This is a genomic window from Tardiphaga sp. P4_G1, from assembly GCF_056401215.1.
The window spans coordinates 627,076-682,403 of sequence record NZ_JBFUJU010000002.1 but is presented as its reverse complement, the minus strand read 5'-3'; the positions used below and the strand labels follow the sequence as shown (position 1 = coordinate 682,403).

The following is a 55,328-nucleotide window of genomic DNA, read 5'->3' as shown; positions in this document are numbered from 1 at the left end:
ATGCCGGTCAGTCGCGCGCCGAACCGCCCGAGTGGCTCTGCAGCCAACCCCGTTCCGCAGCCGAGATCCAGAATGGTCGCAAGTGTCGGTCGGCAGGACGCAATCATATCGGCGAGTTGCTGCGGCACCTTGTAGCCAAGAATGTCCACAAGCTTGCTGTCGAAGCCCTCGGCGAATTCGTTGAAATGCGCCTCCACATAGGCTGCCGGTGCGCGATCATGTGTCTGTCCACCGACGGCATCCAGCAAGTAGCGCTGCACGGGATCGTCCGGCTGGCCTTCCAGTCGCAGATGTCCGACCGTGGCAGCGGCTTCATGCATGCCATAGGCGCTGAACAGCGCGAATGCGGTGCGCAAGACCTCATCCAATGGCTCGGTCTCTTGTCCGGCAAGTGCCGGGTAGCGGGTGATTGCGCCCTGAATGTCGCCGTCCAGCATCGAAGCAAAGGTACGCGCGCGGGCGTAGAGACGCAGCGTCACGCCTTCCAGCGGCACAAATCCGTTTGCGATCGTCAAGGCATCGGCGCTCTCGCCAAACCGGCCGGCCATGTAGAAGGCCTGTCCGAGGCAAAGATGCGTGACCGCGTCGATGCCGCCCCAGGATAGTGCACGTTGCAGATGCACGATCGCCTGCTCGGGACGGTGGGAGCCGAGATACAGCACGCCCAGGCCGAGATGAGCGTCGCCAAGCGAGGCATCGCCGGACAGAGCGCGCAGATAGGCCGCTTCAGCATCATCGATACGCTGCAGCCGGTAGGCGAGGCTCGCATATTGCAGCCATGTCGTCGCGTGGTCCGGATCGATGGCGAGCGCGCGCAACGCACTTGCTTCCGCCAGTTCGTCGCGACCGCTCAATTGATAGTCCGTCGCGAGCTCACGCCAGGCGGTGACGTCCGTCGGCATCAGTGCAAGTGCAGCAAAAAGCGCGTCGATAGCGACGTCATGCTGGCCATGGTTGCGGTTGATCGTTGCAAACTGCCGCAGCACAGAACATGCGTTGTCGGATTGCTCCATCAGCAGCGCGAAGACGGCGTGCTCCTTCATCCAGCGATCGATCTGATCGGCGGCGTGCTGGGCGTCCGGAAGTGCGAGCGTAGTGGAATCCATCGAGTCAGTCAGGAAAGTCGAATCCGAAGTTGTGCACTATGCTGCTTCTGCTCAATGCGCGCCGCGAAAACAAGGTAGCGATTGTGCCGCAGAGGTTGTGTTTCTGATATCAGGTTGCGCGATGCGTAGTCGTCTAAGGTCGCATCATCTGATCTGTTGCCGCGGGTTCCAATCCGTATAAGCTGTCCTGAAAGAAAAACGACCACTGGGCGGAAATGAAATGGAGGAGGCGCGGTGAAATCACCCGTCGTAAAGCGATCAATCGTTGTCGCCGGACACAAGACAAGCGTCAGCCTCGAAGAGGCGTTCTGGACGGCGCTGAAGGAGATCGCCGGCATGCGCCGGATCACGATGTCGCAGCTCGTCGGCGAGATCGACAAGAACCGACAGCAGAACAACCTGTCCTCGGCGATCAGGCTTTACGCGCTGGCCCATTACCAGGCCCTCGTCCCGCAGTCCGGGCTGTCGTAGGCGTCCGGTAAGCCCTGCGGCGGACCGGCTGGCGGCAAGGCGCATCTGCGCCTACATTCGGTCCAGCCACTTCCACATCAGTCAGGGCCTCTGCATGACCGTTCACCAGCGCAATTTGTCCACCCCCATCGATCCCGTGAAGCTCGACCGTCTGGCCGAAGTCGCCGTGAAAGTTGGGCTGCAACTTGCGCCGGGGCAGGATCTGCTGCTGACCGGCCCCGCCGCGGCGCTGCCGCTGGTGCGCAAAATCGCTGAACATGCCTACAAGGCCGGCGCAGGCCTGGTGACGCCGTTTTTCTCCGATGAAGAGATGACGTTGGCGCGCTATCGCTACGGTCACGATGTGTCGTTCGATCGCGCCGCCGGCTGGCTCTATGAGGGAATGGCAAAAGCGCTCGGCAACAACACGGCGCGCCTCGCCATCGTCGGCGACAATCCGATGCTGCTGTCCAACGAAGACCCCGCCAAGGTGTCGCGCGCCAGCAAGGCGAATTCCATCGCCTATCAGCCGGCGCTGCAGAAGATCGCCGGCTTCGACATCAACTGGAATATCATCGCTTATCCCACGCTGTCCTGGGCCAAGCAGGTGTTTCCCGGCGATGAGGACGACGTTGCCGTACAGAAGCTTGCGGATGCGATCTTCGCGGCGTCGCGCGTCGACAATGCCGATCCCATTGCCGCCTGGGCCAAGCACAATGCTGCGTTGCGCAGCCGCACCGAATGGCTGAACGCGCAGCGCTTCCGCGCGCTGCATTTCACCGGGCCGGGCACCGATCTCGTGGTGGGTCTTGCCGACGGCCATGAATGGGAAGGCGGCGCGTCGACCGCCAAGAACGGCATCATCTGCAACGCCAATATCCCGACCGAGGAAGTCTTCACGACGCCGCATGCCGCGCGTGTCAACGGCCATGTCCGATCAACCAAGCCGCTATCCTATCAGGGCACACTGATCGACAACATCGCGGTGCGCTTCGAGGACGGCAAGATCGTCGAGGCGAAGGCCTCACGCGGCGAGGAAGTGCTCAACAAGGTGCTCGACACCGACGAAGGCTCGCGTCGGCTCGGCGAAGTGGCGCTGGTGCCGCATTCGTCGCCGATCTCGGCGAGTGGCCTCTTGTTCTACAACACGCTGTTCGACGAGAATGCCGCCTGCCACATTGCGCTCGGCCAGTGCTATTCGAAGTGCTTCGTCAATGGCGGCGATCTCACGCCCGAGCAGATCGCGGCGCAGGGCGGCAACAAGAGCTTCATCCATATCGACTGGATGATCGGCTCCGGCGAGATTGACATCGACGGCGTCGACACCGACGGCCGTCGCGTGCCGGTGTTCCGCAAGGGCGAGTGGGCGTAACGCTGCAGCTATGATCTGAACGGGCGCGGAAACTGAGTCTTCAAATCTATGGCCCAGCCCCACCGCGTCGGCTTTCTCCTGATCGACGGCTTCGCGCTGATGTCCTTCGCCTCGGCGATCGAACCGCTGCGCGCCGCCAATGTGCTGGCCGGCAAGAAACTGTATCAGTGGCTGCAGATCTCGACCGGCGCCGACGCGATCCTGGCGTCGAACGGATTGTCGGTGGCGTCCGATCACACCATTGCCGACAGCGTGCGTTACGACACGGTGCTGGTTTGTGCCGGCGGCAATCCCGCTGGTTTCGATGATGCCAAGACGCTGGCGTGGCTACGTCGCCTCGCGCGCTCGGGCTGCGCCATCGGCGGCGTCTCCGGTGGGCCGTTCATTCTGGCCAAGGCCGGCATACTCGATGGCGTTCGCTGCACGATCCATTGGGAGCATCTCGATGCATTCATCGAGGCCTTTCCCGAGATCGAGCCGACGCGTACGCTGTTCGAGATCGATAGCAACCGGCTCACCTGCGCCGGTGGTGTCGCCGCGCTCGACATGATGCATGCCATCATCCGCCGCGATCACGGCCAGGCACTGGCAGCGAAAGTCAGTGACTGGTTTCTGCAAACCGCCGTGCGTCTCGGCGACGACAGCCAGCGCATTTCATTGCGCGAGCGCCTCGGCACCAGCAATCGCGCCGTGCTCTCGGCGATCACCGTGATGGAACGGCGTCTGGCCAGCCCTGCGCCGCGCGACGAGCTGGCGAAGGCGGCCGGTGTGTCCGTGCGCCAGCTCGAGCGGCTGTTCACCGCGCATCTCGGCGTAACCATCGAGCAGCATTACCTGACCCTGCGTCTCGCCAAGGCCCGCGCGCTGTTGCAGCAGACCAGCATGCCGGTGGTCGAGGTCTCGGCCGAATGCGGCTTCGCCAGCGCCAGCCATTTCGCACGGATGTATCGGCGGGCCTTCGACGTGCCACCGTCGCAGGACCGGATGCCGGGGAAGAGCAAAGCGAAGTGAGGCCTAGCTCCGCCGCGGATAAATAATCACAGACAGATACGTCATCGGTGCTTTCACGAGTTCCTCAGGCCCGTGCCGCGCGGCGGCGTCGAAGAACAGCGTGTCGCCGGGCTCCATCAGATAGGTCTGGTCGGCATGGCGATAGCGCACCTTGCCTGTCAGCATGTAGATCATCTCGACACCGGCGTGACGGAAGTTACTATAGGCCTCGGCATCCTCGTTCAGCGTGATCAGATAGGGCTCGACGCCGAGCTCGCCGTGGATCGACTGGCCGAGCAGTTGATAGTGATGACCGGACTTGGTGCCGCGGCGTTCGATCTTGACGCCTGTGCCGGCCTTCACGAAAGAGCAATCGCGCTCTTCCTCGGTCTCGCGAAAGAATCTGGAGATCGGCACGTTGAGCGCTTTCGAGAGTGCATTCAACGTCCCCAGCGATGCGGAGATGCTGCCGGTCTCGATCTTCGACAACATGCCGGTCGAGATGCCCGCCGATGTGCTGAGCTCGGCCACTGTCAGCTCCAGCTCCTTGCGGAGCTGCCGCACTTCATTGCCGATCTTGGATTCCAGGGAGCCACCGACTTCCAGCGGCGCGTTCGAACCGGTGCGCAGCTCCTCCAGCTTTGAGCGGGCGGGCGATGATTTCGTTTTCTTCGGTTTCACTTTCACGATGGCGTTTCCTGCAGCGTTGATTTCCCGACAATAGCAATATTTCTTGTCAGGAAAACTATTTTCTCTGTGGTTGACATGGCGGTTTTGTTTCGGGCAAGGTCCACGCGCATTCAACGAGCGAGACGCGAGCCATGTGCGGCATTGCCGGTCTGTTTCTGAAAGATCAAAAGCTGGCCCCCGAATTAGGCGGGTTGCTCTCCGGCATGCTGGAAGCGCTGAGCGATCGCGGCCCTGACTCTGCAGGCTTTGCTGTTTATGGCGACGGCGATGCCGGACAGATCAAGCTGACGCTGCGCGCTGCGCCGTCGTTCGATTTTGCTGAACTGATGGCATCGCTTGGTAAAATCGCCGGCGCACCGATTTCGTATCAGGTGCACGATACCCACGCCGTCATCAGCGTTCCCACCGATCGCGAGGCTGCTGTCGCATCTGTGCTCCTCGGCATGAAAGACGTCGACATGGTTGCGCGCGGCAAGCGCATGGCTGTGTTCAAGGAAGTCGGTCTGCCCGCTGACGTGGCCAAGCGCTTCGGTCTGAACGCGATGGCCGGCACCCATGCCGTCGGCCACACCCGCATGGCGACTGAGTCCGCAGTGACCACCAATGGCGCGCACCCCTTCACCACGGGCACGGACCAGTGCCTCGTGCATAACGGTTCGTTGTCGAACCACAATGACGTTCGCCGCGAGTTGATCCGCCAGGGCATGACGTTCCGCACCGAAAACGATTCCGAAGTGGCCGCCGGCTATATCAGCTCGCAGATGGCGGCAGGCGCATCGCTGCAGGATGCAATGACCTCGTCACTCTCCGCGCTGGATGGTTTCTACACATTCGTGATCGGCACCGAGTCCGGATTCGGTGTGCTGCGCGATCCCATTGCCTGCAAGCCAGCCGTGATGGCCGAGACCGATCGCTGGGTCGCCTTCGGCACCGAATATCGTGCGCTGGTCGATCTGCCGGGAATCGACGTCGCCAAGGTCTGGGAGCCCGAACCCGCCAAAGTTTATTTGTGGGAGCGGCACTGATGCCTTCGGTTGATCTTGCGTCCTCGCCGCTGCGCGAACTCAACAGCGCGCTGCATGCGCTGACTGATAACACCAACGCGACGCACTGGACCGTCAGCAATCCGCGCGGCCAGCACAATATCGCGGTCGGTCTCGATTTTCCGGTCGAGATCGAGATCGACGGACACGTCGGCTATTACTGCGCCGGTATGAACAAGCAGGCGCGCGTCACCGTGCGCGGCAATGCCGGGCAGGGTGTCGCCGAAAACATGATGTCGGGCCGCGTCCATGTCACGGGCGATGCCTCGCAGGCTGCTGGCGCCAGCGGCAATGGTGGCCTGCTGGTGATCGACGGCAATGCGTCCGCGCGTTGCGGCATCTCCATGAAGGGCATCGATATCGTCGTGAAGGGCTCGGTCGGCCATCTCTCCGCCTTCATGGCGCAGGCCGGCAAGCTCGTGGTGCTCGGCGATGCCGGCGAGGCACTCGGCGATTCCATCTATGAGGCGCAGCTCTTCGTGCGCGGCTCCGTCGCCAGCCTTGGTGCGGATTGCATCGAGAAGCCGCTCAAGGACGAACACAAGACCGAGTTGAGGCGGCTGCTCGATGAAGCCGGCGTCGAAGGCGTCAGCCCCGACGAGTTCAAGCGCTACGGCTCGGCGCGTAAGCTCTATCACTTCCACATCGATAACGTCGGATCATACTGATGAGCGCGCAAGACCGCTGGATCCATACGCCGCCGCGCAAGTCCGCGACCTTCGATGATGCAGCCATTGCGGAAATTCGCCGTGCGGCCGCGACCGGCATCTATGACATCCGCGGCGCCGGCGCCAAGCGCAAGCTGCCGCATTTCGACGATCTGCTGTTTCTTGGCGCCTCGATCAGCCGCTATCCCCTCGAAGGTTACCGGGAGAAATGCGCCACCGATGTCGTCATCGGCGCGCGTTTCGCCAAGAAGCCGATTCATCTGAAGATTCCAATCACCATCGCTGGCATGAGCTTCGGTGCGCTGTCCGGTCCCGCCAAGGAAGCGCTCGGTCGCGGCGCATCGGCGGTCGGCACATCCACCACCACAGGCGACGGCGGCATGACGCCGGAAGAGCGTGGTCATTCCGATCTGCTCGTCTATCAGGTGCTGCCGTCGCGTTACGGCATGAATCCGGACGACCTGCGTAAGGCCGATGCAATTGAAGTCGTGGTCGGGCAGGGCGCCAAGCCCGGTGGCGGCGGCATGTTGCTCGGCCAGAAGATTACCGAGCGCGTCGCCGGCATGCGCCGTCTGCCCGTCGGCATCGACCAGCGCTCGGCGTGCCGGCATCCGGACTGGACCGGGCCCGACGATCTCGAAATCAAGATCCAGGAACTGCGCGAGATCACCGACTGGAATATCCCCATTTACGTGAAGGTCGGTGCCTCACGCCCGTATTACGATATCGCGCTCGCGGTGAAATCCGGCGCCGATGCCATCGTGCTCGACGGCATGCAGGGCGGGACGGCTGCGACGCAGGATGTGTTCATCGAGAATGTCGGCCTGCCGACGATGTGCGCGATCCCGCCTGCGGTGAAGGCGCTGCAGGATCTCGGCATGCATCGCAAGGTGCAGCTCATCGTCTCCGGCGGCATCCGTAATGGCGCTGATGTGGCCAAGTGTCTTGCGCTTGGCGCGGATGCGGTGGCGATCGGCACGGCCGCGCTGATCGCGCTCGGCGATAATGATCCGGCGCTGGAAGCCGAGTACCAGAAGCTCGGCACCACCGCCGGCGCCTATGATGACTGGCATGAAGGCCGCGATCCCGCTGGCATCACCACGCAGGATCCTTTGCTGGCCGCGCGGCTCGATCCCGTGATCGCCGGCCGCAAGCTCGCAAACTATCTCTCTGTGATGACGCTGGAAGCGCAGACCATCGCACGCGCTTGCGGCAAGAGCCACGTCCACAATCTCGAACCGGAAGATCTGGTGGCGCTGACAATGGAGTCGGCGGCCATGGCGAGGGTCCCTCTCGCGGGAACGAACTGGATTCCCGGCAGCAATATCTAACGAGCCATTATGGCTGGATGATCTTCGGAGCGCGTGTCAATGACGACCTGGACCGAACTAGCCAAGCAACACGATCTCAAATATTTCCTCATCGCCTTCGTCGATCTGTTCGGCGGCATGCGCGCCAAGCTGGTGCCGGCGACCGCGATGGACGGCGTCGCCAAGTCCGGAGCGGGCTTTGCCGGTTTCGCGGCATGGTTCGACATGACTCCAGCCGACCCCGATGTCCTCGTGATGCCGGACATGGATACGCTGACGCTGCTGCCATGGAAGCCCGGCGTCGCCTGGGTCACCGGGGATCTTTATATGGGCGGCAAGCCCGTGGCGCAGAATCCGCGTCAGGTGCTGAAAGGCCTCATTGCTAAGGCGGCGGGGCAAGGCGTCGAACTCAAGACCGGCGTCGAATGCGAGTATTTTCTGATCTCACCAGATGGCACCGCGATTTCCGATCCGGCAGATCAGCAGAGCAAACCATGCTACGACCAGCAGGCGCTGATGCGGCGCTACGAGATCGTCGCCGAAATCTGTGATGCGATGATTGCGCTCGGCTGGAAGCCCTATCAGAACGATCATGAAGACGCCAACGGCCAGTTCGAGATGAACTGGGAGTTCGACACCGCGCTGAAGACCGCCGATCGCCACGCGTTCTTTAAGTTTATGGTCAAGTCGATTGCCGAAAAGCACGGCTACAAGGCGACCTTCATGCCGAAGCCGTTTGCCAATCTCACTGGCAACGGCTGCCACGTCCATGCGTCACTATGGTCGACCAAGGACGGCTCGAACGTGTTCGAGGACGAGAGCGGCGAGTTGGGTCTCTCGAAGACGGCCTATCACTTCATCGGCGGCCTCGTTCATTCGGCCGAAGCGGTTTGCGCTATCACCAATCCCACGGTGAATTCCTACAAGCGCATCAATGCGCCGCGCACGCTCTCCGGCGCGACGTGGTCGCCGAATACGGTGACCTACGGCGGCAACAACCGGACGCATATGATCCGCATTCCCGATGCTGGTCGTTTTGAATTCCGTCTGCCCGACGGCGCGGTCAATCCGTATCTGCTGCCTGCGGCGCTGTTGGCCGCCGGCCTCGACGGCATGGCCAACAGCCGCGATCCCGGCCCGCGCCTCGACATCAATATGTATACGGAAGGCGCGAAGGCGCCGAAGGCAAAGCAGCTGCCGCTGAACCTGCTCGATGCATTGCGCGCGCTCGAAGCGTCCGCGGTGTTGAAGGATCAACTCGGCGAGGTCGTGGTCGGATCGTATCTCAAGCTCAAACACAGCGACTGGAATGAGCACTGCCGTCAGCTCACCGAATGGGAGCGGCAGACGACTTTGGATTGCTGATACCGCACGTTCGTCGAAATTGCGTGCTATGAGTTCTGCCTCAGGAGCGTCATTGGGTTGACGCAACGTTGTCGCAGGATCATTTCGCACCATGACGACCGGCGTCAGCGCGTTTTACGACGGCATTTCAATATTTTACGGTTTCGACCGGGTGATGGACCCGGCTTTGTACATGCCGCTGCCGGATGACTGGATCATCGGCGTCGCCGATATCGTGGAATCCACCAAGGCCATCGCCGAACAGCGCTACAAGGCCGTCAACATGGCCGGCGCTGCCGTCATCGCGGCCGTGACCAATGCGCTGGACGGCCGCGAATTCCCGTTCGTGTTCGGCGGCGATGGCGCGAGCTTCGCAGTCTCACCGGACGATCTCGATCGCGCCCGCGGGGCTTTGGCGGCGACGGCGACCTGGGTGAAGCACGATCTCGATCTCGTGATGCGGGTGGCCCTGGTCCCGATCAAGGACATCCGTGCGCAGGGGCCGGACGTGCGCGTGGCGCGCTTCGGTCCATCGAAGAATGTGTCCTATGCGATGTTTTCCGGTGGCGGATTGGGCTGGGCAGAGGCCGCGATGAAGCGCGGCGAATTCGCGGTGACGCCGGCACCTGTCGGGACCTATCCCGATCTCTCCGGGCTCTCATGTCGTTTCGAGGAAATTCCATCGGCGCACGGTTTGATCCTGTCGGTGCTGGTGACGGCCGCAGCGGGCGCCGAGCCATCCGCATTTCGCCGCGTCATCGAAGACATTATCGCGCTGGTCGAACGCAGTCCAAATGCGGGCCGTCCCGTACCCGCAGGCGGTCCCGCGATGACGTGGCCGCCCGCGGGTCTCGGCTACGAAATCCGAGCTGGCCGCGGCGCGAAATCGCTTTCGCGCTTTCGTATCTGGGTGACGACGCGAACGCTGTTCGTTTTTGTGTTGATGCGTTTTGGCATTAGCGTCGGCGGCTTCGTGCCGAAGACCTATGTGCAGCAGTTGGTCGAGAACTCGGATTTCCGCAAATATGATGACAGCCTGCGCATGATTCTGGATTGCACGCCGGATCTCGAACGCGCGCTGGAGCAGCGTCTTGTTGCGGCGGGCTCGGAAGGAACGGTGCGCTATGGCCTGCATCGGCAGGATGCGGCGATGATGACGTGTTTCACGCCGTCAGCCATCCGCAGCGATCACGTTCATTTCATCGACGGCGCGCGCGGCGGTTATGCCTCGGCGGCCACCGCGTTGAAGGCCATGTCAGTCTGAGAGAAGCGAACTGAGTTACCGGCCGACGCGGGTCCAGTTCTCGCCACCGCAGAATGCGCCGACACAGCCTTCGACCTTCAGCGTGTTAGGGCCGACCAGCGCCACGTTGCTGGTATAGATCTTCCCGTCATCGGCATTATAGATCCGGCCCGACCACGTGTTCGCTCCGGTAGGGCGCATATCGTAGAACAGGTGAACACCGATCATCGAACGTTTAGCCAGCGCGGGATCGGGATTCTTGTCGTCGATCGGCGGCTTGCCGGTCTGCGGATCGATCTTGTCACGCAGCGAGACGATGGTGCCGCACAGGATGGTGCCGCATTTGCTGACCCGCACTTGCGCATCGCCGGCCTGGGTCTGCCAGACGCCCGTCGCTTCGCCGCCCGATTGGGCTTGGGCAGCAGAACCTGCAACCACTGCACCCAGCAATGCGATCATAACGATGAATCTGGCGGCCATACGCGTCTCCTCGGATCAGGCGGTCTGCATAACAAGAAATGGGATTTGTGCAATGCCGCGGCGATGCGTTTGAGACTACTCAGCGACTCAAATGATCATGATCGATTCAATTTGACGCAGTTCACTCAAGCCGATCGGCACAGGTCACCATGGCAATCCGCAGAGGTCCATTTCGCCTTCATGGGGCGCACGTTTCAGGTAGGAGACTAGTGGCGTCATGATATCGAAACGCACGCGTTCGTCGTGCTGTTCGGCATAAACCTCGCCGATGAACGGCTTCCAGTTGCGGCGCGTGTAAAAATCCACATTGTGCGGTTCGCAGAACAGCAGCGCAAAATCGGTGGCGCGTTCGTCTTTTAGCGTATGCAATGCTGCGGTCAGGGCCACGCTGGCCAGACCACGCCGGCGATAGTCCGGGTGTGTCACCATGCCGCCGATGCCGCCAATCCGCGTCTTGCGATCCTTCCATATGCCTTCGCGCCGATACAGGCCGACATGGCAGACCGGCTGTCCGTCGTCCTCCACGATGACCCGCAATTCGGGATAGGCGAAGACCACGTGTCCCCAGGGCAGTTTCTCGACCGCCTCGCGCGGCCAAACCAGGTCGAACAGCGGTTTGACGCTCGGCCATGAGGCATCGCCGGTCACAATCTCGATTTCGATGCTCATTTCGGTCGCCACCTCTGCGCTTTGTGCAGCCCTTATAGGTCGGTCCGAGGGTAGTAAACCTGTCGAATCCAGTGCTTATCTGAGAATAATATTCTAGGGGTCAAGGAAACGTTGGAATGACTGAGGCGGAGCTCTCCAAATACCAGCGCTGGGCGATTTTGGCCGGCGCGGCGACGCTGCTCAGCCTGGCCATGGGCATGCGCCAGAGCTTCGGCTTGTTTCAACCCTCGATTCTGCGCGACACCGCCATCACCACGGCCGATTTCTCGCTGGCCACGGCTTTGCAGAATGTGATCTGGGGCATCTCGCAGCCATTCATCGGCGCCATCGCCGATCGTTTTGGCACCCGTCACGTGATGATCACCGGCGTTTTGATTTATGCGGCCGGCCTTGTCTTTATGATGGTCGCGACCACGCCGCTGGTTTTCACCCTGGGCGCCGGCCTGTGTGTCGGCCTCGCGCTGTCCTGCACGGCATCGAGCATGACCATGACGGTGGCCTCGCGCTCGGTGTCCGCTGCCAAGCGCAGCGTCACCATGGGTGCTGTGTCGGCCGCCGGTTCGCTCGGTCTCGTCATCGCGTCGCCGCTGGCGCAGACGCTGATCTCGACGGCGGGCTGGCAAGTGGCGCTGATCGGCTTTCTCGGCCTCGCAGCGGTGATGCTCCCCGCTGCGCTGTTTGCCGGTCAGTCCGACAAGATCGAACGCGCACCGGCGGATGAGCTGCAGCAATCTTTGGGAGAAGTGGTGCAGTCCGCACTCGGTCATTCCGGTTATATCGTGCTGGCGTTGTCGTTCTTTGTCTGCGGCCTGCAGCTCGTATTCATCACCACGCATCTGCCGAATTATCTGGCGATCTGCGGCCTCGACGCGTCGCTTGGCGCCACCGCGCTAGCAATAGTCGGTCTGTTCAATGTGTTTGGCTCCTATGCCTTTGGCTGGCTTGGCGGCCGTTATCCGAAGCAGATTTTGCTCGGCGGAATTTACATCGTTCGCTCGTTGGCGCTCGCCACTTATTTCTATTTTCCGGCGACGCCGACCACGACCATGGTCTTCGCAGCCGTGCTGGGATCGCTGTGGCTCGGCGTGGTCCCGCTGGTGAACGGCCTCGTCGCGCAGCTGTTCGGGTTGCGCTTCATGGCGACACTCACCGGCATCGCCTTCCTCAGCCATCAGGCAGGATCTTTCCTCGGCGCCTGGGGCGGTGGCATGATCTTCTCGCATCTCGGCAATTATGATCGCGCCTGGCAATTCGCCGTCGTGATCGGGATGATCGCCGGATGCTTCCAGATGCTGATGAATGTGAAGCCGCCAGTGCGGCGCGATGCCGTCTCCGCCGCAATGCCGAGCGCGGCCTGATCGCGAAGCGATCGGGGATCGCAAAGATGGGAGTGTCGGAGCCGGGCGGAACCTTCTATAAGGGTTCCCGTTAAGCCAACTCTCCCATTATTGCGGATCTTGACCCATGACCTTCACGCTTCCCAATCTGCCTTACGCCTATGACGCGCTCGCGCCGCATATGTCGAAGGAAACGCTGGAATTCCATCACGATAAGCACCATCAGGCTTACGTGACCAACGGCAATAACCTGCTGAAGGGCACCGAATTCGAAGGCAAATCGCTTGAAGAAATCGTGAAGGGCTCGTTCGGCAAGAATGCCGCGCTCTTCAACAATGCCGGCCAGCACTACAACCATCTCCACTTCTGGAACTGGATGAAGCCGAACGGCGGTGGCGACAAGCTGCCCGGCCGTCTGGAGAAGAAGATCACCGAGGATCTCGGCGGTCTCGAGAAGTTCAAGACCGACTTCGCCGCTGCAGGCGTCGGCCAGTTCGGCTCCGGCTGGGCCTGGCTCTCGGTCAAGAACGGCAAGCTGGAAATCTCCAAGACCGCGAACGGCGAAAGCCCGTTGGTCCATGGCGCGACCCCGATCCTCGGCGTCGACGTCTGGGAGCACTCCTACTACATCGACTACCGCAACCGTCGTCCCGACTATCTCAAGGCGTTCGTCGATCACCTTGTGAACTGGGAATATGTCGACGAGCAGTTCGGCAAGGCGGTCTGATCGCTTTTGATTTGCGTTTAATGACGCGCGGGAAGGGCGGTGGCGCAAGCTGCCGCCTTTTTTCGTTGTCGTGACGTTTTCGTGTCTTGCTCGGCCTGCTGCGACTTGCCGCCGCAGACACGCTGCGGCAGAACGGAATGACGTGAGCCACCAAGCGCAGCGGGTATTCGATGAATTATGTTTTGGTTTTTGTCGGCGGCGGCCTTGGCGCCACCTTGCGCCATGTCATCAACATGACCTGCGCTCGCTGCATGGGGACGGCATTCCCGTGGGGTACCTTCATCATCAACATCACCGGTTCCGCGGTGATGGGCCTGATCGCCGGCTATCTCGCTTACAAGGGTGAGGCCTCGCAGCCATGGCGGTTGTTCCTGATGACCGGCATTCTCGGCGGCTACACGACGTTTTCGGCCTTTTCACTGGATACGGCAGTGCTCTATGAGCGCGGCGAATTGGGCCTCGCCCTGGCCTATGTGCTGGGGTCGGTGGTGCTGTCGATTGCTGGGCTTTTTGCCGGCCTGGCGCTGGTCCGCCACTTCGCCTGAACCCTCCCAGACTTGCGGTATGTTATAATATAACATAAATGACAGTCAGGCGCCTTGGCGCCGGATATTCATTGGCCAGGCCCGATTTCATGGCGCATTCCCATTCCCACGGTTTTGACCATTCCGATGGTCACGCTCACGGCCACGGTCATACCCACAGCCATGGCCCGGCAAGCCCGCATCCAGCCCAGCCTGCGCCCTGGTCGATCCTGCGCATGACGTTGCCCGCACGGCTGGGGGCTGCGCTGGCGGTCTCCGCAGCGCTCTGGGCGGTGGTTCTGCTGGCGATGAGGCCGTCATGACAGCGCAGCTCGCTTTCCAGAACGTCACACTGGGCTATGACCGGCATCCGGCGGTGCATCACCTCAATGGCGAGATCGCCGCTGGCAGTTTGCTCGCGGTGGTCGGGCCGAACGGCGCCGGCAAATCCACGCTGTTTCGCGGCATCGTCGGCATCCTGAAGCCGCTGACGGGCGCGATCACACTTGGCGGCCTGAAGGCGCGCGACATCGCTTACCTGCCGCAGAGCGTCGATATCGACCGCACATTCCCTATTTCGGTGTTCGACTTCGTCGGCACAGGGCTTTGGCGCACGACCGGGATATTCGGCGGCCTTGGCAAGACCGCGCGTGCGCAAATAGGACAGGCGCTCGCCTCTGTCGGCCTCAATGGTTTCGAGAACCGCAATATCGGCACGCTGTCGGGCGGCCAGATGCAGCGGATGCTGTTTGCGCGGGTGTTGTTGCAAGACGCACGCGTTATCGTGCTCGACGAGCCGTTCAATGCGATCGACGCCAAGACGTCGGCTGATCTGATTGCGCTGGTGCGTCACTGGCACGCAGAAAAGCGCACGGTGCTGGCGGCGCTGCACGATATGGAGATGGTGCGCTCGCATTTCCCGGAGACGTTGCTGCTTGCCCGCGGCTCCGTGGCCTGGGGTGCAACGCAGCAGGTGCTAACCACAGATAACTTGCTTGAAGCACGGCGCATGTGTGAGGCCTTCGACGATGGCGCGGGCACCTGCGTCGTCGATGCCGCGCATTCTCGGGCGGCCTGATCGCCATGTTTTACGATGCGCTGATCGCGCCTTTCCTCGACTTCGAATTCATGCGGCGTGCTTTGGCCGGCGTGGTGGCGCTCGCACTCGGAGGCGCGCCAATCGGCGTGTTCCTGATGCTGCGGCGGATGAGTCTCGTCGGCGATGCGATGGCGCATGCGATTCTGCCGGGGGCGGCAATCGGCTTCCTGTTCTCGGGGCTAAATCTGTTCGCGATGACGTTTGGTGGCTTGATTGCAGGCTTTTCCGTTGCGCTGCTCGCTGGTCTCGTGTCGCGCGTCACCGTCATCAAGGAGGATGCGTCGCTCGCGGCGTTCTATCTCGTATCGCTGGCAGTCGGCGTCACCATCGTTTCGATGCGCGGCACTAATATCGATCTGCTGCATGTGCTGTTTGGCAATATTCTCGCACTCGACGATCAGACGCTGCTGGTGATCGCGTTCAACGCGACGATCACGCTGGTGGTGATGGCGGTGATCTATCGTCCACTGGTGATCGAATGCGTCGATCCGGTGTTTCTGCGCACAGTCTCGCGCGCCGGTGCACCCGCGCATCTGGCGTTCCTCGCGCTGGTCGTCGTCAATCTCGTCAACGGCTTTCACGCGCTCGGTACGCTGCTCGCGGTGGGGCTGATGATCCTGCCGGCGGGCATCGCGCGGTTCTGGTCGCGTGATATCACGGGGATGATGATGATCTCCGTCGCGAGCGCGATGGTCTCCGGCTATTTCGGTCTGGTGCTGTCGTTCCAGACCAAGGTGCCGTCCGGTCCCGCGATCATCCTGGTCGCCGCGGTACTCTACGTATTTTCGGTTTTGTTCGGCAATGTCAGTGGCTTGGTAAGGCAATTGTTCCCCGGCCGGCATCTTGAGGCGTAGGTGTGTCAGTCATGCGGAAATCCAGCATATTCGTCCTTTCTGCTGTCCTGTCGCTTGTCACGGCGATCGTCCCGGCGCGTGCGCAGGACAAGATCGATGTCGTCGCGAGTTTCTCCATCCTGGGTGACCTCGTGCGCAATGTCGGCGGCGAGCGGATAGCTGTCACGACCCTGGTCGGCCCGAATGGCGATGCGCATGTCTACACACCGACGCCGCGTGACGCGAAAAAGATCGTCGACGCGAAGCTCGTTGTCGTCAACGGCCTCGGCTTCGAAGGCTGGTTGCCGCGGCTGGTCAAATCATCCGGCGGCAAGGCTGTCATCGTCACCGCGACACAGGGCATCGCACCGCGCAAGCTCGACTCGCACGAGGATCCGCACGCCTGGCAATCGGTGGCCAATGCCAGGATCTACGTCGCAAACATTCGCGATGCGCTGGCCAAGGCCGATCCTGCCGGTGCCGACACCTATAAGGCGAACGCCGAGGGCTATCTCGCGAAGCTGACCGCCCTCGACAGCGATGTGAAGGCGGCCATCGCCACCATTCCCGAAGCACACCGCAAGGTGATCTCGACTCACGATGCCTTCGGCTATTTCGCGGCGGCCTATGGCATCGAATTTATTGCGCCGCAGGGCGTTTCGACGGATTCGGAGCCCAGCGCGAAGGATATCGCGGTCATCATCACCCAGCTCAAGATCTCGAAAATTCCGGCGGTTTTTCTGGAAAACATCGCCGATCCCCGGCTGATGCGCCGGATCGCCGCCGAGACCGGGGCAAAAATCGGCGGAACGCTGTATTCCGACAGCCTGACGCCCGAAAACGGCGATGCACCCACTTACATTGATATGGTCAGGCACAATATAAAGGCGCTGACGAGCGCGCTGACCAGTTAGCGCAGGGGCACCCCTGCTGCCGGCGCTGCCCCTGAAAAGACCCCGCCGGAGTGATCATGTCTGAAGCGACTGCCAACAAAATTCCCGTGACCGTGCTGACCGGCTATCTCGGCGCCGGCAAGACCACGCTGCTGAACCGCATCCTGTCGGAAAATCACGGCAAGAAATACGCTGTGATCGTCAACGAATTCGGCGAGATCGGCATCGACAACGATCTCATCATCGGCGCCGATGAAGAAGTGTTCGAGATGAACAACGGCTGCGTCTGCTGCACCGTGCGCGGCGACCTCGTGCGTATTCTCGACGGCCTGATGAAGCGCAAGGGCAAATTCGACGCGATCATCGTCGAGACCACGGGTCTCGCCGATCCCGCGCCGGTCGCGCAGACCTTCTTCGTCGACGAGGACGTGCAGGCCCATGCGCGGCTCGATGCCGTCGTGACCGTGGCCGATGCCAAATGGCTGAGCGACCGCCTCAAGGATGCGCCGGAAGCCAAGAACCAGATCGCCTTTGCCGACGTCATCGTGCTGAACAAGATCGATCTCGTGTCGAAGGCCGAGCTCGCCGAAGTCGAGGCACGCATCCGCGCCATCAACCCCTACGCCAAGCTGCACAAGACCGAACGCGCGCAGGTGAAGCTGTCCGACGTGCTGGAGCGCGGCGCCTTCGATCTCGATCGTATTCTGGAGATCGAACCGGAGTTCCTCAGCGCGGACGACGGTCACGATCATCATGACCACGATCACGGCCATCATCACCATGATCATGGCCACGGTGGTTTGAAGCACTATCACGACGAGGACATGCACTCGATGTCGCTGCGCACCGACAAGGCGCTCGATGCGTCGACCTTCATGCCCTGGCTGCAGGATCTGATGGCCAAGGAGGGCGGCAAGATTTTGCGCTCCAAGGGTATCCTGTCGTTCTCCGGCGACGACGACCGCTACGTGTTTCAGGGCGTGCACATGATGCTCGAAGGCGATCATCAGCGGCCGTGGAAGGACGGCGAGAAGCGCGAAAGCCGTCTTGTCTTTATCGGTCGCGATCTGCCCGAGCAGCTGATCCGCGACGGCTTCGAACGCTGCATCCCCGCCTGATGATGTCCGATTTCAATCCGCTGCAGGAGCAGGAATCCATCGTATCGGTCACCGACCGCGTGTTGCCGGTGGCCATCGGTGCGTCGGTCACATCAGTGCATTTTCTCGGCGACAAGGCAGCCTTTGTCGGCGCCGAAGAGAAAGTCACGCTGGTCGATCCGGCAGGCGCGATGTCGCCGGTCGAGGTCGCGTTCGGTGGCATCCTGTGCTCGACCTCCGACGGCAAGCGCATCGTGATGGGCTGCGACGACGGCAAGGTCGTCGTGCTCGACCGCGACGGCACGGTCTCGACCTTCGCGACCGATACCAAGCGGCGCTGGATCGACAGCGTCGCGCTGCACCCCGATGGCGCCGTGGCGTGGTCGGCGGGCAAGACGGCCTTCGTGCAGGCGCCGAAGGGCGAGGTGAAATTCTTCGAGGTGCCATCGACCGTTGGCGGCCTTGCATTCGCGCCCAAAGGGCTGCGGCTCGCGATAGCCCACTACAACGGCGTGACGCTGTGGTTTCCCAACATGGCCGGCAATGCCGAAGTGCTGGAATGGGCCGGTTCGCATCTCGGCGTGACTTTCAGCCCGGACAACAAGTTTCTGGTCACCGCGATGCATGAGCCGGCGCTGCATGGCTGGCGTCTCGTGGACGGCAAGCACATGCGCATGACCGGCTATCCGGCACGCGTGCGCTCGATTTCCTGGAGCGCCGGCGGCAAGGGTCTCGCGACCTCGGGCGCGGATACGGTCATCATCTGGCCGTTTGCCAGCAAGGACGGCCCGATGGGCAAGGAGCCGGCGATGCTGGCGCCGCTCAAGGCCAAGGTCACCGTGGTGGCCTGTCATCCCAAGCAGGACATCTTGGCCGCCGGTTACAGTGACGGCACTATCCTGATGGTTCGCATGACCGATGGCGCGGAAATTCTGGTGCGGGCCAACAAAGGGCAGCCCGTCAGCGCGCTGGCCTGGAATGCCAAGGGTACGCTGCTGGCCTTCGCCGATCAGGACGGCGACGCGGGATTGCTGGAGCTGTAGTTCTTTCACCTCCCCTGTGGGGAGAGGGAGTTCACGACGGTCGGTGCGAGGCGGCATTGTCATCCGCCCGTCACTTCCTGTACGCATGCAGACATCATGCGATTTTTGGCAACATTCCAGACCTACGACTTCCTCGACACGCTGCTCAGCCTGGCCACGGCCTTTGTGCTGGGCACGCTGATCGGTGCTGAGCGACAATATCGCCAGCGCACCGCGGGCCTGCGCACCAATGTGCTGGTGGCGCTCGGGGCGGCCGCTTTCGTCGATCTGGCAATGCAGCTGCACGGTGCCGATGGCGCGGTGCGCGTGATCGCCTATGTCGTCTCCGGCATCGGCTTTCTCGGTGCGGGCGTCATCATGAAGGAAGGCACCAATGTGCGCGGCCTCAATACGGCGGCGACGCTATGGAGTTCGGCCGCGGTGGGCTCCTGCGCCGGCGCGGACATGATCGCACAGGCTATCGCGCTTACGTTTTTCGTGCTGGCCGGCAATACGTTGCTGCGGCCGCTGGTCAATGCGATCAACCGGGCGCCGCTGGACGCGAAGTCGTCGGAAGTGACCTATTACGTGCGGCTCACGGTCTCGCCCGAGGTGGTACCCGAGATGCGCGAGCGCCTGCAGGAGGCGCTGGAAGCCGCAAAATATCCGGTCGGCGATGTCGATGTGATCGAGCAGAGCGACACCCAGCAGGAGATCGTGGCCACGCTGGTCTCGACGGCCGTCGATCCCAAGGAGCTGGATGCCGTGGCCGCCCGGCTCGAGGCGTATGCCGGCGTGCGCAACGCCACATGGGACGTCAGCACCAAGGACTAGTCGTCCAGAAGAAGTCCAGGGCGCCATGGGCGATCTGCGACTTTCCGGCTCGGGAACTTTGGCGGCCGGCTCCCGTTGTCACCGCACATTAACTGCGGTGGATGCCATGATCCCGACGACCCAGACGCGCGTGTTCCGGACGTATTTCACGATCGCGATCTTGGCGACCGCTGCAGGATTGGGCGCATCGACGTCGGCAATGGCACGGCTCACGCTAACGCCACCATCCGCGCGATTTGCCCAGGCAACGCCGCCACTGCAGTCGACGCCTGGTGCCGAAAACAAGCCATCGGCCCCCGCAGAACCGGCGACTACTGGCCAGCGCCCGCAGGAAACGCCGCCGCAGCCGGCCCGTCCGGATGCAGAAGCACGCGATGCCGGCGCCAAGCCGGCGCTGCCACCAGCGCCGGCGGAGAAAACGGCGCCGCCGATCACGGCGAAGTAGTCATACGCTGAGCTAGCGATCATTCAGACGGTGTTGGGATCCAGCAGCGCCAGCGTGATCCAGTGCGCTTCTAAAGCCGGTTTGGTCACGCCTTCCACTTCGATAACCGCATCCCAGGCCGATTGCAGCGAAACCACGCGTTCGGTCAGCTTGACCAGGCGAAACTTGCCGCGCACCCGCGTGCCGGATTTGACCGGACTGTTGAACCGCACGCGCTCGAAGCCATGGTTGACGCCCATCCGCGTTCGCTCGACGCCCGGCATCGCATCGAAAGCCAGCGTCGACAGCAATGACAGCGTTAGAAATCCATGGGCGATCGTACCGCCAAACGGCGTCTCAGCCTTGGCGCGCTCGGGATCGGTGTGGATGAATTGATGATCGCGGGTGGCGTCTGCAAACGTATGGATCATCGTCTGATCGACCATCAGCCATTCCGACACGAGTTCGGGTCCGTTGAGCAGCTTGCGATATTGTTCCAGCGGAATCAGCTTGGCGCGGATCGCTTCCATTTCGGCTGCACGTCTCTCGTCTGACACTCCGGCTTCCCAATATTTGCGCCCGTCATGGACGGCGTTTCAAACGGCCCTTTTTAAGCTCATATGTCATCGTGGTCTCGTGTTTTCACGTGTCCACGGCGGCTGGCTGGGCAGGTGCCTGCAATCTTGTCTCGCCAGCTTCACCAGTCGCCTCCATACTCCCTGCGCACGAGATCACAGGGGTGCTTCATGAAAATCGACGACGTTCGCAACAACGCCTATTCGATGCCGCTGACCAATCCGTCATTCCCGCGCGGGCCCTACAAATTCTACGACCGCGAATATTTCATCATCAGCTATCGCACCGATATGGACGCGCTGCAGGCCGTGGTGCCGGAGCCCTTGGAAATCATCGATAATATCGTGAAATATGAATTTATCCGCATGCCGGATTCCACCGGCTTCGGCGACTATACCGAGACCGGGCAGGCAATCCCTGTACGTCTCAACGGCGTCGAGGGCGTCTATATCCATTCGATGTATCTCGACGACGATGCGCCGATTGCCGGCGGTCGCGAATTGTGGGGCTTTCCGAAGAAGCGCGCGACGCCGAAGATCGCCGTGGAGAGCGACGTGCTGGTGGGCACGCTGCATTACGGCTCGGTGCTCTGCGCGTCAGGCACCATGGGCTACAAGCACCGGCCGGTGGATCATGACACGGTGATGCATGCGCTGACGGTGCCGAACTTTATTCTGAAGATCATCCCGCATGTCGATGGCACGCCGCGCATCTGCGAGCTGGTGCGCTATCACCTGGAAGAGATCAATCTCAAGGAAGCCTGGACCGGGCCTGCCGCGCTTGGCCTGTTTCCACATGCGCTGGCGGATGTGGCGCGGTTGCCGGTGAAAGAGGTCGTGTCGGCGTTGCACTTCAAGTGCGACCTGACGCTGGGATTGGGCGAAGTGGCGTTTGATTATCTGGCGAAGTGAGCTGTCCAGGGCCTCCTCACACGCCGACGTCATACGCGGGCTTGACCCGCGTATCCACCTTTCTGCACCGTCCAACGAAGATGGATGGCCGGGTCAGGCCCGGCCATGACGTGGGGAGAAGGCAGAGCCTCACCATAAAATGCGAAGGTACAAAAAAGGCGGCAGTGTCCGACACTGCCGCCTTCGTCGTTACTCATTCAGGCTGAGCACTCAGTTCAACGCACCAGCACGTTCTTGAACTGCCACGGGTCGCTCGTGTCGATATCTTCCGGGAACAGGCCCGGACGGCCTTCGAGCGGCGTCCAGTCGGTGTAGTAGCCCTTCACCGGGCCGAGATAGGGTGTCTGGATCTCCAGCAGACGCTCGAAGTCGATCTCGTCGGCCTCGACGATGCCTTCGGTCGGGTGCTCCAGTGCCCAGACCATGCCGCCGAGCACGGCCGAGGTCACCTGCAGGCCGGTGGCGTTCTGATAGGGCGCGAGTTCACGCGTCTCCTCGATGGAGAGCTGTGAGCCGAACCAGTAGGCATTGTTGTCGTGGCCGTAGAGCAGCACACCGAGTTCGTCGATACCGTCGACGATTTCGTTTTCGTCGAGGATGTGGTGCTTCGTCTGCATCTTGCCGGAGCCGAACATCTCGTGCAGCGACAGCACGGCATCGTCTGCCGGGTGATAGGCATAGTGGCAGGTCGGCCGGAACACCGCGGTGCCCGAAGCGTCGCGCACCGTGAAATAATCGGAGATCGAGATCGACTCGTTGTGGGTGACGAGGAAGCCATATTGTGCGCCGCGGGTCGGGCACCAGGTGCGCACGCGCGTATTGGCGCCGGGCTGCATCAGGTAGATCGCAGCGCCGCAGCCGGCCTCATGGGTGTGTGCATTCTCCGGCATCCACTTTTCATGGGTGCCCCAGCCGAGTTCGGACGGCTGCACGCCTTCCGAGAGGAAGCCTTCGACCGACCAGGTGTTGACGAAGACCTCCGGCGGCTTCGGCGACTTGGAGCGTTGCGTGTCGCGCTCAGCGATGTGGACGCCCTTGATGCCGGCCTGCCGCATCAGGTCCGCCCATTCGGCCTTGGTCTTCGGCTGCGGGGCATTGAGCTTCAGGTCGGAGGCGACGTTCAGCAGCGCCTGCTTGACGAAGAAGGAGACCATGCCGGGATTGGCGCCGCAGCAGGAGACCGCCGTGGTCGAGCCGGGCTTACGTGCCTTCTTGGCGGCCAGCGTCGTTTCGCGCAAAGCGTAGTTGGAGCGTGCTTCGGCGCCCTTCGAGGCGTCGAAATAGAAGCCGAGCCAAGGCTCGTTGACCGTGTCGATGTAGAGCGCGCCGAGCTCGTTGCAGAGCTCCATGATATCGACCGAGCCGGTATCGACCGACAGGTTGACGCAAAAACCCTGGCCGCCGCCCTCAGTGAGGAGCGGCGTCAGCAGGTCGCGATAATTCTCCCTGGTCAGCCCCTGCTGGATGAAGCGCAGGCCATGCTTGTCGCACAGCGCCTTGCGGCCCTCATCCTTGGGATCGAGCACGGTGATGCGCGACTTGTCGTAGTCGAGATGCCGCTCAATCATCGGCACCATGCCTTTGCCGATCGAGCCGAAGCCGACGATCACGATGGGGCCAGTGATCTTCGCGTAGATCGGCGAGGCGGGGGATGAGGACATCAGCTTCTAACTCCAGACAGGGATCGAGATGAACGCGCTGCGTCGTGCGCGGTTGGGAAAGGACAGTGACGATGTGACATCAGAATGAAATTTCGGGAATGAAATCTCGATGCCGGTATTAAATGCAGCTCAGCGCCGTATGCCGACCGAGAGAACGGTCAGCGAACGTGGTTCCCCCGAGGGCGTCTCGAATGTAATGGACTGCCCCGCAGAAAGGCCGATAAGCGCGGCTCCGATCGGGGTCAATACCGAAATTCGCCCGGCGTCCACGTCGGCGGAGGTCGGATAGACCAGTGTGACGTGCTTTTCCTGCCCGCTGATATCGTCGCGGAACGTCACATCGGACTCCATGCCGACGATTCCGGGCAATGGATGAGTATCGGGCACGATCGTCGCGCGCTCAACTTCGCCGGCCAGAAAGTCGGCGGTCACGGGGGACTTCTCTGCAGCGGCCTCGGCCAGTACGCCGAGACGCTCACCGTCGCTGCGGCGGAGTGTGATGGGCGGCAGCTCAGTGCGAAGGGAATGGATCATGGGTTTCACAGCCAAATGACGCCCGGCGCGCAAAGCGCCCGAGCATGCCAAGAATGATGAGGATGTTGAAATCGAACAAGCCCGGACGGCACGCGCGCGTGCGCCCGGGTCACATTCCTGCTTGAAGGTGACCGGCGCGGAGCAGTAAGCGGTTGCGGGGCAGGTTCGTCATGATGGCCGAAACCTATGTATCCTGCAGTGAAAGTCAACCGGCGATGGCGCCGTTGCTAGCAGCGACGTCAAACGGGTGTGTCTGACGCGCGGTTGACGATCAGCTGCGCCGCTTGGCGGTGACTTCGATTTCGACTTTCATCTCGGGCTTGTAGAGCCCGGAGACCACGAGGAGCGTGGCGGCGGGCCTGATCTCGCCGAGATGGGCACCGGTCACCGCGAACACCTTGTCGGCGTCGCTGGCGTCGGTGATGTAGTAGATCGCACGCACGATATCGGCCATGGCAAAGCCGGCCTCCCTCAGCGCGGCTTCAATGGTCTTGAAGCAGTTCTGTGTCTGTGCCGTGATATCTGCCGGCAAGATCATGGTGGTGTAATCGTAGCCGGTAGTTCCGGACACGAAGCAGAAATCGCCATCGACCACGGCGCGGCTGTAGCCAGCGGTCTTTTCGAATGGCGATCCGGTGGAAATCAGTTTGCGCGTCATTACCGGGCTCTCCTGCGGAGGTGAGCTCCGCAATGCCGTGTCTTGGTGGTCAAATCAAGCCGCGTGGGCCAGATCGGCAGGCTCAGCAGCCTTGCGGACCCATTTACCGCTTCCGAAGATGATGCCGCGGGCGCCATCCAGCGCTCCGGGCTTCAGCTCGAGGCCGAGCAGGCGATCACGCTCGAACGGCCCGGGCAGCGCCAGCGCGGTCAACCTGTCCGGCGAGAATCCGAAACGCGCGTAATAGGGGGCGTCGCCGAGCAGCACGATGGCGCCATGGCCGCGCGCCGAGGCCTCGGCGATCGCGTGATTCATCAACGCGGCGCCAAGGCCAAGGTCGCGGGCACCCGGATCGACCGCCAGGGGGCCGAGCATCAGTGCAGCTCGGCCCCCGGCGTCGACATGCCAAAGCCTGATCGTGCCGACCAGCCTGCCTTGCACCACCGCCGAGAAGGCCAGGCCTTCGGCGGGCAGTCGTCCGTCACGCAGTCGCTGGCAGGTGCGGGCATGGCGCGAAGCGCCGAAGCTCACATCCAGCAGAGATTCACGGGCGGCGACGTCGGAGCCACGTTCCGCACGGATCTCGTACGAAGGGGCTGCGATGGGCAGGGCAACAGTGTTGTTGGTGGCGGTCTCGTGCAGATCGGTCATGGCATGTCGGTCCCCACTCCGTTTTTCACACGGAGTGTTGTCATCCAGAATTGGAAGGTGACGGGATGAGAGCCGGCGGGCCGGCTCTCCGATTAGTCATATCCGGGGTGGATGCCGGATATAGTGAGCGAAGTCAGATTTGCAACGCTCAGATATGGAAGGTGCGCAGCGGCGGGAAGCCGTTAAACGCCACTGCCGAATAAGTCGACGTATAGGCGCCGGTGCCTTCGATCAGCAGCTTGTCGCCGATCTCGAGCGTCACGGGCAGCGGATACGGCAGCTTCTCATACATCACGTCGGCCGAATCGCAGGTCGGGCCGGCGAGCACGCAGGGCGTCATCTCGGCGCCGTCATGCGGCGTCTTGATGGCGTAGCGGATCGACTCGTCCATGGTCTCGGCGAGACCGCCGAACTTGCCAATGTCCAGGTAAACCCAGCGCACGTCGTCCTCGTCGCTCTTCTTCGAGATCAGAACGACTTCGGCTTCGATGATGCCTGCATTGCCGACCATGCCGCGACCCGGCTCGATGATGGTCTCTGGAATCGCGTTGCCGAAGTGCTTGCGCAGCGCACGGAAGATCGAACGGCCGTACTGCACGACCGCCGGGACTTCCTTGAGGTACTTGGTCGGGAAGCCGCCGCCCATATTGACCATGGACAGGTTGATCCCGCGCTCGGCGCAGTCACGGAACACCGACGAGGCCATCGCCAGCGCACGGTCCCATGCCTTCACCTTGCGCTGCTGCGAGCCGACATGGAACGAAATGCCATAGGGCTCCAGGCCAAGACGCTTGGCGAGGTCCAGCACGTCGACAGCCATTTCCGGATCGCAGCCGAACTTGCGCGACAGCGGCCACTCGGCGCCGGCGCAATCGTAGAGGATGCGGCAGAACACGCGGGCGCCGGGAGCAGCGCGCGCGATCTTCTCGACCTCGGCGGCGCAGTCGACCGAGAACAGGCCGATGCCGAGCGCGTGGGCGCGCGCGATATCGCGTTCCTTCTTGATGGTGTTGCCGAAGGAGATGCGGTCCGGCGTGGCGCCAGCGTCGAGCGCCATCTGGATTTCCTGCACCGACGCGCAGTCGAAGCACGATCCCATCGAGGCCAGCAGCGACAGCACTTCCGGCGCCGGATTTGCCTTCACCGCGTAGAACACGCGGCTATCAGGCAAAGCCTTCGCAAAGCTCTGGAAGTTGTCGCGCACGACTTCGAGGTCGACGACGAGGCACGGCTCGACATCGGTGCCCTCGTTGCGGCGGGCGCGGAGGAATTCCTGAATACGTTCGGTCATAGCACTCTCCCAAACGGCCCCGCGAAAGGGTCACGTTCAAAAAATGATGACGGTTCAGCGCTTTCGGACCCAGACACGCGATGGAGGCGTGGCAAAGCCAAAAGTACAGACCGTAAGTGCTGCCGTGGATTGGTTGGGAGTGACCCTACCGCACACCTGGCAATGAAGGACAAGCCTCTTCGGTATTCGCGCTGGCTGTTGGAAAGCCAGCAGAGACCAAAAAAGCCCGCTCCGTCGTTGCTTTAAGTCGCGTCCCCCGTTGAGAACGAGGTGCGCCGGTTCGCCTCCGGCTGCCAGTCACGGTTGCAAAGAACAAAGTCACCTTCAACGGCATCTCTGGAGAGAGATGCTGGCCTTTCGCAAAACTCCGCGAACGACCCTCGGCTTCTTCATCCCTTGGCGGCTGTCCGGCCTCTTGTCCGGATACCTACCGACTGACACACGACCACAGGCACGTGCGAAATTGGGCAAGACCGGAAATAGGTTCTTTGACCCTGCTACGCAACAATTTTTTTGGGCTGCGGGGCATTTTATTCAACGCCATCGCGCGGCGTTGCAAACGAGACGCACTCAGTGCGCCCAACATGAACGGATGTTAAGTTCGGTTAAGGAATTGGCGTAGTCTGGGGCTGGCGTGGAGTGCTGAACTACACCAGCGTCATGGTCCTGTAGTCGTCCTCTCGTGCGGCTGTCATCTCGCTCTCGGTGTCTTCTTCCGCGAGAGGAAGGATCCCGTAAACGCTACAGCTAGCGACGAATCACGAGCGGCCCGGGTGACTGGCGCTCGACTCAAGCACGCAATTGCGCGCCTGGCTGGGCAATGACAGTCGAGTGTGAAGAAGCCGGAGAGTGGAGCTGTGCGGGCACGCAGCGATCAGCCGCGGCGGGTGAATGGCTCGATCCGTGCGGCGGTGCGCAGGAAGGCGACCATGATAGCGACGCCGCAGAGGAACAGGCAAACCTGCAGGATGTGCTCGCCGGTGGTGGAGAGGCCGAACAGGATCGACAGCGCCCAGCCGCCCGCGAAGGCGGCGCCGAACACTTCCGCGCCGATCAGGATCGCCGCCGAGATGACGGTGATGACGCTGGGCCAGTAGATGCGGCGAGGGGCGGTGGAGGTGGTCATATTCTCAAGGTCCTGTTTCGGGCCGCAATCTCTCCGAAAAAGCCTGCTGCGGCAAGCACTAAAGGGCCCAAAAAAGCCCCATCGCGTGGTATAGATCGACGCATTCTATGGGCTTCAAAGCAGGATTTCTTATGTCAGAAACGTCGGTCTCGCCGGTTGCGTCGAAAGGTCTCGAAAATCCGCTTCTGAAAGCCTGGCAGACCCCGTTCGAGACCCCGCCGTTCGACGAGATCAAGCCCGAGCACTTCATGCCGGCCTTCGAACAGGCGTTTTTCGACCATTCGGCCGAGATTGCCGCGATCGTGAACGATCCGGCCGCGCCTGACTTCGCCAATACGATCACGGCGCTGGAGCGCTCCGGCAAGTTGCTCAGCCGTGTGGCATCGGTGTTCTACGATCTGGTGTCGGCGCATTCCAATCCGGCGATCCTGGAGATCGACAAGGACGTGTCGTCGCGGATGGCGCGGCACTGGAATCCGATCATGATGAATGCCGTGTTGTTCGGCCGCATCGTGGCGTTGCACGACAAACGCGCCGAGCTCGGCCTCACCACCGAACAGATGCGTCTCCTGGAGCGGACCTATACCCGCTTCCACCGCTCCGGCGCCGGCCTCGACGAGACCGCCAAGGCGCGAATGGCCGAGATCAACGAGCGTCTCGCGCATCTCGGCACCAGTTTCAGTCATCATCTGCTCGGCGACGAGCAGGAGTGGTTCATGGAGCTCGGCGAAGGCGATCTCGATGGGCTCGCCGAGAGCTTCGTCGCCTCGGCCAGGGCCTCGGCTGACGAGCGCGGCATGACTGGCAAGGCGATCATCACCACGTCGCGGTCCTCGATGGAGCCGTTCCTGAAAAGCGCGGCGCGGCGCGACCTGCGCGAGAGGGCCTACAAGGCCTTCATCCAGCGCGGCAACAATGGCAACGCCAACGACAACAACGAGACGATCGTCGAAATCCTGAAGCTGCGCGAGGAGACCGCGAAGATCCTGGGCTTCCCGACCTTCGCGGCCTATCGCCTGGAAGACTCCATGGCCAAGACGCCGGAGGCCGTGCGCGGTCTGCTGGAGCGGGTCTGGAAGCCGGCGCGTGCCCGCGCGCTGGCCGATCGCGATGCGCTGCAGGAGCTGATCGCGGAGGAGGGCGGCAACTTCAAGCTCGCTGCCTGGGATTGGCGCTATTACGCCGAAAAGCTGCGCCAGCGCCGCGCTAATTTCGATGATGCGGCGATCAAGCCTTATCTGACCCTCGACAACATGATCGCGGCGCAATTCGACACCGCGACGCGTCTGTTCGGTATCACCTTCGCCGAGCGCAAGGACGTGCCGGTCTGGCATCCGGATGTCCGCGTCTGGGAGGTCAAGGACGCCTGCGGCGCGCTCAAGGCCATCTTCTATGGCGACTACTTCGCCCGCCCGTCGAAGCGCTCTGGCGCCTGGATGACCTCGCTGCGCGACCAGCAGAAGCTCGACGGCGACGTCGCGCCGCTGGTGCTGAACATCTGCAACTTCGCCAAGGGCACCGACGGCCAGCCATCGCTGCTGTCGCCGGACGATGCGCGCACGCTGTTCCATGAATTTGGCCATGGCCTGCATGGCATGCTCTCGAACGTCACCTATCCCTCGCTGTCGGGCACCTCGGTGTTCACCGACTTCGTCGAACTGCCGTCGCAGCTCTATGAACACTGGCAGGAGCAGCCGCAGGTGCTGCAGACTTTCGCCAAGCACTACCAGACCGGCGAGCCGCTGCCCGACGATCTGCTGAAGCGGTTCATCGCTGCCCGCAAGTTCAACCAGGGCTTTGCCACGGTGGAGTTCGTTTCGTCGGCGCTGATCGACCTCGAATTCCACACCCAGCCGGCGTCTGCTTCGGCAGATGTCGCGGCCTTCGAGAAGAAGGAACTGGAGAAGATCGGCATGCCCGAGGAAATCGCGCTGCGACACCGGCCGACGCAGTTCGGGCACATCTTCTCCGGCGATCACTATGCGTCTGGCTACTATAGCTACATGTGGTCCGAGGTGATGGATGCGGACGCCTTCGGCGCCTTCGAGGAAGCCGGCAACATCTTCGATCCCGCAGTGGCCAAGCGGCTGCATGACGACATCTATTCGTCGGGCGGTTCGGTCGATCCGGAAGCGGCCTATATCGCGTTCCGCGGTCGCGCGCCCGCGCCGGATGCGCTGCTGCGGCGGCGCGGGTTGTTGGAAGAGCCTGAGGCGGCGTGAGGTGATACTTCTGATGAACCGCTTTTTGGGTCTGATCGCGATCGTTGTTGCGCTGGCTGGCGGCATCACCGCCGCCTCGGCCCACCCGCATGTCTTCGTCACGGCATCCAGCGAACTGATCTACGCGCCGGACGGCACCATCACAGGTGTGCGTCATGCCTGGGTGTTCGACGACATGTTCTCGACCTATGCGCTGCAGGGCATCGAGAGCAAGACCAAGGGCGTCTATACCCGCGAGGAACTGGCGCCGCTGGCACAGACCAATGTGGAGTCGCTGAAGGAATTCGCCTTCTTCACCTTCGCCAAGGTGGAAGGCAAGAAGCAGCGCTTCAACGATCCCGTCGACTATTATCTGGAAAAGCGCGACGCAGCTCTGGTGCTGCACTTCACGCTGCCATTCAAGACGCCGTTCAAGGCCAAGAAGATGGAGCTGGAAATCTTCGATCCGAGCTTCTTCGTCGATTTCGGCCTCGAGAAGAAAGATCCCATCAAGCTAGCCGGCGCACCGGCCGCCTGCACGATGGCGATCCAGCGCCCGTCGGACGGCGCCGCCAAGGCGCAGACCATGAATGAAGACACTTTCATGAATGGCGAGAACAGCAATTACGGCGCCATGTTCGCCAATAAGATCACGGTCGATTGCCCATGAGTGTAACTTCATCGACAGGTCTCCCCCCGCGTCATGCCCGGGCTTGTCCCGGGCATCCACGCCTAGACACCGGCATCCGGAAGACGTGGATGGCCGGGACAAGCCCGGCCATGACGAGCGGATGGAGTGTCGTTCTTGTTTGTGCGGCAGTGCTGGTCGTCGCCACCATGACCGACGCTTCGCTGCATCACGCTCTCGCGCAGAATCCGTTCGGGGCGCCGAAGGGCGTGCCGGATTCACAGGTCGGCGGCATCATCGGCTGGTTGCTCACCAAGCAGTCCGAATTCTACCGGGCGATGTCGGCGACCATCCGTGCCGCGAAGTCCGACGGCAGCGCCGTGTGGACGCTGCTGGCGATTTCCTTTGCTTACGGCATCTTCCACGCCGCCGGACCCGGGCACGGCAAGGCGGTGATCTCGTCTTATCTGGTCGCCAATGAAGAGACCGCCAGACGCGGCATTGCGCTGTCCTTCGTCTCCGCGCTGATGCAGGCACTGGTGGCGGTATTGATCGTCGGCATTGGTGCCTGGCTGCTGAATGTCACGGCCAAGACCATGTGCAGCACCGAGCGCTGGGTGGAAATCGCCAGCTACGGTCTCATCGCGGCCTTCGGCGCGCGGCTGGTCTGGAGCAAGGGGCGCGGTTTTATCCGCGCCTTGCGGCCGTCGCTGCCGGCCGCCGGCCCGCAGCTCGCGATGGCGCATGCCAGTGCGTCCGCGCATGATCATGGCCATGACCACCATCATCACGAGCACGCTCATGGCCACGCGCATGCTCATGCGCACGCCCATACGGCGCATGCCGAGGCGACGGCTTCAGCACATGCGCATCATGAGCACGGTCATCACGATCACGTTCATGACGAGCATTGCGGCCATTCCCATGGCCCGACGCCGGATCAGCTCGCTGGCCCCGGTGGCTGGGCGCGTGGATTATCGGCCGTGTTCACGGTAGGCATCCGGCCGTGTTCCGGCGCGATCCTCGTGCTGGTCTTCGCGCTGGCGCAGGGCATGTTCTGGGCCGGCATCGCGGCCACCTTCGTGATGGGCCTGGGAACCGCGATTACCGTGGCAACCATTGCCGTCATCGCCGTCTCCGCCAAGGGTCTCGCCGGCCGTTTGGCCGGTGGCCGCGATGGCAGTGGCGCGCTGGTGATGCGGGGGATTGAGTTCGGCGCGGCGGCGCTGGTGATGCTGTTCGGCGTTGGCCTGCTGCTGGGCTATGTCGCGGCCGAACGCGTCACCTGTTTCTGATCACCGTCCTGCCCTGATGGACAGTCCATCGTCTTGACAAGGTCCAGCCAAAGCGCGAAGCCACCGGCATCATGACAAATGTCGTTTCCCTCGAGCAGCCACCGGCCTCCACCCTGGAGATACCGGAACGCGTCGGCGTCTTGCTGGTCAATCTCGGAACTCCCGACACCGCGGATACCCGCGGCGTGCGCGTCTATCTCAGAGAGTTCCTGTCCGATCCGCGCGTGATCGAGAACCAGGGCCTGCTGTGGAAGCTGATCCTCAATGGCATCATCCTGACCACACGGCCGCGCCGTAAGGCCAAGGACTATCTGAAGATCTGGAACACGGAGAAAAACGAATCTCCGTTGAAGACGATCACCCGTGCGCAGTCCGACAAGCTCGCGGCGTCACTCGATAGCCATACCCATCTCGTGGTGGATTGGGCGATGCGCTACGGCAATCCGTCGATCCGTTCCCGCATCGCTGACCTGACTGCAAAGGGCTGCGACCGCATTCTGGTGGTGCCGCTCTATCCGCAATATTCGGCGGCGACGTCTGCGACGGTCTGCGACGAAGTGTTCCGCGTACTCGGCACCATGCGTGCGCAGCCGACGCTGCGGGTCACGCCGCCCTATTATGACGAGCCGGATTATATCGGCGCGCTGGCGACCTCGATCGAGAAGCATCTGGCGACGCTGTCATTCGTGCCGGAAATGATCGTGGCGTCGTTCCACGGCATGCCGCAGAAATACATCGACAAGGGCGATCCCTATCAGGCGCAATGCGTGGCCACGACCGAAGCGCTGCGCAAGCGGCTCGGGCCGGACGCGCCGAAGCTGCTGCTGACCTTCCAGTCGCGTTTTGGTTTCGATGCCTGGCTGCAGCCCTATACTGACAAGACCATCGAGCAGCTCGCCAAGGACGGCGTGCGTCGCATTGCTGTCGTAATGCCGGGCTTCTCGGCGGACTGTCTGGAGACGCTGGAAGAAATTGCGCAGGAGAATTGCGAGATATTCCTGCACAACGGCGGCGAGCAGTTCTCTGCGATCCCCTGTCTCAACGATAGCGACGAGGGCATGGACACGATCCGCCAGCTTGTGCTGCGTGAGCTGCAGGGCTGGATCTAAGGGCGCTCCAACCCATTCACGTCATTGCGAGCGCAGCGAAGCAATCCAGAAGCCACAGGCGAAGACTGGATTGCTTCGTCGCAAGGGCTCCTCGCAATGACGGCTGAGAGGTCCGTGGCTCGCGATCACGTCGGCGCTCTCGCTTTTCCCGATTTCGAACCTTAAAATCCTCCACGCCGACAAAACAACGAGGCGCCATATGTCGCGCGTCCATTTTGCCGCAGGGAGACTTTAATGTCCGGTTACGACATTTTCGCCATCGCCGTTGTGCTGCTGATCATCTTCACGCTGTTCGCCGGCGTGAAGACCGTGCCGCAGGGCTATGACTGGACCATCGAGCGCTTCGGCAAATTCACCCGTACGCTGTCGCCAGGCCTCAACCTCATCATCCCGTATTTCGACCGCGTCGGTCGCAAGATGAACATGATGGAGCAGGTGATCAGCATCCCCGAGCAGGAAGTGATCACCAAGGACAACGCCACCGTCACCGTGGACGGGGTCGCGTTCTTCCAAGTGTTCGACGCGGCCAAGGCAAGCTACGAAGTGTCCGACCTCAATCAGGCGATCATCGTGCTGACCATGACCAACATCCGTTCGGTAATGGGCTCGATGGATCTCGATCAGGTGCTGTCGCATCGTGACGAGATCAATGAGCGGCTGCTGCGCGTCGTCGATGCCGCGGTGTCGCCATGGGGCCTCAAGGTCAACCGTATCGAGATCAAGGACATCGTGCCGCCGGCCGATCTGGTCGAGGCTATGGGCCGGCAGATGAAGGCCGAGCGTGTCAAGCGCGCCGACATTCTGCAGGCTGAGGGTCAGCGCCAGTCGGAAATTCTCCGTGCCGAGGGTGCCAAGCAGGGCCAGATCCTGCAGGCCGAAGGTCGCCGCGAGGCTGCGTTCCGTGACGCCGAGGCACGCGAGCGTTCCGCAGAGGCCGAAGCCAACGCAACGCGGGTGGTGTCGGAGGCGATTTCGAAGGGTGACGTTGCGGCGCTGAATTACTTCATCGCCGACAAATACATCAAGGCGTTCGGCCAGCTTGCGGAATCGCCGAACCAGAAGGTCATCATGCTGCCGGTGGAAGCCATGAGCATGCTGGGCTCGCTGGCCGGTATCGGCGAGATCGCCAAGGCGACCTTCGGCGAGAACTCGACCTCGGCCCAGGCTGCCGCGCGCCGCAGCGGATCGGTGCCGCCGGCGGGTACAACGCCGCCGCGCAGCTAGGGATTTCGCAATGGCCGAAATGTTCGTCACTTTGGGGAGCTGGAACTGGCTGATCTTCGGCGTGCTGCTGATGGCGCTGGAGCTGCTGGCGCCCGGCGTCTTCATGTTCTGGCTCGGGCTGTCCGCATTCCTGGTCGGCGTGCTGTCCTTCATCGTCACGCCGTCCTGGCAAGTGCAGATCCTGCTGTTCGGATTGTTCGCCGTTGCCGCCGTTCCGCTGTGGCGGCGTATTGCGCGTCAGAAGCCCGGCGCCAATCCGAACCCGTTCCTCAACAAGCGCAGCGACGCGCTGGTCGGCCGTATCTGCACGCTGGATCGGCCGATCATCGACGGCGAGGGCATCGTGCGCATCGACGACACGGTCTGGCGCGTCAGTGGCCCGGATACGCCGGCCGGGACGCGGGTAAAGATCGTGAAGGCGGATGGGGCCAGTCTGACGGTGGACGTGGCCTGATCAGTCAGCCGCCAGCGATTTGCTCCACCGCTCCGCAAAGTGATGCAGTGGCAGGAAGGTGTCCTGCAACTCCCGGCCTGTATCCGTCAGCCCATAGCCGTCGGGCCGCAGCGCGATCAGACCCGCGTCTCTGAGATCGCTCAGGCGTGCCTGCAGAACGGTAGGGGACGCGTCGTCGCAAGCCTCGCGCAGCGCTCGTGAGGTCAGGGAGTGCTCACGCAACTCCCAAAGAATGCGCAGCGTCCAGCGCCGGCCTAGCAGGTCGAGCAGCGCCATGATCGGTCGGCCGGTCGTCGAGCCGCGCACACCGCGTCTGGGCTGCTTGGAAACGGACTTTGCCATCACATTACTCTCTTGCAGGGCGCTACAAAATATGTAGCATGTCGCTACGATTATTGTAGCGCAGGAGTTGGGCATGTCACGCATCGCGCCGCTGCAGCCGCCTTATGCTTCCGACATTCAGACGCAATTCGATGCGATCATGCGCGGGGCGCCGCCGCTGATGCTGTTTCGCGTGATCGCCGGTCATCCGAGGGCATGGAGCAAATTTCGCGCAGCTGGCCTGCTTGATCGCGGACCGCTGTCGCTGCGGGAGCGCGAGATTGTCATAGATCGCACCTGCGCACTGACCGGATGCGAATATGAATGGGGCGTCCATGTCGCGACCTTTGCAGACGCGGCGAAGCTGACGGAAGCGGAGGTGAGGGCGACCGTTGACGGTGACTCACAGGCGACATGCTGGTCGTCAGCGGAACAAGCTCTGATCGCGGCAGTCGATGCGCTGCATCACCGCGCCACGCTCAGCGATGAGGAGTTCAAGACGCTGGCCGCTCACTACGATGACGCGAAAATCTTCGAGATCATCCTGCTGTGTGGATTCTATCGTACAGTGTCGTACATCGCGAACGGCTTGGCATTGCCACTCGAAGCGAATGCGGCAAGGTTCCTGCGAACTGCAAGCTAACGTGGCTTACGCCACGCCCGCCCGTAGCAGATCGTGCAGATGCACGATGCCGACGGGCTTTCTGGCGTCCGTCACCAGCAGCGCGGTGATCTTCGACGAGTTGAGGATTTCCAGCGCTTCGCCGGCGAGCAGGTCACGGCTGATGGTCTTGGGATTCTTGGTCATGACTTCATCGACCGAGACCGTCATCAGGTCGGCGCGCATGTGACGGCGGAGATCGCCGTCGGTGACGATGCCGACCACATGGCCGTTGCCATCGGTGATGCCGACGCAGCCAAAGCCCTTCGAGGACATTTCCACCAGCGCATCGGACATCTTGGTGCCGAGCGGCTTGAGCGGCACGGCGTCGCCCGAATGCATGAGGTCGCGGGTGTATTTCAGCATCGCGCCCAGCTTGCCGCCGGGGTGCAGCACGCTGAAATCCACCGACGTAAAGCCACGGCCTTCCAGCAGCGCGATCGCCAGCGCATCGCCCATCGCCAGCAGCATCAGCGACGACGTCGTGGGCGCGAGATTATGCGGGCAGGCCTCGCGCGCCTTCGGCAGCGTCAGCGCGACATCGGCGGCCTCGGCCAGCGTCGAGGTGGCTTCGGAGGTGATCGCGACCACGCCGATCCTAAAACGCTTGGCATAGGTGATGAGGTTCTTCATCTCCGGCTGCTCGCCGGACCAGGACAGCGCCATGATGACGTCGTCGGGCGTGATCATGCCGAGATCGCCATGGCTGGCTTCGGCGGCGTGCACGAAAAAGGCGGGTGTACCGGTCGATGCGAAGGTCGCGGCGATCTTGCGGCCAATATGACCGGACTTGCCGAGGCCCGTGATGATCAGGCGGCCTTTGGCCTTGAGGATCAGGTCGGCGGCCGCGACGAAGGCCGGGCCGAGGTCGGATTGCAGCGCGGTTGCCAGCGCAGTGACGCCGCTGGCTTCGGCCTCCAGCGTACGCAGCGCCGAGGCAATCGCTTCAATGGCCTGATCGCTCATCGCTGCCGTCGTTTTCGTCGGAAGGCCGGGTGTCTTGGAGAGGGGCATCAATCGCATCCTGGGGCCGTAAATTGTCCGGCTGTGTCGCCGTCCTCTTAGCACGGCTGGGCCTGCCTGGCGAAACCCCGCCGATGCGATCTCAACGGGCCATTAACCATAAGCGTTTTAACTCCCTTAACCATGAGTTGTCGTGCGCGCCTCCGGCGACGCTCTTGGTGGATTTTGTAAGCTTTTGATGGTGTTGGAGTTTTTCTGATCGTGAGGATGGGTCGAGTACGCGACCGCCGCAACTGCGCCTGGGCCAACGGCGCGGTTTCGGCATGTCTGTGCCTGAGCCTCCTCATGCCATCTCCGGCATTCTCGCAAGCATTGACGTCAGACCTGCTGGCGCCGGTCCCGGGCGGCTTCGTGTCGCCGCAGAACCTGCCGACGCGCCGGACGACGGATGCGCCGCTCCAGCCAAATGGAACGCTGCAGACCAGCCAGCTATCGCCGGATCGCATCCCACAGTCGATCATCACACCACCCATACCCGCCGCATCGGGCGCCGCCGGCACCGGATTCGATGCGCTCAACCGCAAGCGCAAGCAGATCAAATATTATCCGGGCGCGAAGAAGCCGAAGCCGCCAGTGGGGCCTGGCAGCCCGCCGCCGCCGCTGGTGCCCGAAACGCGGCCGTCACCGCCATCGGCCAAGGCCGCCAAGCCTCCCGTCGCCCCATCGGTTGCCGGCACGGTGGTAGGTCAGCCGCCGCGCCGGCGATTGCCGATTGATCCCGATCCTTATGCCCCGACCGGCGTGCGCGTCGGCAGCTTCCTCGTGAAGTCGGCAGTGGAAATCTATGGCGGCTACGACAATAACCCGGCGCGCTTCGTGCAGCCGAAGGGGTCGTCGTTCTACAAGGTTGCGCCAGAGCTGCTGGCCGCAACCGACTGGACGCGGCACTCGATCATCGTGGATCTGCGCGGATCCTTCACCGGCTATGAGAAGCAGTTTCCCGCAGCGCCATTCCAGACTTCGCCGGCACCCGAAAATGTCGATCGCGCCGAATTCAACGGCAAGATCGCCGGTCGTCTCGATGTCGCCCGCGACCTGCGCGTTAACAGCGAAATGCGTATGCGGGTCGGCGCGGATAATCCGGGCAGCCCGAACATTCAGGCCGGCTTGAAGGAGTTCCCGCTGTTCACGACGACTGGTGGGTCGCTCGGGGTCGAGAAGGACTTCAACCGCCTTCAGATCAAGGTCGATGGTCTCGTCGATCGCACTGTCTATCAGGATTCGAAACTGACCGACGGCACCCAGACCAACAACAATGACCGTAATTTCAATCAGTATGGCGGCGTCGGCCGCGCCACCTATGAAGTGCTGCCGGGTCTGAAGCCATTCGCCGAAGTCCAGGGCGATGTCCGTGTGCACGACGATCGGGCGGATCGCTTCGGCTATCTCAGGGATTCCAGCGGCGGCTATATCAAGGCCGGCACGACGTTTGAATTCACGCGTCTGCTGACGGGCGAAGCCTCAATCGGTTATGCAGCGCGCAGCTATACGGATACGCGGCTGGAGGTTCTCAAGGGCCTGCTGACGTCAGCCTCGCTGATCTGGACGGCCACACCGCTGACGACTGCAAAATTCGTTTCGACCACGTCGATCGACGAGACCACCGTGCCCGGCGTTCCCGGCATTCTCACGCGCACCTATACGGTTGAGGTCAATCACGACTTCCGGCGCTGGCTGACGGCCACGGGCAAGTTCACTTACGTGACGCAGGACTATCAGGAAAACTTCCGCTTCGATAAGATCTACTCGCTGCAGGGTGATCTCGTTTACAAGCTGAACCGTGAAATCCAGCTCAAGGCGCAGGTGCGCCGCGATATCCTGGATTCAAACATCCTTGGCGCGAGCACGGCCTCGACGGTGGTGATGCTGGGTGTGAGACTGCAGCGATAGCGGTCAAAAATCGCTGGGCGCCACGTCGCTCGTCCTAATTCCACTTCCGCATGAACTTGGCCGTCTTCCGGCGAAATTTCACACCGGAGCCATCGGGCAATCGGATGGCGATGAAGCCGGCTGCGATACAGGCCTCGCGCTGCGGCATGTGCTCATCGGGCGCGCGCTCGGTCTCCCACCACGAGGCCCGGTGCGACGCGCGCGGCAGCGCGTCGTCGATGATCTCCTCGATCGCATCCATGCTCAGCACGAATTCGTCCTTGGTCTGGCTGGCCAGGTAGGCGCGGAGCAGGTCGTAGTCAGGCACGGAATTGTCCTCGGTATAATCTCGCAAACGTCATACGCGCCCGCGCGATCAGGCGCTACAGCGCGATTTCGGTAAATCGACATCGGAAGTGCGTCATCCGAGCATTTTCCGCAACCGTTCGTTAACGCCGTGTGGAACCCAAAGCCGGTACTTAAGCGCTCGGCAAGCATTCGCGTGCGATCCGTGGGGTACGGAGCACATGATGAAGTCGGGGAATGCAAGCACGGGAATTCGACGCTGGCCGTTATCGGCCAAGCTGTTGATTCTGTCGTCGCTGGTCACGATCATTGGCTTTTCGGCCGTTTGCGGCACTGTGATGCTCGATATGCGCCGCGGCGAGGAAGCGCTCGCGCGACAGACTGCCGAGAACCTCGCCACCTCCATCGATTCTGATATAGGTCGAACCGTTGAACAATACGATCTGTCGTTGCGCGCTGTCATTTCCGGCATCAATACGCCCGAGATCGACAAGCTCAGCAAGGAAATGCGCCAGCTGATCCTGTTCGACAATGCGGCATCAGCGCGCCAGTTTGCATCCATTCAGGTGTTCGATGCGCTTGGCGATCTTATCATCGATGCGGCATCGCTCGATCCTGCCAAGCAGAGCAGTGCCGACGAAGAGTTCTTCAAGGTACACAAGTTCGACGGCGAGCGCGGGCTCTATGTCAGCAAACCGATGCTGCACCGGGGCGCGTATTCCGTCGTGCTGAGCCGCCGCATCACCGACGTCGATGGCAATTTTGCCGGCGTCGTCGCGGGTGCCATCCGGTTCGCCTACTTTCATGATCTGTTCGGCCGCTTGCGGCTGAACAAGGACGACAACATCACAGTGATCCGCCGCGACGGCGTCGTCATCATGCGTACGCCGTTCGATCTCGACGTGGTCGGCAGGGATCTGAGCAAGACCCCCGGCGTGATGCGGGCGCTGAGCCGGTCCAACGGATCGTATTCGGGCGTCGGTGTCGTTGACCAGATCGAGCGCCTCTATGTGTGGCGCGACAGCGGTCGGCCGTTGCTCGTGATCGTCGGCCGGCCGTGGGCCGGCATCTACAGTCTGTGGTATCAGCAGGCGATCAAGATCGGCGGCATCATGCTGGCGCTGATTATCTTCATCACCGCGGTGACACTGTTCCTGGCGCGCGAAATAGGCCGCCGCGCACACGCAGAGCACAAGCTCGAAGAACTGGCCACGACCGATGGTCTCACTGGACTGCGCAATCGCCGCAAATTCGATGCGGCGATGGAGCTGGAATGGCGTCGCGCCATCAGGCATTCACGGCCGATGGCACTGCTGTTGATCGACGCCGACCATTTCAAGGTTTTCAACGACAGCTTCGGTCATCAATCCGGAGACACTGCCCTGATCGCGATCGCGAATTGCATCGCAGGAGCGGCGAAGCGGGCCGGCGACTGTGCCGCGCGCTATGGCGGGGAAGAGTTCGCCGTGCTGCTGCCCGGTGCGACCGTGCAGGATGCCTATGAGGTTGCCGAAACCATTCGACGTCGCGTCGAGCAGGTGCCGGCCGATCCTGCGATGCTCACGGTCAGCATCGGCGTCGCCAGCGTGAAGCCGCTGGTGACGATGGAGTGGACGGGACTGGTCGAAGCTGCCGACAAGGCGCTCTATGCGGCGAAGGCCGCAGGCCGCAACCGGTGTGTCATCGCAGGCGATGCGCACCAGGCGATTGCAGCCTAGCGCTTACTCTCCGAGGTAACGTAGCATTTCGGCGCGCAGACCTTCGCGCAGATCAGGGCGTTGCAGGCCGAACGCGATATTGGCGCGCAGGAAGCCCGACTTCGAACCGCAATCGTGCCGCTCGCCTTCGAATTCCACGCCGTAGAACGACTGGCTCTTGGCGAGGCCGATCATCGCATCGGTGAGCTGGATTTCGCCACCCGCGCCGCGCTCCTGGGTCTCCAAAATCTTGAATATCTCCGGCTGCAGGATGTAGCGGCCGGTAATCGAAAGGTTGGACGGCGCGGTGCCCTTCGGGGGTTTCTCGACCATGCCGTCGATGGTGAAAGCGGCTTCGTGAGTTGGGTGGCGCTCGCCGACACCGCAGATGCCGTATTGATGCGTCATGTCCATCGGGACTTCCTCGACGGCAACGAGGTTGGACTTTTCGCCAAGCGCTCCCGCGATATCGACCATCTGCTTCAGGCAGCCCGGGGAATTCAGCACCAGCTCATCCGGCAGCACCACGGCGAAGGGCTCATTGCCGACGATATCGCGGGCACACCAAACGGCATGGCCAAGCCCGAGCGGGGCCTGCTGGCGTGTGAAGCTCATGGCGCCGGCGGCAGGCTGGGACAGCGCCAGCTGTTCGATCTCGGCAGACTTGTTGCGGCTCTTGAGTGTCTCGTCGAGCTCGAACATGCGGTCGAAGTGATCTTCGATGATGCCCTTGTTGCGGCCAGTAACGAAGATGAAATGTTCGATGCCGGCCTCGCGGGCTTCGTCGACCACATATTGGATCAACGGTCGATCGACGATAGTCAGCATTTCCTTCGGCATCGCCTTGGTGGCGGGAAGGACGCGGGTGCCGAGGCCGGCGACCGGAAAAACGGCTTTGCGAATTTTCATCAGGGGACTTTGCAATGACCTTGGAGGGGAACGACGCAGGCAGGCCAACGAAGATTGCGCCTGCTGGTTCCGTTTGCAACCGGGAACAAAGGCGGATGTGTGGTGCCGGGCTACATGTCTGCAATTATCCTTTCTGCCGCGCGGCACGTCCGCCCAGCCAGGCAAAACTGGAATAGTGTTAAGCTGATGGAAACCCTCACCGGGCCTCCTGTCATGCCACAGTCATGACCAAATTCCGGTCAGATTCCCGAGATGGATAGTGATGAAATCTGCGACGAAGATGGCGCGTAGCCTGACATGCGGTGTAGCTGCGCTCGGCGCAGTTTTGCTTACGGCAGCCCTGCCCGTGGCGGCGCAGGCGCAGAGCAAGAGCGGCCCTTTCAGCCTGTTCGACAATATCTTTAGCGGATCGTCGCAGACCCAGGACCCGCCGCCACAGGCGGCACTACCCGGCGCGCCCGGAGCGCAGCCCTGGAGCGGCGAGGACGGCGCATCCGGCCATCCGCTGATGACTGCACAGGCAATCCGCGAGGCCGCTGGTAATTTCGACAACTGCATTGCCGGACTGTGGCCTGATGCCGCACGCCGCGGCATCTCGCAGGACAGCTATCAGCGTTTCACCGCCGGGCTGACGCCGGATCTGCGAATTATGGACCTGATGGATTCGCAGCCGGAATTCACCAAGGCGATCTGGGACTATCTCGATATCCTGGTGAACGACAACCGCATGGCCAAGGGCCGCGAGGTGCTGGCGCAGTACAAGACGATCTTCGATGCGGCCGAGAAGGCCTATGGTGTCGATCGCTACATCATCGCGTCGATCTGGGGCATCGAGTCGAACTACTCGACGATGATCGGCGATCGCAGCGTTCTGCGCTCGACGGCGACGCTGGCCTGCGTCGGCCGCCGCCAGGCCTATTTCAAGGATGAGTTTCTGGTCGCTCTGGAAATCCTGCATCGCGGCGATCTGAGGCCTGAACAGATGCGCGGCTCTTGGGCCGGAGCATTCGGGCCGACCCAGTTCATGCCGACCGCGTTCAAGCGCTTCGCGGTGGACGGTGACGGCGATGGCCGCCGCGACGTGGTGGACAATCCGACCGATCTGATCTTCTCGACCGCCAACAACCTGAAAAAGGATGGCTGGCAGAGTGGCCAGACCTGGGGCTACGAGGTCGTCGTGCCACAAGGCTTCAACTACATGCTGGCCGACAAGGCCAAGGCGATGACACTGCCGCAATGGGAGCAGCTTGGCCTTAAGCGGGCTAACAACCAGCCGTTCCCGCGCATGATAGAAAAGGCCTATCTGCTCGCGCCCGCCGGTTCGCAGGGGCCGGGCTTCCTGATGCTGACGAATTTCCGCGTCATCATGAAATACAATCCGGCCGAGGCCTATGCGATGGCCATCGGCCATTTCGCCGACCGGTTGCGCGGCGGTCCGCCTTTCGTGCAGCCATGGCCGCGTCAGGAGCGCGTGCTATCCCGCGCAGAACGGCTTGAGCTGCAGCAGCTGCTGGCGCAGCGCGGCTTCTACAAAGGTACGCCGGACGGCCAGTTCGGCGGCCAGACCCGCGAAGCCTTGCGCAACTTCCAGGCCTCCGTCGGCGCGCCCGCTGACGGGTTCGCATCGTCGGAGATGCTGGATCGGCTCCGGGTGAGATAGGCGTCCTGCGCAGAGGCCCACAGCGCATAACATTATACCGCAGTGCAGCATGCATGCTACGCTGGTCCCCTTGGATGCATTCTTTGGGGACTATCGATGTTGAACAGGCGCACGCTGCTGGCCGGATTGTCGGCAAGCCTTCTTCCATTTGAGGCCAAAGCGGCGTGGCCGGAACGGTCCATCACCCTGCTGCACGGTTTCGCGCCGGGCGGAGGCACCGACGCAACCTCGCGTGTGCTCGCCGAAGGTCTGTCGAAAATTCTCGGCCAGACCGTGGTGGTCGAAACCAAGCCCGGCGCCGGCACGACGCTCGCCGGGGCGCAGCTCGCCCGCTCGGCGCCTGACGGCTACACGATCTCGCTGATCACCGCGACCTATGGCGCGTCGTCGGCCTTCTACAAGAGCCTGCCTTACAAGCCGGTCGATGACCTCAAGGGTATCTGCCAGGTCTCCGAAGCGCCCTACATGTTCTCGTGTAATGCGGACACGCCCTTCAAGAATCTCGCCGAGTTGATCGCTTCTGCAAAGAAGCAGCCGGACAAGCCGCTCACTTACGGCACGCCCGGTGTCGGCTCGGGCCCGCATCTGATCGTCGAGCAGATCGGGCAGTTGGCCGGCGTGAAGTTTCAGCACATTCCGTTTCGCGGCGGCGCTCAGGCCGTTGTCGAAGTCCTCGCGGGGCGCATCGACTTCATGGTCGATCCGCCGATCTCGATGATCGAGCAGATCAAGGCCGGCAAGTTCCGCGCACTCGCGGTGACGACGGCTGAACGCTTCCCGTCTTTCCCCGATATTCCCACCGTGGCCGAAGCGGGCTTTCCCGGCTACGCCGCGCCGGGCTGGTACAGCCTCGTTGGCCCGGTCGGCCTTCCCGACGACGTCGTGGCAAAGTTGAACGCTGCGACGGTCACACTGCTCAAGGATGAGAGCGTGAAGGAGCGGCTGCTGTCGCTCGGTAGCCAGGCTAAGGCCTCGCAGCCGAAGGAGGTCATCGATCTCCTGGCCTCCGACGTGAAGCGCTGGAGCGAGGTGCTGGAGAAGGCAAAGATCGAGCGGATCTAGAACGCACACAGGCGCGCCGCATCGTGCGGCGCGCCTGTCTTTGAACGGCAGGTTATTCCGCCGCCTGCTGCGCCACCGTCGGCGCATTGCCGGCGACTGTGGCCCGGCGCATGTCGCGCGGCTGCGACTGGTCGTAGCGGCGGACGCGATGCATGGTCTGGCGATTGTCCCACATCACGAGATCATGCAGCGTCCATTTGTGGACATAGACGAATTGCGGCTGCGTGGCGTGTTCGTTGAGATCGCGTAACAATACGCGGGCCTCCGGTACGCTCATGCCTTGGATCGCGCCGGCATGCGACGACAGATACAGCGACTTGCGGCCATGCACCGGATGCGTGCGCACCAGCCGCTGCAGCACCGGCTTGAACATCTCTTTCTCTTCGTCGGTGTAGTCGAGAAAGCCGAGCGCACCGCGCGAGGTCATCAACGAATGTTCGCAGATCATGTCCTCGATCTCGACCTTGGTGTCGTTGTCGAGCGTATCATAGGCCGCGCGCATGTCGGCGAATTCGGTATTGCCACCCTTCGGATTGACCACGCGCGCCGACAGCAACGAGAATTTTGCCGGAATCGGCCGGAAAGAGCTGTCCGAATGCCACAGGCAGTTGCCCAGATTGAACAGGTGCGCCCGGCTGTCTTTCGGCAGCGGCTTGCCGTCCTTGCCGAGATTGGATACGTCGGCCAGCCCCGATGTGAGCCGGTAGTCTTCCTTCTTGGTGACGGAGCCGCCTTTTCGGTTCTCTCGCTCGCCGAAATTCTGCGCGAAAGCGAGTTGCTGTTCGTCGGTGATATCCTGCTTCGGGAATATCAGGACGGCATAGTCATCCATGCCGCGCTCGATCGTAGCAGCATCGTGTGGGCTGACCGGCTTGGTTAGATCGACGCCGGTCACTTCGCCGACGAAAAAGGGATGCAGTTTGCGGATCGTCACGGGCATTGCAGATTTCCTCCGTGTGGAATGGTTGACCCATTCGATTGCGGCTTCCAGCGATGCCGGGCCGCTTGAGAAAAATGCTACGCCCGTGCGGAGTGATGTCAATCGGCGCGAATGCAGTTACGCATTGCGTGCCATGAGGCCGCCGTCGACCGGGATCACCGCGCCTGTGATATAGGACGCGGCAGGTAGGCACAGGCTTAGCGTCATATGCGCGACTTCTTCCGGCTCTCCGTAGCGGCGCAGAACGGTCCGGCGCTTGGCGAAGATCACCTTGTGTTCGTCGCTGATGCGTTCGGTGATCCCCGTCGTGATCGGGCCGGGACAGATGCAGTTTACCGTGATGCCGTCGCGGCCGAGTTCCACCGCGAGCGAGCGCGTGAGGCCGGTAACGCCGGCCTTCGCCGCGGAATAGGGACTGTGCAGTGCGGTGGCGCCGAGCGCTTCGGTGGACGCGATGTTGACGATCCGCGGCGAGGGCGATTTGCGCAGGTGCGGCAGCGCGGCGCGGATGATGCGCTGGTGCGAGGTCAGCATCACGGCAATGGCGCGATCCCATGCGGCGTCATAGCCGTCCTGATCGATCGCGGTACTCACCGAGATGCCCGCATTGTTGACGATGATATCGAGGCTGCCGAAATGCGCGGCGACGTCGCTGACCACTGTGCGGATGCGATCGGGATCGGCGACATCGAGGGTCCATGCGTGTGCGCTGCCGCCGCCTGATGTGATCGCGTCAACGACGGAGGCAATGCCGTCTGCCGAAATATCGGTGACGGCAACATTGGCGCCTTCGTCGCCGAACACGCGCGCCGTCGCGCGGCCCATCCCGCTTGCAGCGCCGGTGACCAGAACGGTGAGGCCGCGCACCGAGCGGCTGAGTTGTTTGTAATCCGACAAGGCATCCTCCGAATTTTGCGCCTTCATGATGAGGCTTGATTGAAGGCTTGCACCGATCGCCGGCGCGGTCAAACATGTGCCGATAAAATCAAGAAGGACGATCAGGGATGAACGAACTCGATTTCAGCGGCCAGCAGGTGCTCATCGTCGGAGGATCAAGCGGCATCGGCAATGGTATGGCGCAGGCGTTTCGTGCGCGCGGCGCACGCGTGCATGTGTGCGGTACGCGCGCCAAGGCCAGCGACTACACGATCGATGAAGGTTCCGATCTCGACGGCCTCGGCTACAGTCAGCTCGATGTTGGCAGCGCGTCGGCCATCGACGCCTTCGATCCGAAGCTCGATCGGGTCGATGTGCTGATCCTCGCGCAGGGTGCTGTGATCTATCGCCGCGGTGAATTCGAGATGGATGGCTTCCGCAAGGTGATGGAAGTCAATCTGATCAGCCTGATGGGCTGCGCGACGAAGTTTCATGCGCAGCTCAAGGCAAGCAAGGGCCGATTGATCATTGTCAGTTCCACCGCGGCCTATCATGCCACCAAGGGCAATCCCTCTTACAATGCGTCGAAGACCGGCGCGGTCGGCCTCACGCGCACATTGGCGCAGGCGTGGTCGGAAGACGGCATTCGCGTCAATGGTATCGCGCCGGGGCTCGTCGACACCAAGATGACAAAGGTCACGACAGCGAATCCAAAGCGGCTGGAAGGCGCGATTGCCAGGATCCCGCTGCAGCGGCTCGGCACGCCTGCCGATATGGCTGGCGCTGCATTGTTCCTGGCGTCGCCGCTGTCATCCTATGTTTGCGGTCATACGCTGGTCGTCGATGGCGGTTTGATCCTTTAAATTCACGGCGCCTGCATCGCGACGGAACCAGTACTGGCTTCAGGCATTACACCGGCGAGAATTTCCTCACGGAGTAATGGACATGGACAAGGACCGTATCGCGGGCGCAGCCAAGGATGCAGCCGGCAAGGTTGAAGGTGTGATCGGCCGAGCCACGGGCGATGAGCGGACTGAAGCCTCGGGCCGCGCGCGCGAAGCGACGGGCACCGTGCAGAACCTGTATGGCCAGGCCAAGGATGCCGTGCGCGACGCATCGGACGCCGCCACCAGCTATGCCAAGGATGCACTCGACAGCGACATCTATCGCGACGGCACGCAGGCGATCACCGACAAGGTCCGCGACAATCCGCTGGGCTCGCTGCTGATCGCAGGCAGTATCGGTTTTGCGCTGGCCATGCTGATGACGCGTCCGCCGCGTCGTCGTCCGAACCGTTTCGGCTATTGATCGCGTATCGCGACTGACTAACAGACGCAGCAGAAGCGTCAGCAGTCGTGGTCGAGCAAACGTCCACGAAGTAAAAATCCCTCAGCCCGCAAAGGCTGAGGGATTTTTTTTGACTCTGAAATTTCGCGTCGGAATTTTTCGCGCGGTCAGCGCGTGAAGAAACCGGAGGGGGCGGAGGCGGCGGGGCCGACATTGGCGGGCGGGCGCGGGCCGGGTGCCTGGGCCGGGCGGGGGCGCTGCGGCGCCAGCTGGACGGGCGCGCGGCGCGGCTCGTCGAACCCGAAGAAGCTACCGAAGGATGAGGGCGCTTCGGTGGCGATGACGGGCTTCGGCTTTTTCTTCGGCGCGGTCGGCGGCGCCATCACCGGGACGATGCCGTCCGGCCCGGTCGCCGCAGCGGTCGTGCCGCTCGTGCCTGATGTGGTCGGGGTGACTGCGGCCACAGGCACATCGCCCTTGGCCTGTTCGCGGCCGATCTCGCGGCGCGGCCAGGCGAAGTCGTCGGCGCGGCCGGCGGGTGCGGCGAGCGGCTCGCCCTTCACCAGCACGCGCGCCACCAGCGCATCGACACTCACTGGTTTCACGCCGGGGCCGCCGAGCAGTTGATCGGTGCCCACGGAGGAGGCAACCAGCGGCACGATAGGGCCGGCCAGCGGACGCGGCGCCGGCGCGCCGGGCACGGCATTGAGGTCCGGCGTCGCAGGCTCGCTCGGCAGCGCGATCGGCGCGGAGCGGCCGGACAGCAGGCGGGTGATTTCGCGCTCAACGTAATGCGCCATCTTGCGGGCGCCGGCCTTGGTGAAATAGACGCCGTCGGCCGAACGCAGCCGGCGGATCTGGCCTTCGAAATCCGGGCCCTGCTGCAGGAAGCGGCCGGCTTCGTCGACGAAGCCGTCCCAGATATCGACATAGGTGATGCCGGCCTTGGTCGCGGCGTCGCGATAGAGATTGTCGAGATAGAGCATGTCGGCGGTCGCCTTGGTGCCGCGCACTGCCGGCAAGCCGACCCACAGCACGGGCACGCCCTTCGCCTTCACGACGTTGATCATCTCCTCGATCTTCTTCGAGTAAAGCTCGCCCCAGCGCTCGTCGCGGAAATCGACCATGCCGCCGGTACGCGCGCCGCGCTCGGTGACGATCGAGCCGGGATCGGGAATGTCTGCGTCATCCGCCTCGGGCTCGGCCGGCTTGTCGCCGGGCTTCACTTCCGCGGCGCTGTCTTTCTTTTCGTCCTTCTTGGCGCCCTTCTTCTCGGCGGCCTTGTCGGGCTCGCGGATTGCGACGCGGTCATTGAGCCCGAGCATGACGACAATGGCGTCGGGCTTCTCGGTGGCGAGAATGCCCTTGGCCGCCGCGGCCCAATCGGCGGGCTCACCCTTCGGCTGATAGCGCAGCAGGCCGGAGACGGTCTTGTGCTTGCGGATCACGCCCATGTCGGGCTGTTCAGCATAGGCGTCTTCAAGGCCGTAAGCGAGCCAGTCGGCCATGCTGTCGCCGAGCACCAGCACGTTGCGCTCGGCCGGTGCATCGCGTTTTTCCGGCGACGGTGCGCGCGAATAGTCCTCGCGTGGAGCGGCCCGCTTCGGCGCCTGTTGTTGTTGGAACGGCGCGAAAAACGGACTGTCATTGCCGCCGCCGAACCAGCCGAAGCCACCACCGCCGCCTTGAGGCACATTGCGCTGCGGACGCGGAGGAGGTTGCTGCGGACCGCCGAAACCGAAGAACTGCGCCGACGCGGGCGCCACGATGCCGATCAGCAGGCCCAAAGCCACGGCGAGCACCATCAGCGTGCCCTTTTCGGCACGCCAGTAATCGATCCGCCATCTCGGCAAATTGGGCTTCTGTGACATGCGCCTCGACCGCAATCGCAGGGTCCGCAGACCCGGGTTCCCGCTCGACATACTACCGGATTCGGGCCGCAAGCGGGCAGCCGCGATCCCGCCATCAAGCGCCGCCCGGCGTTAACGTCAAGCAAATCCCGGAACTTTTCGCGTCAGGGTGAACGGCGAGGCCGCAGCCAAGGCCTGTGCCGAACAAAGCGGCAATTCCGGAGTTGTCGTGATAAATCAGGGAGGTTTGCCATGAAGTCACTGCTGCTCGCCGTTGCGCTCGTTTTCGCGCTGCCCTCATGGGCTTCCGCAGATACCCCCGGCAAGGACTGGATGACCGCACAGCAGGTCACCGAGAAGCTGCGCAGCTTGGGCTATACCGAGGTCAGGGAGCTTGAAGCCGACGACGGCCATTGGGAAGCCGATGTCGTGAAGGACGGTCGGATTTACGAGGTCCATGTCGATCCGCATAGCGGCGCGCTCACCAAGAACGAACCCAAGCACTGACGCCGGCAGGCTAGTCTATTTCCAGAGCCCCAAAGCCTGCCATTTCGCCGGCGGAATGACCGTTCCCGTCTTGTAGGTGAAATCCAGCACCGTCTTGTGGTCCGGCGTCGCCTTGCAGGTGAAGGCGACCTGCATCCATTTGCCGCCCGCGCGATAGGCGCCGCCCTTGGCGATCATCGTATTGCCGAGATGCTGCGGCGGCATCAGCGCGTCGGATTTGGCGCGCTCGACGCGCGGACCGCCCTTGCTGATCCGGCGCATCGCCTCGAAATCGCAGACCTGCTCCAGCCGGGTCTTCGGATCGAGCTTGCCGAGGGCCGCCATGAAGCGGGCATCGCTGGCATGAGCCTGCGGGACAAGCGCCACAAGGCCGAGCGGAAGAAGCAGGAATTTCATGCGGGACGGGACAACACGTTTGGAAGGACGAACCGGCGGGACGATATCCGCTTAGCGTGTCCAGAGGTTGCTGACTACCCACTTTGGGATGCGCTGCGCGGCAGGTCGCGCTGTGCGAGTCCCGGTCATGAATGGGGTCGACGCGCGCACGCGCCGTCTGTCCCGCGCCGCTGCGCAAGTTGGCCTTCCGGTGGTCCCCCGCAAAGGTGAGGGGGATAGAGCGCCGAAAGGCGCAACCTTGTAATCAGTGGCGCGTCCCGTCGGCTGCCTGCGACAGTGACCTTCGGTGCGCGCACGCCTTTCGGCGCTCCATCGCGGCTTTTCTGTTCCCGGGGCCGTGCTTCCGGGTACGGGCATCGTGCCCGTCATCCAGCCGGCTTTCGCCAGCCTTCACCCGCACCCGTCCAGCCGCAAGCGGCAGAGCCCCGTAGTGGGCCCGGACGGCTACCCAGGACCTCCCGAGTCCGTGCTTGCGAGGCACGTCCGCGGGCGCCGCACCCTGTCCCACCTCCAAAGACGCCCTCGAGAAGCGCCCCTCGTTGGACAAGGTAATCGGAATATAAGCCTTTATAGGAATAATATCAATATCGGAATATGTCGTTAAAGTCATAGCCGCCATGAGTAAGAATGGCGAAGGTCCCTTGCTCCCTCAAGCATGGCGTACTCGCTGCGTTATGCAAGAGCGGGGAAAGGGCATTGCTGCTCCGCGGAGTTCTTGTTTTGAAACGCATCTTGATTGTTGGCTGTCCTGGCGCGGGAAAGAGTACGGCAGCTCGTGCGCTGTCTGAAATCACTGGCCTGCCGGTGATCCATCTCGACCGTCACTATTGGCAGCCTGGTTGGCGCATGCCCGATAGCGACGTCTGGCGCACGACAGTCGAGACGTTGGCGGCTGAACCGTGCTGGATCATGGATGGAAATTACAGTGGCACGCTTGTGTCGCGTCTGGCGCGCGCGGATACGCTGATCCATCTGGATTATCCGACCGGGCTTTGCCTGTGGCGCGTTTTGCGTCGGACGACCTTGGGCTGGGGACGGGTGCGTGTCGATACGGGGCCGGGATGTCCAGAACGTTTCGATGTGGAGTTTCTGCATTTTGTCATGAACTACAGGCGCGACCAGCGTGCGCGTGACATGGAGCGCATGGCGGACTTTGCCGGMGAGGTGCATCGGTTTACGAGGCCGGCAGAGTTGACGGCGTTTATCGCGGGCCAGCGCACGGCATGATCTGCCAGCTTTTGATAGCATCATGAACCTGTACAATTAAGCATCGACGCGCGCTTCTTATCCCTCCCTCAAGCGCAGCGAAGCTGCGGGCAGTGGGGAGGGTGGCCGGCCGACAGGCCGGTCGGGTGGGGTGGTGCAGCAAGCGAGGACGGCGTGGCGAACGCATATGCGCGTGTACTCCGAAAAAACCTGACGCCGCAGGAGTCGAAGCTGTGGGTGAAGCTGCGTGCGCTGAAGCCGCTCGGTTTTCACTTTCGACGGCAGGCGCCGATCAAGCACATCATCGTGGACTTCGTGTCGTTTCGTGAGTGTCTGGTCATCGAAGTCGATGGCGGACAGCATAATTTCGATGAGGCGGCGCGTCGGGATGAAGCGCGGGATGCGTTCTTGCGCGGCGAGGGATTTCGCGTAATGCGGTTCTGGAATTTCGAGGTGGATCGGAATCTGGATGGCGTGATGGAGTCGATAATCGGAGCTCTGGGCTCCCCCCCACCCGGCCGGCCTTACGGCCGTCCACCCTCCCCACAAGGGGGAGGGATAAGAAAAGAGCCGCGGCAACTGAGTTGCGCGGCTCTTGAAGCGTGGTGTTTGAAACTGCGGCCCTTACCTCGGCAGCGTCGTCGTCCCCATCAGCGCCTGATCGATGGCGCGGGCGCACAGGCGGCCTTCGCGGATCGCCCAGACCACCAGCGACTGGCCGCGGCGCATGTCGCCGGCGGAGAACACCTTCGGCAGCGAGGTCGCGAAATCGGTCGTTGCGGCGCGGACATTGCCGCGCTGGTCGAGATCGACGCCGAGGGTCTTCAGCATGCCTTCGTGGACGGGATGGACGAAGCCCATCGCCAGCAGCACGAGGTCGGCCTGCAGCGCAAATTCCGAGCCGGGGATCGGCTTGAACTTGTCGTCGACCTGCACGCAGTTCAGCTTGGTGACCTTGCCGTCTACGCCTTCAAAGCTTTGCGTCAGCACGGCGAATTCGCGCTTGGCGCCTTCGGCCTGGCTCGACGAGGTCCGCATCTTCAGCGGCCAGTTCGGCCAGGTCAGGCCCTTGTTCTCCTGCTCGGGCGGAGCCGGCATGATTTCGAGCTGGGTCACCGACAGCGCGCCCTGACGCAGCGAGGTGCCGATACAGTCGGAGCCGGTGTCGCCGCCGCCGATGACGACGACATGCTTGCCGCCGGCGAGAATTTCCTTGATGTCGCCGAGCGGCTCGTTGCCGACGCGGCGGTTCTGTTGCGGCAGGAAGTCCATCGCGAAATGGATGCCGTCGAATTCGCGGCCGGGGATCGGCAGGTCGCGGCCGTGCTCGGCGCCGCCGGTCAGCGCGATGGCTTCATATTCCTTGAGCAATTCGGCGGGGTCGATGGCGCCGGGTGATGTGCCGCCGACAGCCTTGCCGTAATGGAAGGTGACGCCTTCGCCTTCCATCTGCGCGACGCGGCGATCGATGATGTGCTTTTCCATCTTGAAGTCGGGAATGCCATAGCGCATCAACCCGCCGGCCTTGGCGAACTTCTCATAGACATGGACGTCGTGGCCGGCGCGCGCGAGCTGCTGCGCGCAGGCCATGCCGGCCGGGCCAGCGCCGATCACGGCGACCTTGCGGCCGGTCTTCACGGCGGAGACCTGCGGCTTCAGCCAGCCATTGTCCCATGCCTTGTCGACGATGGCGCATTCGATGGTCTTGATGGTGACCGGGTTGTCATCGATGTTCAGCGTGCAAGAGGCTTCGCACGGCGCCGGGCAGATGCGGCCGGTGAATTCCGGGAAGTTGTTGGTGGAGTGCAGGTTGCGCGAGGCTTCTTCCCAGTTGCCGCTATAGACGAGGTCGTTCCAGTCCGGGATCTGGTTGTTGACCGGGCAGCCGGGCGTGCCGGGCTGAACCGAGCCGGTGCCGTGGCAATAGGGAATGCCGCAATTCATGCAGCGCGCGGCCTGATCGCGGGTGTCTTTCTCGCTGAGCGGAATGACGAACTCGTTATAGCCCTTCAGGCGCTCGGCAACCGGCGCGTACTTGCGGTCGTGACGATCGATTTCCAGAAAACCCGTGATCTTGCCCATTACAACTGACGCCTCTGAACTCTTAAGTTCCAAATTCCGTCCTCATCCTGAGGAGCGGCCACTTGGCCGCGTCTCGAAGGATGCGTGATTTGTCCCTCATGGTTCGAGACGGCGCTGCGCGCCTCCTCACCATGAGGGTCTTTTCCTTACGCGCCGATCGCGATCTGCGGTTCGGCCTCGGCGCTTTTCGCTTTCAACTCGCGCAGCGCGCGGCGGTACTCGACCGGCATCACCTTGCGGAATTTCGGCAGCCAGGTTTTCCAGTCCGCGAGGATCATCGCAGCCTTGGCCGAGCCGGCATATTTCGCGTGACGCGTGATCAGCACATGCAGGCGCTCGATATCGGAGTCGAGCAGGTTGGCGAACACGTCGACCTTGCCATGGGCTTCGAGATCGCCGGAGTGGTGATAGGTGTTCTCGGCGATCATCTCTTCCGAGAGGACCGGTTCGAGTTCGACCATCGCCATGTTGCACAGCTTCGGGAAGTCGCCGGTCTCGTCGAGCACATAAGCCACGCCGCCGGACATGCCGGCCGCGAAGTTACGGCCGGTCTTGCCCAGCACCACGACGATGCCGCCGGTCATGTATTCGCAGCAGTGATCGCCTGCGCCTTCGACGACGGCCACAGCACCGGAGTTACGCACGGCGAAACGCTCGCCGGCGACGCCGCGGAAGTAGCATTCGCCTTCAATGGCGCCGTACATCACGGTGTTGCCGACGATGATCGACTCTTCCGGAACGATGGCGGAATGAGCCGGCGGGCGCACGATGATCTTGCCGCCCGAGAGACCCTTGCCGACATAGTCGTTGCCTTCGCCTTCGAGATCGAAGGTGATGCCCTTGCACAGCCAGGCGCCGAAGGCCTGACCGGCGGTGCCCTTCAGCGACACCTTGATGGTGTCGTCGGGCAGGCCGGCATGGCCGTAGATCTTGGCCACCGAGCCCGCCAGCATGGCGCCGGCCGAACGGTTGGTGCTGTTGATCTTGGTGTCGATCTTTACCGGCGCGCCGCGGTCGAGCGCGGGCTGCGCCTGCTTGATCAACTCGCGATCGAGCACGGCTTCGAGGTGATGGTCCTGATCCTCGGTGTGATAGATTTTCTGGCCGGGCAGTTCGGGCTGGCGCACGAACAGCTTGGAGAAGTCGAGACCCTTGGCCTTCCAGTGCGACACGAGGGCCGACTGGTCCAGCATCTGCACCTGGCCGACCATCTCGTCGAAGTTGCGATAGCCGAGCTGGGCCATGATCTCGCGGACTTCCTCAGCGACGAAGAAGAAGTAGTTGATCACGTGCTCGGGCTGGCCGGTGAAGCGCTTGCGCAGCACCGGATCCTGGGTGGCGACGCCAACCGGGCAGGTATTGAGATGGCACTTGCGCATCATGATGCAGCCGGCAGCAATCAAGGGCGCGGTGGCGAAGCCGAATTCGTCGGCGCCGAGGAGCGCGCCGATGACGACGTCGCGGCCGGTGCGGAAGCCGCCGTCGACCTGGACGATGATGCGGCTACGCAGCCGTTCACGCACCAGGGTCTGATGGGTTTCGGCAAGACCGATTTCCCACGGCGAACCCGCATGCTTGATCGAGGTCAGCGGCGACGCGCCGGTACCGCCTTCGAAGCCGGCGATGGTGACATGGTCCGCGCGCGCCTTGGCGACGCCCGCGGCGACCGTGCCGACGCCGATTTCCGACACCAGCTTGACCGAGACCTGGCCCGTCGGATTGACGTTCTTGAGGTCGTAGATCAGCTGCGCGATGTCTTCGATCGAATAGATGTCGTGATGCGGCGGCGGCGAAATGAGACCGACGCCCGGGGTCGAATGGCGGACGGCGGCAATCGTCGCGTCGACCTTGTGGCCGGGCAACTGACCGCCTTCGCCGGGCTTCGCGCCCTGCGCCATCTTGATCTGCATCATGTCGGAATTGACGAGATATTCCGTGGTGACGCCGAAACGGCCGGACGCGACCTGCTTGATCGCCGAACGCATGCTGTCGCCATTCGGCATGGGCTTGTAGCGATCCGACTCCTCGCCGCCTTCGCCGGTGTTCGACTTGCCGCCGATCCGGTTCATGGCGATGGCCAGCGTGGTATGCGCCTCGCGCGAGATCGAGCCGTAGGACATGGCGCCGGTCGCAAAGCGCTTGACGATGTCCGCGGCGGATTCGACTTCGTCGAGCGGCACAGGCTTGCGCTTCTCGTCTTCG

56 protein-coding genes and 1 pseudogene (2 of these 57 only partly in view) are annotated in these 55,328 nt (G+C 62.5%); 36 read left to right on the top strand and 21 right to left on the bottom strand.

Going from position 1 to position 55,328, the window contains the following annotated elements; all coding sequences use genetic code 11:
* Positions 1–1,106: the 5' portion of a methyltransferase domain-containing protein gene (locus AC1DUY_RS07330; RefSeq protein WP_478113298.1), read on the bottom strand. The gene continues 445 nt to the left of window position 1, outside the view; only the first 1,106 of its 1,551 coding nucleotides appear in the window; the start codon lies at positions 1,104–1,106; the stop codon falls past the left edge of the window.
* A gap of 234 nt (positions 1,107–1,340) precedes the next feature.
* Here AC1DUY_RS07330 and AC1DUY_RS07325 point away from each other — a divergent pair, with 234 nt between their 5' ends.
* From AC1DUY_RS07325 to AC1DUY_RS07315, 3 genes are all read left to right on the top strand, one after another.
* On the top strand, positions 1,341–1,577 hold the full coding sequence (locus tag AC1DUY_RS07325) for a ribbon-helix-helix domain-containing protein (RefSeq protein ID WP_089265762.1): 237 nt from the start codon (positions 1,341–1,343) through the stop codon (positions 1,575–1,577).
* A gap of 94 nt (positions 1,578–1,671) precedes the next feature.
* Positions 1,672–2,928: an aminopeptidase gene (locus tag AC1DUY_RS07320; protein WP_478113296.1), complete on the top strand. Its 1,257-nt coding sequence runs from the start codon at positions 1,672–1,674 to the stop codon at positions 2,926–2,928.
* Between the two features lie 48 nt (positions 2,929–2,976).
* The gene (locus AC1DUY_RS07315) at positions 2,977–3,939 is read left to right on the top strand and encodes a GlxA family transcriptional regulator (RefSeq protein ID WP_478113294.1); all 963 of its coding nucleotides are present in this window, start codon (positions 2,977–2,979) and stop codon (positions 3,937–3,939) included.
* A 3-nt stretch (positions 3,940–3,942) separates the two neighbouring features.
* Here the strand turns inward: AC1DUY_RS07315 and AC1DUY_RS07310 are convergent, their stop codons facing one another.
* Positions 3,943–4,599, bottom strand: a complete 657-nt coding sequence (locus tag AC1DUY_RS07310; RefSeq protein ID WP_176454660.1) for a helix-turn-helix domain-containing protein — start codon at positions 4,597–4,599, stop codon at positions 3,943–3,945.
* 140 nt (positions 4,600–4,739) lie between these two features.
* On the opposite strand from AC1DUY_RS07310, the gene AC1DUY_RS07305 reads away from it, so the two are divergent.
* The 5 genes from AC1DUY_RS07305 to AC1DUY_RS07285 all read left to right on the top strand — a co-directional run bounded on the left by AC1DUY_RS07305 (position 4,740) and on the right by AC1DUY_RS07285 (position 10,237).
* A complete protein-coding gene (locus tag AC1DUY_RS07305; protein WP_089265766.1) occupies positions 4,740–5,633 on the top strand; it encodes a class II glutamine amidotransferase in 894 nt (297 codons plus the stop codon).
* The gene (locus AC1DUY_RS07300; protein ID WP_089265767.1) at positions 5,633–6,319 is read left to right on the top strand and encodes a GltB/FmdC/FwdC-like GXGXG domain-containing protein; all 687 of its coding nucleotides are present in this window, start codon (positions 5,633–5,635) and stop codon (positions 6,317–6,319) included. Before AC1DUY_RS07305 ends, AC1DUY_RS07300 begins: the two co-directional genes overlap by 1 nt.
* Positions 6,319–7,650, top strand: coding sequence for an FMN-binding glutamate synthase family protein (locus AC1DUY_RS07295; RefSeq protein ID WP_089265768.1), 1,332 nt, complete (start codon positions 6,319–6,321; stop codon positions 7,648–7,650). Before AC1DUY_RS07300 ends, AC1DUY_RS07295 begins: the two co-directional genes overlap by 1 nt.
* Positions 7,651–7,689: 39 nt before the next feature.
* The gene (gene glnT, locus AC1DUY_RS07290; protein ID WP_478113291.1) at positions 7,690–8,994 is read left to right on the top strand and encodes a type III glutamate--ammonia ligase; all 1,305 of its coding nucleotides are present in this window, start codon (positions 7,690–7,692) and stop codon (positions 8,992–8,994) included.
* Positions 8,995–9,085: 91 nt separating this feature from the next.
* Positions 9,086–10,237, top strand: a complete 1,152-nt coding sequence (locus tag AC1DUY_RS07285) for a DUF3095 domain-containing protein (protein ID WP_441230744.1) — start codon at positions 9,086–9,088, stop codon at positions 10,235–10,237.
* 15 nt (positions 10,238–10,252) lie between these two features.
* Here AC1DUY_RS07285 and AC1DUY_RS07280 read toward each other — a convergent pair whose 3' ends face one another.
* A complete protein-coding gene (locus AC1DUY_RS07280; RefSeq protein ID WP_478113288.1) occupies positions 10,253–10,696 on the bottom strand; it encodes a DUF2147 domain-containing protein in 444 nt (147 codons plus the stop codon).
* 144 nt (positions 10,697–10,840) lie between these two features.
* A complete protein-coding gene (locus AC1DUY_RS07275) occupies positions 10,841–11,365 on the bottom strand; it encodes a GNAT family N-acetyltransferase (protein ID WP_478113286.1) in 525 nt (174 codons plus the stop codon).
* Positions 11,366–11,481: 116 nt separating this feature from the next.
* Between AC1DUY_RS07275 and AC1DUY_RS07270 the strand changes: the two genes are divergently transcribed.
* From AC1DUY_RS07270 to AC1DUY_RS07220, 11 genes are all read left to right on the top strand, one after another.
* Positions 11,482–12,723 carry an MFS transporter gene (locus AC1DUY_RS07270; protein ID WP_092145964.1) on the top strand — a complete coding sequence of 414 codons (1,242 nt, stop codon included), beginning with the start codon at positions 11,482–11,484 and terminating at the stop codon, positions 12,721–12,723.
* A gap of 106 nt (positions 12,724–12,829) precedes the next feature.
* Entirely contained in the window at positions 12,830–13,429 is a 600-nt protein-coding gene (locus AC1DUY_RS07265; protein ID WP_093757222.1) for a superoxide dismutase, read from the top strand.
* A gap of 170 nt (positions 13,430–13,599) precedes the next feature.
* The gene (gene crcB, locus AC1DUY_RS07260; RefSeq protein ID WP_231079114.1) at positions 13,600–13,974 is read left to right on the top strand and encodes a fluoride efflux transporter CrcB; all 375 of its coding nucleotides are present in this window, start codon (positions 13,600–13,602) and stop codon (positions 13,972–13,974) included.
* Between the two features lie 89 nt (positions 13,975–14,063).
* Positions 14,064–14,276, top strand: coding sequence for a hypothetical protein (locus AC1DUY_RS07255; RefSeq protein ID WP_089265775.1), 213 nt, complete (start codon positions 14,064–14,066; stop codon positions 14,274–14,276).
* Complete coding sequence (locus tag AC1DUY_RS07250; RefSeq protein ID WP_478113282.1) at positions 14,273–15,031, top strand: metal ABC transporter ATP-binding protein; 759 nt, start codon at positions 14,273–14,275, stop codon at positions 15,029–15,031. Before AC1DUY_RS07255 ends, AC1DUY_RS07250 begins: the two co-directional genes overlap by 4 nt.
* Positions 15,032–15,036: 5 nt before the next feature.
* Positions 15,037–15,906 carry a metal ABC transporter permease gene (locus AC1DUY_RS07245; protein WP_478113280.1) on the top strand — a complete coding sequence of 290 codons (870 nt, stop codon included), beginning with the start codon at positions 15,037–15,039 and terminating at the stop codon, positions 15,904–15,906.
* Positions 15,907–15,917: 11 nt separating this feature from the next.
* A complete protein-coding gene (locus tag AC1DUY_RS07240) occupies positions 15,918–16,799 on the top strand; it encodes a metal ABC transporter substrate-binding protein (RefSeq protein WP_478113278.1) in 882 nt (293 codons plus the stop codon).
* A gap of 56 nt (positions 16,800–16,855) precedes the next feature.
* Positions 16,856–17,896: a CobW family GTP-binding protein gene (locus AC1DUY_RS07235; protein ID WP_478113276.1), complete on the top strand. Its 1,041-nt coding sequence runs from the start codon at positions 16,856–16,858 to the stop codon at positions 17,894–17,896.
* Positions 17,896–18,918 carry a WD40 repeat domain-containing protein gene (locus tag AC1DUY_RS07230; protein WP_478113274.1) on the top strand — a complete coding sequence of 341 codons (1,023 nt, stop codon included), beginning with the start codon at positions 17,896–17,898 and terminating at the stop codon, positions 18,916–18,918. Before AC1DUY_RS07235 ends, AC1DUY_RS07230 begins: the two co-directional genes overlap by 1 nt.
* A gap of 96 nt (positions 18,919–19,014) precedes the next feature.
* Positions 19,015–19,731: an MgtC/SapB family protein gene (locus AC1DUY_RS07225; protein WP_089265780.1), complete on the top strand. Its 717-nt coding sequence runs from the start codon at positions 19,015–19,017 to the stop codon at positions 19,729–19,731.
* Positions 19,732–19,837: 106 nt separating this feature from the next.
* Positions 19,838–20,176 (top strand): superantigen-like protein SSL4, encoded by a 339-nt coding sequence (locus AC1DUY_RS07220; protein ID WP_439074596.1) that lies wholly within the window; start codon positions 19,838–19,840, stop codon positions 20,174–20,176.
* A gap of 23 nt (positions 20,177–20,199) precedes the next feature.
* On the opposite strand, the gene AC1DUY_RS07215 is transcribed toward AC1DUY_RS07220, so the two are convergent.
* The gene (locus AC1DUY_RS07215; RefSeq protein ID WP_478113389.1) at positions 20,200–20,685 is read right to left on the bottom strand and encodes a MaoC family dehydratase; all 486 of its coding nucleotides are present in this window, start codon (positions 20,683–20,685) and stop codon (positions 20,200–20,202) included.
* A gap of 216 nt (positions 20,686–20,901) precedes the next feature.
* On the opposite strand from AC1DUY_RS07215, the gene AC1DUY_RS07210 reads away from it, so the two are divergent.
* Positions 20,902–21,642 carry an acetoacetate decarboxylase gene (locus AC1DUY_RS07210; protein WP_478113273.1) on the top strand — a complete coding sequence of 247 codons (741 nt, stop codon included), beginning with the start codon at positions 20,902–20,904 and terminating at the stop codon, positions 21,640–21,642.
* A gap of 215 nt (positions 21,643–21,857) precedes the next feature.
* Here AC1DUY_RS07210 and AC1DUY_RS07205 read toward each other — a convergent pair whose 3' ends face one another.
* The 6 genes from AC1DUY_RS07205 to AC1DUY_RS07180 form a co-directional block, all read right to left on the bottom strand.
* The gene (locus tag AC1DUY_RS07205) at positions 21,858–23,303 is read right to left on the bottom strand and encodes a homospermidine synthase (RefSeq protein WP_441230737.1); all 1,446 of its coding nucleotides are present in this window, start codon (positions 23,301–23,303) and stop codon (positions 21,858–21,860) included.
* A 129-nt stretch (positions 23,304–23,432) separates the two neighbouring features.
* Entirely contained in the window at positions 23,433–23,837 is a 405-nt protein-coding gene (gene rnk, locus AC1DUY_RS07200; RefSeq protein WP_089265783.1) for a nucleoside diphosphate kinase regulator, read from the bottom strand.
* 271 nt (positions 23,838–24,108) lie between these two features.
* Positions 24,109–24,495, bottom strand: a complete 387-nt coding sequence (locus AC1DUY_RS07195) for a RidA family protein (RefSeq protein ID WP_478113271.1) — start codon at positions 24,493–24,495, stop codon at positions 24,109–24,111.
* Positions 24,496–24,549: 54 nt separating this feature from the next.
* Positions 24,550–25,146, bottom strand: a complete 597-nt coding sequence (locus tag AC1DUY_RS07190) for a GNAT family N-acetyltransferase (RefSeq protein ID WP_478113270.1) — start codon at positions 25,144–25,146, stop codon at positions 24,550–24,552.
* A gap of 148 nt (positions 25,147–25,294) precedes the next feature.
* Positions 25,295–26,437 carry a type III PLP-dependent enzyme gene (locus tag AC1DUY_RS07185; protein ID WP_068728986.1) on the bottom strand — a complete coding sequence of 381 codons (1,143 nt, stop codon included), beginning with the start codon at positions 26,435–26,437 and terminating at the stop codon, positions 25,295–25,297.
* Between the two features lie 874 nt (positions 26,438–27,311).
* The gene (locus tag AC1DUY_RS07180; RefSeq protein ID WP_068728984.1) at positions 27,312–27,563 is read right to left on the bottom strand and encodes a hypothetical protein; all 252 of its coding nucleotides are present in this window, start codon (positions 27,561–27,563) and stop codon (positions 27,312–27,314) included.
* A 131-nt stretch (positions 27,564–27,694) separates the two neighbouring features.
* Here AC1DUY_RS07180 and AC1DUY_RS07175 point away from each other — a divergent pair, with 131 nt between their 5' ends.
* From AC1DUY_RS07175 to AC1DUY_RS07150, 6 genes are all read left to right on the top strand, one after another.
* The gene (locus AC1DUY_RS07175; RefSeq protein ID WP_478113268.1) at positions 27,695–29,785 is read left to right on the top strand and encodes a M3 family metallopeptidase; all 2,091 of its coding nucleotides are present in this window, start codon (positions 27,695–27,697) and stop codon (positions 29,783–29,785) included.
* Between the two features lie 13 nt (positions 29,786–29,798).
* Positions 29,799–30,434, top strand: coding sequence for a DUF1007 family protein (locus AC1DUY_RS07170; RefSeq protein WP_478113266.1), 636 nt, complete (start codon positions 29,799–29,801; stop codon positions 30,432–30,434).
* Between the two features lie 167 nt (positions 30,435–30,601).
* The gene (locus AC1DUY_RS07165; protein WP_478113387.1) at positions 30,602–31,687 is read left to right on the top strand and encodes a nickel/cobalt transporter; all 1,086 of its coding nucleotides are present in this window, start codon (positions 30,602–30,604) and stop codon (positions 31,685–31,687) included.
* 71 nt (positions 31,688–31,758) lie between these two features.
* Positions 31,759–32,796, top strand: coding sequence for a ferrochelatase (gene hemH / locus AC1DUY_RS07160; RefSeq protein WP_478113264.1), 1,038 nt, complete (start codon positions 31,759–31,761; stop codon positions 32,794–32,796).
* 234 nt (positions 32,797–33,030) lie between these two features.
* Positions 33,031–34,020 carry an SPFH domain-containing protein gene (locus AC1DUY_RS07155; protein WP_089265787.1) on the top strand — a complete coding sequence of 330 codons (990 nt, stop codon included), beginning with the start codon at positions 33,031–33,033 and terminating at the stop codon, positions 34,018–34,020.
* A 10-nt stretch (positions 34,021–34,030) separates the two neighbouring features.
* The gene (locus AC1DUY_RS07150; protein WP_120287203.1) at positions 34,031–34,474 is read left to right on the top strand and encodes an NfeD family protein; all 444 of its coding nucleotides are present in this window, start codon (positions 34,031–34,033) and stop codon (positions 34,472–34,474) included.
* Here AC1DUY_RS07150 and AC1DUY_RS07145 read toward each other — a convergent pair whose 3' ends face one another.
* A complete protein-coding gene (locus tag AC1DUY_RS07145; RefSeq protein ID WP_478113261.1) occupies positions 34,475–34,816 on the bottom strand; it encodes a winged helix-turn-helix transcriptional regulator in 342 nt (113 codons plus the stop codon).
* A gap of 73 nt (positions 34,817–34,889) precedes the next feature.
* Between AC1DUY_RS07145 and AC1DUY_RS07140 the strand changes: the two genes are divergently transcribed.
* Positions 34,890–35,438 (top strand): carboxymuconolactone decarboxylase family protein, encoded by a 549-nt coding sequence (locus AC1DUY_RS07140; protein ID WP_089265790.1) that lies wholly within the window; start codon positions 34,890–34,892, stop codon positions 35,436–35,438.
* 6 nt (positions 35,439–35,444) lie between these two features.
* Here the strand turns inward: AC1DUY_RS07140 and AC1DUY_RS07135 are convergent, their stop codons facing one another.
* Positions 35,445–36,422 carry a KpsF/GutQ family sugar-phosphate isomerase gene (locus tag AC1DUY_RS07135; protein WP_478113385.1) on the bottom strand — a complete coding sequence of 326 codons (978 nt, stop codon included), beginning with the start codon at positions 36,420–36,422 and terminating at the stop codon, positions 35,445–35,447.
* 342 nt (positions 36,423–36,764) lie between these two features.
* Here AC1DUY_RS07135 and AC1DUY_RS07130 point away from each other — a divergent pair, with 342 nt between their 5' ends.
* Entirely contained in the window at positions 36,765–38,369 is a 1,605-nt protein-coding gene (locus AC1DUY_RS07130) for an outer membrane beta-barrel protein (RefSeq protein ID WP_478113258.1), read from the top strand.
* Between the two features lie 34 nt (positions 38,370–38,403).
* On the opposite strand, the gene AC1DUY_RS07125 is transcribed toward AC1DUY_RS07130, so the two are convergent.
* Positions 38,404–38,676 carry a hypothetical protein gene (locus tag AC1DUY_RS07125; RefSeq protein WP_089266229.1) on the bottom strand — a complete coding sequence of 91 codons (273 nt, stop codon included), beginning with the start codon at positions 38,674–38,676 and terminating at the stop codon, positions 38,404–38,406.
* A 199-nt stretch (positions 38,677–38,875) separates the two neighbouring features.
* Between AC1DUY_RS07125 and AC1DUY_RS07120 the strand changes: the two genes are divergently transcribed.
* The gene (locus AC1DUY_RS07120; protein WP_478113256.1) at positions 38,876–40,372 is read left to right on the top strand and encodes a sensor domain-containing diguanylate cyclase; all 1,497 of its coding nucleotides are present in this window, start codon (positions 38,876–38,878) and stop codon (positions 40,370–40,372) included.
* Between the two features lie 3 nt (positions 40,373–40,375).
* Here the strand turns inward: AC1DUY_RS07120 and AC1DUY_RS07115 are convergent, their stop codons facing one another.
* Positions 40,376–41,260 (bottom strand): UTP--glucose-1-phosphate uridylyltransferase, encoded by an 885-nt coding sequence (locus AC1DUY_RS07115; RefSeq protein WP_068728967.1) that lies wholly within the window; start codon positions 41,258–41,260, stop codon positions 40,376–40,378.
* Between the two features lie 262 nt (positions 41,261–41,522).
* On the opposite strand from AC1DUY_RS07115, the gene AC1DUY_RS07110 reads away from it, so the two are divergent.
* Entirely contained in the window at positions 41,523–42,920 is a 1,398-nt protein-coding gene (locus AC1DUY_RS07110) for a lytic murein transglycosylase (protein WP_478113253.1), read from the top strand.
* Positions 42,921–43,016: 96 nt separating this feature from the next.
* Positions 43,017–43,982 (top strand): Bug family tripartite tricarboxylate transporter substrate binding protein, encoded by a 966-nt coding sequence (locus tag AC1DUY_RS07105; RefSeq protein ID WP_478113251.1) that lies wholly within the window; start codon positions 43,017–43,019, stop codon positions 43,980–43,982.
* Positions 43,983–44,034: 52 nt separating this feature from the next.
* Here the strand turns inward: AC1DUY_RS07105 and AC1DUY_RS07100 are convergent, their stop codons facing one another.
* Together AC1DUY_RS07100 and AC1DUY_RS07095 are read right to left on the bottom strand one after the other, a co-directional pair.
* A complete protein-coding gene (locus AC1DUY_RS07100) occupies positions 44,035–44,922 on the bottom strand; it encodes a TauD/TfdA dioxygenase family protein (RefSeq protein ID WP_478113249.1) in 888 nt (295 codons plus the stop codon).
* Between the two features lie 117 nt (positions 44,923–45,039).
* Positions 45,040–45,819, bottom strand: a complete 780-nt coding sequence (locus tag AC1DUY_RS07095) for an SDR family NAD(P)-dependent oxidoreductase (RefSeq protein WP_478113247.1) — start codon at positions 45,817–45,819, stop codon at positions 45,040–45,042.
* Positions 45,820–45,926: 107 nt separating this feature from the next.
* Between AC1DUY_RS07095 and AC1DUY_RS07090 the strand changes: the two genes are divergently transcribed.
* On the top strand, positions 45,927–46,661 hold the full coding sequence (locus AC1DUY_RS07090; RefSeq protein WP_309942971.1) for an SDR family NAD(P)-dependent oxidoreductase: 735 nt from the start codon (positions 45,927–45,929) through the stop codon (positions 46,659–46,661).
* 82 nt (positions 46,662–46,743) lie between these two features.
* On the top strand, positions 46,744–47,106 hold the full coding sequence (locus AC1DUY_RS07085) for a CsbD family protein (protein ID WP_478113245.1): 363 nt from the start codon (positions 46,744–46,746) through the stop codon (positions 47,104–47,106).
* Positions 47,107–47,252: 146 nt separating this feature from the next.
* Here the strand turns inward: AC1DUY_RS07085 and AC1DUY_RS07080 are convergent, their stop codons facing one another.
* Positions 47,253–48,956 (bottom strand): SGNH/GDSL hydrolase family protein, encoded by a 1,704-nt coding sequence (locus tag AC1DUY_RS07080; RefSeq protein ID WP_478113243.1) that lies wholly within the window; start codon positions 48,954–48,956, stop codon positions 47,253–47,255.
* Between the two features lie 231 nt (positions 48,957–49,187).
* On the opposite strand from AC1DUY_RS07080, the gene AC1DUY_RS07075 reads away from it, so the two are divergent.
* Positions 49,188–49,442 carry a PepSY domain-containing protein gene (locus AC1DUY_RS07075; RefSeq protein ID WP_478113241.1) on the top strand — a complete coding sequence of 85 codons (255 nt, stop codon included), beginning with the start codon at positions 49,188–49,190 and terminating at the stop codon, positions 49,440–49,442.
* A 15-nt stretch (positions 49,443–49,457) separates the two neighbouring features.
* On the opposite strand, the gene AC1DUY_RS07070 is transcribed toward AC1DUY_RS07075, so the two are convergent.
* On the bottom strand, positions 49,458–49,838 hold the full coding sequence (locus tag AC1DUY_RS07070) for a DUF930 domain-containing protein (RefSeq protein ID WP_478113239.1): 381 nt from the start codon (positions 49,836–49,838) through the stop codon (positions 49,458–49,460).
* A 720-nt stretch (positions 49,839–50,558) separates the two neighbouring features.
* Between AC1DUY_RS07070 and AC1DUY_RS07065 the strand changes: the two genes are divergently transcribed.
* Positions 50,559–51,065 carry a P-loop NTPase family protein gene (locus tag AC1DUY_RS07065; protein WP_478113237.1) on the top strand — a complete coding sequence of 169 codons (507 nt, stop codon included), beginning with the start codon at positions 50,559–50,561 and terminating at the stop codon, positions 51,063–51,065.
* 153 nt (positions 51,066–51,218) lie between these two features.
* Positions 51,219–51,530: pseudogene (locus tag AC1DUY_RS07060) on the top strand (endonuclease domain-containing protein); the annotation flags it as partial.
* A gap of 138 nt (positions 51,531–51,668) precedes the next feature.
* Here the strand turns inward: AC1DUY_RS07060 and AC1DUY_RS07055 are convergent.
* Positions 51,669–53,126, bottom strand: coding sequence for a glutamate synthase subunit beta (locus AC1DUY_RS07055; RefSeq protein ID WP_478113235.1), 1,458 nt, complete (start codon positions 53,124–53,126; stop codon positions 51,669–51,671).
* Positions 53,127–53,272: 146 nt separating this feature from the next.
* Positions 53,273–55,328: the final stretch of a glutamate synthase large subunit gene (gltB, locus tag AC1DUY_RS07050; RefSeq protein ID WP_478113233.1), read on the bottom strand. It continues 2,702 nt past the right edge of the window; 2,056 of the gene's 4,758 nt are visible here — the last part of the coding sequence; the start codon falls outside the window, past its right edge; it ends in the stop codon at positions 53,273–53,275.

Excerpts from the sequence above, each read along its gene's own strand:
- AC1DUY_RS07320 (WP_478113296.1), top strand. The coding sequence starts at position 1,672 with ATGACCGTTCACCAGCGCAATTTGTCCACCCCCATCGATCCCGTGAAG.
- AC1DUY_RS07315 (WP_478113294.1), top strand. The coding sequence starts at position 2,977 with ATGGCCCAGCCCCACCGCGTCGGCTTTCTCCTGATCGACGGCTTCGCG.
- AC1DUY_RS07305 (WP_089265766.1), top strand. The coding sequence starts at position 4,740 with ATGTGCGGCATTGCCGGTCTGTTTCTGAAAGATCAAAAGCTGGCCCCC.
- AC1DUY_RS07300 (WP_089265767.1), top strand. The coding sequence starts at position 5,633 with ATGCCTTCGGTTGATCTTGCGTCCTCGCCGCTGCGCGAACTCAACAGC.
- AC1DUY_RS07295 (WP_089265768.1), top strand. The coding sequence starts at position 6,319 with ATGAGCGCGCAAGACCGCTGGATCCATACGCCGCCGCGCAAGTCCGCG.
- glnT (WP_478113291.1), top strand. The coding sequence starts at position 7,690 with ATGACGACCTGGACCGAACTAGCCAAGCAACACGATCTCAAATATTTC.
- AC1DUY_RS07285 (WP_441230744.1), top strand. The coding sequence starts at position 9,086 with ATGACGACCGGCGTCAGCGCGTTTTACGACGGCATTTCAATATTTTAC.
- AC1DUY_RS07280 (WP_478113288.1), bottom strand. The coding sequence starts at position 10,696 with ATGGCCGCCAGATTCATCGTTATGATCGCATTGCTGGGTGCAGTGGTT.
- AC1DUY_RS07275 (WP_478113286.1), bottom strand. The coding sequence starts at position 11,365 with ATGAGCATCGAAATCGAGATTGTGACCGGCGATGCCTCATGGCCGAGC.
- AC1DUY_RS07270 (WP_092145964.1), top strand. The coding sequence starts at position 11,482 with ATGACTGAGGCGGAGCTCTCCAAATACCAGCGCTGGGCGATTTTGGCC.
- AC1DUY_RS07265 (WP_093757222.1), top strand. The coding sequence starts at position 12,830 with ATGACCTTCACGCTTCCCAATCTGCCTTACGCCTATGACGCGCTCGCG.
- crcB (WP_231079114.1), top strand. The coding sequence starts at position 13,600 with ATGAATTATGTTTTGGTTTTTGTCGGCGGCGGCCTTGGCGCCACCTTG.
- AC1DUY_RS07255 (WP_089265775.1), top strand. The coding sequence starts at position 14,064 with ATGGCGCATTCCCATTCCCACGGTTTTGACCATTCCGATGGTCACGCT.
- AC1DUY_RS07250 (WP_478113282.1), top strand. The coding sequence starts at position 14,273 with ATGACAGCGCAGCTCGCTTTCCAGAACGTCACACTGGGCTATGACCGG.
- AC1DUY_RS07245 (WP_478113280.1), top strand. The coding sequence starts at position 15,037 with ATGTTTTACGATGCGCTGATCGCGCCTTTCCTCGACTTCGAATTCATG.
- AC1DUY_RS07240 (WP_478113278.1), top strand. The coding sequence starts at position 15,918 with ATGCGGAAATCCAGCATATTCGTCCTTTCTGCTGTCCTGTCGCTTGTC.
- AC1DUY_RS07235 (WP_478113276.1), top strand. The coding sequence starts at position 16,856 with ATGTCTGAAGCGACTGCCAACAAAATTCCCGTGACCGTGCTGACCGGC.
- AC1DUY_RS07230 (WP_478113274.1), top strand. The coding sequence starts at position 17,896 with ATGATGTCCGATTTCAATCCGCTGCAGGAGCAGGAATCCATCGTATCG.
- AC1DUY_RS07225 (WP_089265780.1), top strand. The coding sequence starts at position 19,015 with ATGCGATTTTTGGCAACATTCCAGACCTACGACTTCCTCGACACGCTG.
- AC1DUY_RS07220 (WP_439074596.1), top strand. The coding sequence starts at position 19,838 with ATGATCCCGACGACCCAGACGCGCGTGTTCCGGACGTATTTCACGATC.
- AC1DUY_RS07215 (WP_478113389.1), bottom strand. The coding sequence starts at position 20,685 with ATGGAAGCGATCCGCGCCAAGCTGATTCCGCTGGAACAATATCGCAAG.
- AC1DUY_RS07210 (WP_478113273.1), top strand. The coding sequence starts at position 20,902 with ATGAAAATCGACGACGTTCGCAACAACGCCTATTCGATGCCGCTGACC.
- AC1DUY_RS07205 (WP_441230737.1), bottom strand. The coding sequence starts at position 23,303 with ATGTCCTCATCCCCCGCCTCGCCGATCTACGCGAAGATCACTGGCCCC.
- rnk (WP_089265783.1), bottom strand. The coding sequence starts at position 23,837 with ATGATCCATTCCCTTCGCACTGAGCTGCCGCCCATCACACTCCGCCGC.
- AC1DUY_RS07195 (WP_478113271.1), bottom strand. The coding sequence starts at position 24,495 with ATGACGCGCAAACTGATTTCCACCGGATCGCCATTCGAAAAGACCGCT.
- AC1DUY_RS07190 (WP_478113270.1), bottom strand. The coding sequence starts at position 25,146 with ATGACCGATCTGCACGAGACCGCCACCAACAACACTGTTGCCCTGCCC.
- AC1DUY_RS07185 (WP_068728986.1), bottom strand. The coding sequence starts at position 26,437 with ATGACCGAACGTATTCAGGAATTCCTCCGCGCCCGCCGCAACGAGGGC.
- AC1DUY_RS07180 (WP_068728984.1), bottom strand. The coding sequence starts at position 27,563 with ATGACCACCTCCACCGCCCCTCGCCGCATCTACTGGCCCAGCGTCATC.
- AC1DUY_RS07175 (WP_478113268.1), top strand. The coding sequence starts at position 27,695 with ATGTCAGAAACGTCGGTCTCGCCGGTTGCGTCGAAAGGTCTCGAAAAT.
- AC1DUY_RS07170 (WP_478113266.1), top strand. The coding sequence starts at position 29,799 with ATGAACCGCTTTTTGGGTCTGATCGCGATCGTTGTTGCGCTGGCTGGC.
- AC1DUY_RS07165 (WP_478113387.1), top strand. The coding sequence starts at position 30,602 with ATGACCGACGCTTCGCTGCATCACGCTCTCGCGCAGAATCCGTTCGGG.
- hemH (WP_478113264.1), top strand. The coding sequence starts at position 31,759 with ATGACAAATGTCGTTTCCCTCGAGCAGCCACCGGCCTCCACCCTGGAG.
- AC1DUY_RS07155 (WP_089265787.1), top strand. The coding sequence starts at position 33,031 with ATGTCCGGTTACGACATTTTCGCCATCGCCGTTGTGCTGCTGATCATC.
- AC1DUY_RS07150 (WP_120287203.1), top strand. The coding sequence starts at position 34,031 with ATGGCCGAAATGTTCGTCACTTTGGGGAGCTGGAACTGGCTGATCTTC.
- AC1DUY_RS07145 (WP_478113261.1), bottom strand. The coding sequence starts at position 34,816 with ATGGCAAAGTCCGTTTCCAAGCAGCCCAGACGCGGTGTGCGCGGCTCG.
- AC1DUY_RS07140 (WP_089265790.1), top strand. The coding sequence starts at position 34,890 with ATGTCACGCATCGCGCCGCTGCAGCCGCCTTATGCTTCCGACATTCAG.
- AC1DUY_RS07135 (WP_478113385.1), bottom strand. The coding sequence starts at position 36,422 with ATGAGCGATCAGGCCATTGAAGCGATTGCCTCGGCGCTGCGTACGCTG.
- AC1DUY_RS07130 (WP_478113258.1), top strand. The coding sequence starts at position 36,765 with ATGCCATCTCCGGCATTCTCGCAAGCATTGACGTCAGACCTGCTGGCG.
- AC1DUY_RS07120 (WP_478113256.1), top strand. The coding sequence starts at position 38,876 with ATGATGAAGTCGGGGAATGCAAGCACGGGAATTCGACGCTGGCCGTTA.
- AC1DUY_RS07115 (WP_068728967.1), bottom strand. The coding sequence starts at position 41,260 with ATGAAAATTCGCAAAGCCGTTTTTCCGGTCGCCGGCCTCGGCACCCGC.
- AC1DUY_RS07110 (WP_478113253.1), top strand. The coding sequence starts at position 41,523 with ATGAAATCTGCGACGAAGATGGCGCGTAGCCTGACATGCGGTGTAGCT.
- AC1DUY_RS07105 (WP_478113251.1), top strand. The coding sequence starts at position 43,017 with ATGTTGAACAGGCGCACGCTGCTGGCCGGATTGTCGGCAAGCCTTCTT.
- AC1DUY_RS07100 (WP_478113249.1), bottom strand. The coding sequence starts at position 44,922 with ATGCCCGTGACGATCCGCAAACTGCATCCCTTTTTCGTCGGCGAAGTG.
- AC1DUY_RS07090 (WP_309942971.1), top strand. The coding sequence starts at position 45,927 with ATGAACGAACTCGATTTCAGCGGCCAGCAGGTGCTCATCGTCGGAGGA.
- AC1DUY_RS07085 (WP_478113245.1), top strand. The coding sequence starts at position 46,744 with ATGGACAAGGACCGTATCGCGGGCGCAGCCAAGGATGCAGCCGGCAAG.
- AC1DUY_RS07080 (WP_478113243.1), bottom strand. The coding sequence starts at position 48,956 with ATGTCACAGAAGCCCAATTTGCCGAGATGGCGGATCGATTACTGGCGT.
- AC1DUY_RS07075 (WP_478113241.1), top strand. The coding sequence starts at position 49,188 with ATGAAGTCACTGCTGCTCGCCGTTGCGCTCGTTTTCGCGCTGCCCTCA.
- AC1DUY_RS07070 (WP_478113239.1), bottom strand. The coding sequence starts at position 49,838 with ATGAAATTCCTGCTTCTTCCGCTCGGCCTTGTGGCGCTTGTCCCGCAG.
- AC1DUY_RS07055 (WP_478113235.1), bottom strand. The coding sequence starts at position 53,126 with ATGGGCAAGATCACGGGTTTTCTGGAAATCGATCGTCACGACCGCAAG.